Origin of the sequence: Collinsella sp. LCP19S3_D3 (assembly GCF_052121455.1) — a bacterium.
Taxonomy (GTDB): domain Bacteria; phylum Actinomycetota; class Coriobacteriia; order Coriobacteriales; family Coriobacteriaceae; genus Collinsella.
Genome location: NZ_JBQKEF010000008.1, coordinates 1 through 55837 on the forward strand (window position 1 = coordinate 1; position 55837 = coordinate 55837).

The 55837-nt window shown below is 62.0% G+C and carries 54 protein-coding genes and 1 tRNA gene (1 of these 55 cut by a window edge); 42 read left to right on the top strand and 13 right to left on the bottom strand.

Annotation, left to right across the window (positions count from 1 at the left end):
• Positions 1-312: 312 nt before the first annotated feature.
• The 9 genes from hisG (at position 313) to hisE (ending at position 8476) form a co-directional block, all read left to right on the top strand.
• Positions 313-2028 carry an ATP phosphoribosyltransferase gene (hisG, locus tag ACTQXM_RS04520; protein ID WP_441537548.1) on the top strand — a complete coding sequence of 572 codons (1716 nt, stop codon included), beginning with the start codon at positions 313-315 and terminating at the stop codon, positions 2026-2028.
• Positions 2029-2133: 105 nt separating this feature from the next.
• Positions 2134-3570, top strand: coding sequence for a histidinol dehydrogenase (gene hisD, locus ACTQXM_RS04525; RefSeq protein ID WP_441537547.1), 1437 nt, complete (start codon positions 2134-2136; stop codon positions 3568-3570).
• Between the two features lies 1 nt (position 3571).
• Positions 3572-4687: a histidinol-phosphate transaminase gene (gene hisC / locus ACTQXM_RS04530; RefSeq protein ID WP_441537546.1), complete on the top strand. Its 1116-nt coding sequence runs from the start codon at positions 3572-3574 to the stop codon at positions 4685-4687.
• The gene (gene hisB / locus ACTQXM_RS04535; protein WP_427795451.1) at positions 4688-5275 is read left to right on the top strand and encodes an imidazoleglycerol-phosphate dehydratase HisB; all 588 of its coding nucleotides are present in this window, start codon (positions 4688-4690) and stop codon (positions 5273-5275) included. It begins immediately after the preceding gene.
• 137 nt (positions 5276-5412) lie between these two features.
• The gene (gene hisH / locus ACTQXM_RS04540; protein WP_441537545.1) at positions 5413-6114 is read left to right on the top strand and encodes an imidazole glycerol phosphate synthase subunit HisH; all 702 of its coding nucleotides are present in this window, start codon (positions 5413-5415) and stop codon (positions 6112-6114) included.
• Complete coding sequence (locus tag ACTQXM_RS04545; protein WP_441537544.1) at positions 6111-6854, top strand: HisA/HisF-related TIM barrel protein; 744 nt, start codon at positions 6111-6113, stop codon at positions 6852-6854. Before hisH ends, ACTQXM_RS04545 begins: the two co-directional genes overlap by 4 nt.
• A gap of 3 nt (positions 6855-6857) precedes the next feature.
• Positions 6858-7640 carry an imidazole glycerol phosphate synthase subunit HisF gene (gene hisF / locus ACTQXM_RS04550; protein WP_441537543.1) on the top strand — a complete coding sequence of 261 codons (783 nt, stop codon included), beginning with the start codon at positions 6858-6860 and terminating at the stop codon, positions 7638-7640.
• A gap of 142 nt (positions 7641-7782) precedes the next feature.
• On the top strand, positions 7783-8112 hold the full coding sequence (gene hisI, locus ACTQXM_RS04555) for a phosphoribosyl-AMP cyclohydrolase (RefSeq protein ID WP_441537542.1): 330 nt from the start codon (positions 7783-7785) through the stop codon (positions 8110-8112).
• Between the two features lie 46 nt (positions 8113-8158).
• Positions 8159-8476: a phosphoribosyl-ATP diphosphatase gene (gene hisE / locus ACTQXM_RS04560; RefSeq protein ID WP_006235893.1), complete on the top strand. Its 318-nt coding sequence runs from the start codon at positions 8159-8161 to the stop codon at positions 8474-8476.
• A gap of 110 nt (positions 8477-8586) precedes the next feature.
• Here the strand turns inward: hisE and ACTQXM_RS04565 are convergent, their stop codons facing one another.
• Positions 8587-9498, bottom strand: coding sequence for a PHP domain-containing protein (locus ACTQXM_RS04565; RefSeq protein WP_441537541.1), 912 nt, complete (start codon positions 9496-9498; stop codon positions 8587-8589).
• Positions 9499-9836: 338 nt separating this feature from the next.
• On the opposite strand from ACTQXM_RS04565, the gene larC reads away from it, so the two are divergent.
• The 5 genes from larC (at position 9837) to ACTQXM_RS04590 (ending at position 13744) form a co-directional block, all read left to right on the top strand.
• Positions 9837-10322 (top strand): nickel insertion protein, encoded by a 486-nt coding sequence (gene larC / locus ACTQXM_RS04570; protein WP_441537540.1) that lies wholly within the window; start codon positions 9837-9839, stop codon positions 10320-10322.
• Positions 10323-10381: 59 nt separating this feature from the next.
• On the top strand, positions 10382-10930 hold the full coding sequence (yfcE, locus tag ACTQXM_RS04575) for a phosphodiesterase (RefSeq protein WP_441537539.1): 549 nt from the start codon (positions 10382-10384) through the stop codon (positions 10928-10930).
• Between the two features lie 2 nt (positions 10931-10932).
• Positions 10933-11793: a nucleoside triphosphate pyrophosphohydrolase gene (mazG, locus tag ACTQXM_RS04580; RefSeq protein ID WP_441537538.1), complete on the top strand. Its 861-nt coding sequence runs from the start codon at positions 10933-10935 to the stop codon at positions 11791-11793.
• 168 nt (positions 11794-11961) lie between these two features.
• Positions 11962-12723, top strand: coding sequence for a hypothetical protein (locus ACTQXM_RS04585; protein WP_441537537.1), 762 nt, complete (start codon positions 11962-11964; stop codon positions 12721-12723).
• Positions 12724-12742: 19 nt separating this feature from the next.
• Positions 12743-13744 carry a Ppx/GppA phosphatase family protein gene (locus ACTQXM_RS04590; protein WP_441537536.1) on the top strand — a complete coding sequence of 334 codons (1002 nt, stop codon included), beginning with the start codon at positions 12743-12745 and terminating at the stop codon, positions 13742-13744.
• 149 nt (positions 13745-13893) lie between these two features.
• Here ACTQXM_RS04590 and ACTQXM_RS04595 read toward each other — a convergent pair.
• Positions 13894-13978: transfer RNA gene (locus ACTQXM_RS04595), tRNA-Leu, on the bottom strand.
• Between the two features lie 31 nt (positions 13979-14009).
• Positions 14010-14633 (bottom strand): hypothetical protein, encoded by a 624-nt coding sequence (locus ACTQXM_RS04600; protein WP_427718884.1) that lies wholly within the window; start codon positions 14631-14633, stop codon positions 14010-14012.
• A 163-nt stretch (positions 14634-14796) separates the two neighbouring features.
• Between ACTQXM_RS04600 and ACTQXM_RS04605 the strand changes: the two genes are divergently transcribed.
• Complete coding sequence (locus tag ACTQXM_RS04605) at positions 14797-15084, top strand: PTS sugar transporter subunit IIB (protein ID WP_055252380.1); 288 nt, start codon at positions 14797-14799, stop codon at positions 15082-15084.
• Between the two features lie 11 nt (positions 15085-15095).
• Positions 15096-15470: a VOC family protein gene (locus ACTQXM_RS04610; RefSeq protein ID WP_427718886.1), complete on the top strand. Its 375-nt coding sequence runs from the start codon at positions 15096-15098 to the stop codon at positions 15468-15470.
• A gap of 292 nt (positions 15471-15762) precedes the next feature.
• Here ACTQXM_RS04610 and ACTQXM_RS04615 read toward each other — a convergent pair whose 3' ends face one another.
• From ACTQXM_RS04615 to ACTQXM_RS04625, 3 genes are read right to left on the bottom strand one after another with little or no spacing between them, the layout of a single operon-like run.
• On the bottom strand, positions 15763-17058 hold the full coding sequence (locus tag ACTQXM_RS04615; RefSeq protein WP_441537535.1) for a sensor histidine kinase: 1296 nt from the start codon (positions 17056-17058) through the stop codon (positions 15763-15765).
• Positions 17042-17827, bottom strand: a complete 786-nt coding sequence (locus ACTQXM_RS04620; protein WP_441547612.1) for a response regulator transcription factor — start codon at positions 17825-17827, stop codon at positions 17042-17044. The genes ACTQXM_RS04615 and ACTQXM_RS04620 overlap by 17 nt, the downstream gene beginning before the upstream one ends.
• A gap of 18 nt (positions 17828-17845) precedes the next feature.
• Entirely contained in the window at positions 17846-18388 is a 543-nt protein-coding gene (locus ACTQXM_RS04625; protein ID WP_441537185.1) for a DUF4342 domain-containing protein, read from the bottom strand.
• 556 nt (positions 18389-18944) lie between these two features.
• Here ACTQXM_RS04625 and ACTQXM_RS04630 point away from each other — a divergent pair.
• Positions 18945-19184 carry a hypothetical protein gene (locus ACTQXM_RS04630; RefSeq protein WP_441537186.1) on the top strand — a complete coding sequence of 80 codons (240 nt, stop codon included), beginning with the start codon at positions 18945-18947 and terminating at the stop codon, positions 19182-19184.
• Between the two features lie 49 nt (positions 19185-19233).
• Positions 19234-19995 (top strand): metallophosphoesterase, encoded by a 762-nt coding sequence (locus tag ACTQXM_RS04635; protein WP_441547613.1) that lies wholly within the window; start codon positions 19234-19236, stop codon positions 19993-19995.
• Positions 19996-20010: 15 nt separating this feature from the next.
• Here the strand turns inward: ACTQXM_RS04635 and gluQRS are convergent, their stop codons facing one another.
• On the bottom strand, positions 20011-21021 hold the full coding sequence (gene gluQRS / locus ACTQXM_RS04640; RefSeq protein ID WP_441537188.1) for a tRNA glutamyl-Q(34) synthetase GluQRS: 1011 nt from the start codon (positions 21019-21021) through the stop codon (positions 20011-20013).
• A 514-nt stretch (positions 21022-21535) separates the two neighbouring features.
• Between gluQRS and ACTQXM_RS04645 the strand changes: the two genes are divergently transcribed.
• Positions 21536-23479, top strand: coding sequence for a DUF2207 family protein (locus ACTQXM_RS04645; RefSeq protein ID WP_441048713.1), 1944 nt, complete (start codon positions 21536-21538; stop codon positions 23477-23479).
• Positions 23480-23752: 273 nt separating this feature from the next.
• Here the strand turns inward: ACTQXM_RS04645 and ACTQXM_RS04650 are convergent, their stop codons facing one another.
• Positions 23753-24394, bottom strand: a complete 642-nt coding sequence (locus ACTQXM_RS04650; protein ID WP_427728515.1) for a GNAT family N-acetyltransferase — start codon at positions 24392-24394, stop codon at positions 23753-23755.
• 277 nt (positions 24395-24671) lie between these two features.
• Here ACTQXM_RS04650 and purH point away from each other — a divergent pair, with 277 nt between their 5' ends.
• The 4 genes from purH (at position 24672) to ACTQXM_RS04670 (ending at position 29167) form a co-directional block, all read left to right on the top strand.
• On the top strand, positions 24672-26279 hold the full coding sequence (purH, locus tag ACTQXM_RS04655) for a bifunctional phosphoribosylaminoimidazolecarboxamide formyltransferase/IMP cyclohydrolase (RefSeq protein ID WP_441537189.1): 1608 nt from the start codon (positions 24672-24674) through the stop codon (positions 26277-26279).
• Positions 26280-26557: 278 nt separating this feature from the next.
• Positions 26558-27265 (top strand): hypothetical protein, encoded by a 708-nt coding sequence (locus ACTQXM_RS04660; RefSeq protein WP_441537190.1) that lies wholly within the window; start codon positions 26558-26560, stop codon positions 27263-27265.
• Positions 27266-27442: 177 nt separating this feature from the next.
• Entirely contained in the window at positions 27443-28114 is a 672-nt protein-coding gene (locus tag ACTQXM_RS04665) for a response regulator transcription factor (RefSeq protein WP_441537191.1), read from the top strand.
• 9 nt (positions 28115-28123) lie between these two features.
• The gene (locus tag ACTQXM_RS04670; protein WP_441537192.1) at positions 28124-29167 is read left to right on the top strand and encodes an ATP-binding protein; all 1044 of its coding nucleotides are present in this window, start codon (positions 28124-28126) and stop codon (positions 29165-29167) included.
• 205 nt (positions 29168-29372) lie between these two features.
• Here the strand turns inward: ACTQXM_RS04670 and ACTQXM_RS04675 are convergent, their stop codons facing one another.
• Positions 29373-29810, bottom strand: a complete 438-nt coding sequence (locus tag ACTQXM_RS04675) for a universal stress protein (protein ID WP_154515052.1) — start codon at positions 29808-29810, stop codon at positions 29373-29375.
• 242 nt (positions 29811-30052) lie between these two features.
• Here ACTQXM_RS04675 and ACTQXM_RS04680 point away from each other — a divergent pair, with 242 nt between their 5' ends.
• From ACTQXM_RS04680 to ACTQXM_RS04695, 4 genes are all read left to right on the top strand, one after another.
• Complete coding sequence (locus ACTQXM_RS04680; protein ID WP_441016070.1) at positions 30053-31033, top strand: undecaprenyl-diphosphate phosphatase; 981 nt, start codon at positions 30053-30055, stop codon at positions 31031-31033.
• Between the two features lie 146 nt (positions 31034-31179).
• The gene (locus ACTQXM_RS04685; protein ID WP_441537193.1) at positions 31180-34080 is read left to right on the top strand and encodes an ATP-dependent helicase; all 2901 of its coding nucleotides are present in this window, start codon (positions 31180-31182) and stop codon (positions 34078-34080) included.
• Positions 34081-34441: 361 nt separating this feature from the next.
• On the top strand, positions 34442-35470 hold the full coding sequence (locus ACTQXM_RS04690; protein WP_441537194.1) for a hypothetical protein: 1029 nt from the start codon (positions 34442-34444) through the stop codon (positions 35468-35470).
• Positions 35458-36225 (top strand): hypothetical protein, encoded by a 768-nt coding sequence (locus ACTQXM_RS04695; RefSeq protein ID WP_441083292.1) that lies wholly within the window; start codon positions 35458-35460, stop codon positions 36223-36225. Before ACTQXM_RS04690 ends, ACTQXM_RS04695 begins: the two co-directional genes overlap by 13 nt.
• A 206-nt stretch (positions 36226-36431) precedes the next feature.
• Here the strand turns inward: ACTQXM_RS04695 and manA are convergent, their stop codons facing one another.
• Positions 36432-37364 carry a mannose-6-phosphate isomerase, class I gene (gene manA / locus ACTQXM_RS04700; protein WP_441537195.1) on the bottom strand — a complete coding sequence of 311 codons (933 nt, stop codon included), beginning with the start codon at positions 37362-37364 and terminating at the stop codon, positions 36432-36434.
• Between the two features lie 72 nt (positions 37365-37436).
• Positions 37437-38156, bottom strand: coding sequence for a GntR family transcriptional regulator (locus ACTQXM_RS04705; RefSeq protein WP_441537196.1), 720 nt, complete (start codon positions 38154-38156; stop codon positions 37437-37439).
• Positions 38157-38496: 340 nt separating this feature from the next.
• Between ACTQXM_RS04705 and ACTQXM_RS04710 the strand changes: the two genes are divergently transcribed.
• The 3 genes from ACTQXM_RS04710 (at position 38497) to nhaA (ending at position 42162) form a co-directional block, all read left to right on the top strand.
• On the top strand, positions 38497-39450 hold the full coding sequence (locus ACTQXM_RS04710) for an ROK family protein (protein WP_427728539.1): 954 nt from the start codon (positions 38497-38499) through the stop codon (positions 39448-39450).
• Positions 39451-39616: 166 nt separating this feature from the next.
• Positions 39617-40540 (top strand): manganese-dependent inorganic pyrophosphatase, encoded by a 924-nt coding sequence (locus tag ACTQXM_RS04715; protein ID WP_441016085.1) that lies wholly within the window; start codon positions 39617-39619, stop codon positions 40538-40540.
• A 263-nt stretch (positions 40541-40803) separates the two neighbouring features.
• Complete coding sequence (nhaA, locus tag ACTQXM_RS04720; RefSeq protein WP_441537197.1) at positions 40804-42162, top strand: Na+/H+ antiporter NhaA; 1359 nt, start codon at positions 40804-40806, stop codon at positions 42160-42162.
• 100 nt (positions 42163-42262) lie between these two features.
• Here the strand turns inward: nhaA and ACTQXM_RS04725 are convergent, their stop codons facing one another.
• The gene (locus ACTQXM_RS04725; RefSeq protein ID WP_441537198.1) at positions 42263-42517 is read right to left on the bottom strand and encodes a hypothetical protein; all 255 of its coding nucleotides are present in this window, start codon (positions 42515-42517) and stop codon (positions 42263-42265) included.
• Between the two features lie 158 nt (positions 42518-42675).
• On the opposite strand from ACTQXM_RS04725, the gene ACTQXM_RS04730 reads away from it, so the two are divergent.
• The 7 genes from ACTQXM_RS04730 to ACTQXM_RS04760 all read left to right on the top strand — a co-directional run bounded on the left by ACTQXM_RS04730 (position 42676) and on the right by ACTQXM_RS04760 (position 49616).
• Entirely contained in the window at positions 42676-43980 is a 1305-nt protein-coding gene (locus ACTQXM_RS04730) for an aminotransferase class I/II-fold pyridoxal phosphate-dependent enzyme (RefSeq protein WP_441537199.1), read from the top strand.
• 66 nt (positions 43981-44046) lie between these two features.
• Positions 44047-44361, top strand: coding sequence for an STAS domain-containing protein (locus ACTQXM_RS04735; RefSeq protein ID WP_154515032.1), 315 nt, complete (start codon positions 44047-44049; stop codon positions 44359-44361).
• Positions 44362-44514: 153 nt separating this feature from the next.
• Positions 44515-45087, top strand: a complete 573-nt coding sequence (locus ACTQXM_RS04740; protein ID WP_441537200.1) for a twin-arginine translocase TatA/TatE family subunit — start codon at positions 44515-44517, stop codon at positions 45085-45087.
• Positions 45087-45884 carry a twin-arginine translocase subunit TatC gene (tatC, locus tag ACTQXM_RS04745; protein ID WP_427718932.1) on the top strand — a complete coding sequence of 266 codons (798 nt, stop codon included), beginning with the start codon at positions 45087-45089 and terminating at the stop codon, positions 45882-45884. The genes ACTQXM_RS04740 and tatC overlap by 1 nt, the downstream gene beginning before the upstream one ends.
• Positions 45885-45890: 6 nt before the next feature.
• On the top strand, positions 45891-46247 hold the full coding sequence (gene hypA / locus ACTQXM_RS04750; RefSeq protein ID WP_152068469.1) for a hydrogenase maturation nickel metallochaperone HypA: 357 nt from the start codon (positions 45891-45893) through the stop codon (positions 46245-46247).
• A 54-nt stretch (positions 46248-46301) separates the two neighbouring features.
• Positions 46302-46985, top strand: a complete 684-nt coding sequence (hypB, locus tag ACTQXM_RS04755) for a hydrogenase nickel incorporation protein HypB (RefSeq protein ID WP_441048704.1) — start codon at positions 46302-46304, stop codon at positions 46983-46985.
• Positions 46986-47039: 54 nt separating this feature from the next.
• On the top strand, positions 47040-49616 hold the full coding sequence (locus ACTQXM_RS04760) for a DNA topoisomerase I (RefSeq protein WP_441537201.1): 2577 nt from the start codon (positions 47040-47042) through the stop codon (positions 49614-49616).
• Positions 49617-49760: 144 nt separating this feature from the next.
• Here the strand turns inward: ACTQXM_RS04760 and ACTQXM_RS04765 are convergent, their stop codons facing one another.
• Positions 49761-50747: a zinc-ribbon domain-containing protein gene (locus ACTQXM_RS04765; protein ID WP_441537202.1), complete on the bottom strand. Its 987-nt coding sequence runs from the start codon at positions 50745-50747 to the stop codon at positions 49761-49763.
• Between the two features lie 296 nt (positions 50748-51043).
• On the opposite strand from ACTQXM_RS04765, the gene tmk reads away from it, so the two are divergent.
• The 5 genes from tmk to ACTQXM_RS04790 form a co-directional block, all read left to right on the top strand.
• Positions 51044-51727 carry a dTMP kinase gene (gene tmk / locus ACTQXM_RS04770; protein WP_427747986.1) on the top strand — a complete coding sequence of 228 codons (684 nt, stop codon included), beginning with the start codon at positions 51044-51046 and terminating at the stop codon, positions 51725-51727.
• A 1-nt stretch (position 51728) separates the two neighbouring features.
• Complete coding sequence (locus ACTQXM_RS04775; protein WP_441537203.1) at positions 51729-52856, top strand: DNA polymerase III subunit; 1128 nt, start codon at positions 51729-51731, stop codon at positions 52854-52856.
• On the top strand, positions 52847-54541 hold the full coding sequence (locus tag ACTQXM_RS04780) for a PSP1 domain-containing protein (protein WP_441031314.1): 1695 nt from the start codon (positions 52847-52849) through the stop codon (positions 54539-54541). The genes ACTQXM_RS04775 and ACTQXM_RS04780 overlap by 10 nt, the downstream gene beginning before the upstream one ends.
• Before the next feature lie 150 nt (positions 54542-54691).
• A complete protein-coding gene (locus ACTQXM_RS04785) occupies positions 54692-55450 on the top strand; it encodes a ComF family protein (protein ID WP_441537204.1) in 759 nt (252 codons plus the stop codon).
• A 2-nt stretch (positions 55451-55452) separates the two neighbouring features.
• A protein-coding gene (locus ACTQXM_RS04790) for a hypothetical protein (protein WP_441547614.1) crosses the window boundary here: on the top strand, positions 55453-55837 show its 5' end (the start). Its footprint extends 734 nt past the window's final position; the window shows 385 of its 1119 coding nt (coding positions 1-385); its start codon is at positions 55453-55455; the stop codon falls past the right edge of the window.

Below are 55837 nucleotides of genomic sequence, written 5' to 3' on the forward strand. Positions count from 1 at the left end.
CCGATACAATACGGAGAGGCGCAGCGATGCGCTCGGCGGCCGCACGCCGGCCGAGTTCCGCGCCGCGCTGGGAAGGGCCGCGTAACGGTCCAAGAAATCGTCCGCAGTCCCAAGTCTCAACCGGAAACCGCATCCCAGTTTTTGGCTGGCGGGCGGGATGTGCCTCCTCCATTGTTTCCAAATGAATACGCTGTGAGCCGAGGGGGACGGTTCTCCCCGCAAGCACTCTAGTATGCTAAAGTACCCAGAAGATCGGCGGAGCTATGCCGGTCTTTCGTTCTATATGAAACGCAGTATGAGGAGGCTCACCAGATGACGGCCACACCGTGGGGATTCCGGGACATATTGCCCGAGGAGGCTCAGGCACGCGAGGAGATCGCGTATACGGTGAAGGGCTGCTTAAGGGAGCATCATTACCTTCCGGTCGAGACGCCGCTGCTCGAGGACAAGGGTTCGCTCGAGGAGGGCGGCCGCATTGCGGACACGCCGTTTAAGCTCTTTGATGACGACGGCCGCCTGCTGGTGGTCCGTCCCGACAACACGCTGCCGATCGTGCGCCTGGTTTCGACCCGTATGCGTGCGGCCGATCTGCCCCTGCGCCTTCGCTACGAGGCGCCGGTGGTTCGCGAGTGCCAGCGCAATGCCGGTGGCTCGCGTCAGTTTACGCAGCTGGGCTTTGAGCTTATCGGTGCGGGCGATACCGCGGGCGATGTAGAGATTGTTTCACTGGTGGCCGAGGCCGTGCGTAAGCTGGCGCTTCCCGATGCTCGTATTATCGCAGGTAGCGTGCGTCCTTTTAAGGAGTTGCTCGCGGCGTGCGAGGATCGCGAGCTGGCAGCCGAGGCCCTGCGCTGCGTGCATGCCAACGACTTTGTGGGCCTCGATGCCCGCGTGGCTGCCAGCACCGAGTCTGATGCCGTCAAGGCCGCCATTAGCGAACTGCCGCGCCTGCACGGTGGTGCCGAGGTGCTCGACCACGTGGACGCGCTGCTGGAGGCCGCCGGTATCGCCGCGCCGCCGACGCGCGAGCTGCGTGCCCTGCTCGAGGGCCTGGCTCCCGAGGACGCCCAGGTGCTGTCGTTCGATTTCTCCATTATGAACTCTTTCGATTACTACACGGGCCTGGTCTTTAAGGCCTATGCCGGTGGCTTGCCCGATCCGGTGGGTTCGGGCGGACGCTACGACTCCATCTTTACCGGCGCATTTGGCGACGGCATCGAGGTGCCGGCGGCGGGCTTCGCCTTTTCGCTCGAGCGTTTGGAGGCCGCTCGTACCTCGGCAGAGGACACCGCTTCCGACGGCGATCACGCCGCGGGCCGTGGCGCCGAGGGTCCGCTGCGCATTGCCGTGCCCAAGGGCTCGCTTAAGGCAGACACGCTCGACGTGCTCGAGGCCGCGGGCCTGGATGTCTCTGAGTTGCGTGACCCCGGCCGTCACCTGATTGTGCGCGGTCGCGACACGCGTGCCGGTGAGGGCACGGTCGGGGATATCGAGTTTGTTATCGTGCGACCCAGCGATGCGCCCGCCTTTGTGGGCTGCGGTGGCGCCGATTGCGGCATCTGCGGCTGGGATTCGCTCATCGAGGCCGACCTCAACCTGCTGCAGCTGGTCGACTTGGGCTATGGCCTGTGCACCTTTATCGAGGCAGAGCCCGCGTGGCGCGCCGGTCAGGCCGAGCGCAACTATGCCCGCCGCGGGTCGCTTCGCGTGGCTACCAAATATCCGCGCATCGCGAGTGCCTGGTATGCCGAGCGCGGTGTGAACGCCGATATCGTCTCGCTGCACGGTAACATCGAGCTGGGCCCCATCGTCGGCATGACCGACCGTATCGTGGATATTACCGCCACGGGTGCCACGCTGCGCGACAACGATTTGGTCATCACCGGCCGCATTATGGACTGCACGGCGCGCTTTTTTGTCAACCCGGGTGCCGCTCGCTTAGATCCGCGCGTACGCAATCTGGCAGATCGCTTGGCGGCGGCCGTTAAGGACAAGCATTTTGAGCCCGTTGCGGGCTCGGCACAATAGCGCGAGCACGCACGGGCGCCCCAACGTCTGGGCTGCGGGCCGATGGGCGCCGCCGCCCGGCCTCTCGTTTTTCGAACACAACCTCGACCGATAGGGGATACCGATATGAAGACTATCAAGCTTGCTCCCGGTGAGCGTCTCGTTACCAACCAGCTCAACCGCAAGGGCGTGCTGCCGCAAGACATCGTCGACGCCGCCCGCGATATCGTGGCCAACGTGCGCGCCAACGGCGATGCCGCGGTGCGCGACTACTGTCAGCGTTTTGACGGTGTTGAGCTGCAGAGCTTCCGTCTGCCGCAAGAGCAGATCGATGCCGCGCTCGAAGACCTCGACCCGGCCTTTGTCGCGGCGCTCGAGAAGGCTGCGCGCCAGATTCGCGAGTTCCACCAGCGCGAGGTCGAGCAGAGCTGGTTTACCACGCGTGCAGATGGCACCATGCTCGGCGTTAAGGTGACCCCGCTTGCGGCGGCCGGCATCTACGTGCCGGGCGGTCGCGCGCAGTATCCCTCCACGGTGCTCATGAATGCCATTCCCGCCAAGGTGGCCGGCGTTGAGCGCGTGGTCATGGTGACCCCGCCGCAAAAGGACGGCCTGATCAGTCCCTACACGCTCGCGGCGGCAAAGCTCGGCGGCGTGGACGAGATCTATATGGTGGGCGGCGCTCAGGCCGTGGCCGCGCTGGCATACGGTACCGAGACCATTCCGCGCGTCGACAAAATCACCGGTCCGGGCAACGCCTTTGTTGCCGCGGCCAAGCAGATTGTCTCGGGCGACGTGGGCATCGACATGGTCGCCGGCCCCTCCGAGGTCTGCGTGCTGGCAGATGCCACGGCCAAGCCCATGGTGGTCGCGGCTGACCTGATGGCCCAGGCCGAGCACGATCCGCTAGCAGCCTGCTATCTGGTGACCTGCGACGAGCAGTTTGCGCGCGAGGTCGAGGCGGGTATCGACATTTTGGTGGCACAGTCCCCGCGTGCCGAGATCACGCGCGCCTCGCTCGACAACGAGGGCACCATCGTGGTGGCCGCCGATATGGCTGCTGCCGTCGAGGCGGTGAACACCGTGGCGCCCGAGCACCTGGAGCTGCACTGCAAGGATGCGATGGGCCTGCTCGGCGGCATTCGCAACGCCGGCGCCATCTTTGTGGGCGCTTGGAGCTCCGAGCCGCTTGGCGATTATGTTGCCGGCCCCAACCACACGCTGCCGACCGGCGGCACGGCCATGTTCTCCAACCCGCTTTCGGTCGAAGAATTCGTCAAGCGCTCGAGCGTCATTTGCTATACGCCCGAGGGCCTGCTCTCGGACGCTCCCGCGACGCAGCGTTTGGCCGAGGCCGAGGGCCTGTGGGCACACGCGCTTTCCGCCGCACTGCGTCGCCGTGTGCTGGAGCAGGGCGAGGGTGCCGTGAGTGCTGAGTCTCTGGCCGCGGCCGACCTGACCAAGGTCGCCTGGCCGGGCGACGCCGTGGCGACGGTCGCCGAGGGTGTGGACCTAGCGGCTGCAAGCGCGGATGGCGCTGGCGCGACCGGCGAGGAGGCCTAATATGGCCGAGCTGACGTCTCGCATGAAGGAGCTCGTCCAGCCCTACTTGGCTGGCATTGAGCCCTACAATCCCAACTTTACGCCCACGCGCATCAACCTTTCGGCCAACGAGAACACCTATCCCGTGCCGGCTGGCGTGCGCGAGGCGGTCGACGCCGCCCTGGCTGCCACGCCGCTCAACCGCTACCCCGATCCCATGTCGAACGACCTGCGCGACGAGCTTGCCGCTTGGCATGGCGTGGCGCGCGAGAATATCTGCGTGGGCAACGGCGGCGACGAGCTGCTCTATAACTACCTGCTGGCGTTTGGCGGCGCGGGGCGGACCCTGCTCAACTGCCCGCCGTGTTTTAGCGAGTATGCGTTCTTTGCGTCGCTCTGTCAGACCGAGGTGCGCGACGTGTGGCGCGACCCGGCGACCTTTGAGCTCGACCAGGCTGCCGTGCTCGCGGCGGCGCCCGAGTGCAACTTGGCCATTGTGACCTCGCCCAATAACCCCACGGGTGACGTGGCACCGCTCGACTTTGTCGCGGCCCTGTGCGATGCGTGCCCCGGCATGGTGATGGTCGACGAGGCCTACGTTGAGTTCGCCGACGCTTCGTTTGGCGCGGCCACCACAGCGCAGGGACTTATCGCCGAGCATCCCAACTTGGTGATCCTGCATACGCTGTCCAAGGCGTTTGGCGCCGCCGGCACGCGTCTGGGCTATGTGATTGCGGCGCCCGAGGTCATCGACGTGTTCGCGGCGATTCGCCAGATCTATTCGGTCAACGTGCTGAGCCAGGCGGCGGCGCTTGCCTGCGTGCGCGCCCGCGATGCGTATGCGCCCGTGGTGGCACAGGTCGCATCCGAGCGCGAGCGCGAACTGTGTGCCCTGCGCGCAATGGCTGCCGGGGGTCTGCCCGTGGAGGCATGGCCGAGTGCGGCGAACTTTGTGCTCGTGAGCACGCCGCATGCTACGCGCGTGCGTGAGCGCCTGCGCGACGAGTATTCGATTTTGGTGCGCGACTTTAGCTACGCGCCGGGGCTTGCGGACTGTCTGCGCATTACCGTGGGCACCCCGCAGGAAAACGATGAGGTGCTGGCTGCGTTTGCCGCGCTGGTGAAGGAGGAGATGTAGATGAGCCGTTATGCCGAGGTGACCCGCAAGACGGGGGAGACCGACATTGTTGTCAAACTCGATCTGGACGGATGCGGCGTGTGCGATATCTCGACCGGCGTGCCGTTTTTCGACCACATGCTCAACGCCTTTGGCCGCCATGGCCTGTTTGATTTAACGGTGCATGCAGTAGGCGACGTGGAGGTCGACGCGCACCATACCGTCGAGGACACGGGCATTGTGCTGGGTGAGGCGTTTTGCCAAGCGCTGGGCGACAAGGCGGGTATTACGCGCTTTGCAGACGCGGCGATTGCCATGGACGAGACGCTCGTGATGGCCGCCGTGGACATTTCGGGTCGCGGCCAGGCCTACTGCGAGCTGCCCGTGCCGACCGAACGTGTGGGCAGCTTCGATACCGAGCTGGCCGTCGAGTTCTTCTATGCCTTTGCGCGCGATGCCAAGCTTACGCTGCACGTGCGCGAGCTCGCAGGCGGCAACTCGCATCACATTATCGAGGCCGCCTTTAAGGCCGTGGGCCGCACGATGCGCCACGCCTGCGAGCTCGATCCCCGCGTTCAGGGCATCCCCAGCACCAAGGGCTCGCTGTAGCCTGCCAAAAAGGGACAGGTTTATTTTGGCAGGTTTTATCTGCGGAAATGCTGTCTTATACGGTGGGTGAACGTTTAACCGACCAAAATAAACCTGTCCCTTTTTGGCAGGTTTTGAATGGGAAAAAGGAGGGTCGCGTGGGCGAACCGAAGACCGTGGTGGTCGACTACCACAAGGGCAACTTGTCGAGCGTCGTGCGCGGGCTTGTGCGCGCCGGTGCCGCCGCCTGCACGTCGGACGATCCGGAGCAGATCCGCCGCGCCGACGGCCTGGTCATCCCGGGCGTGGGTGCGTTCAATGACGCGATCGCCTTTATGCGCCAGAGCGGCGAGGCGGACGCGGTGCTCGACGCCGTTGCCGCCGGAACTCCGCTGCTCGGCATCTGCCTGGGCCTTCAGCTATTTTTTGAGCGCGGCAACGAGGGCGTGCCTGCGGACGAGGGCGCGGTCGCCGATGGCAGCGCCCCCGAGCAGGCTGGCGGTCCCTGGGTCGATGGCCTGGGCATTATGCGCGGTTCGTGCACGCGCTTGGAGTCGAGCCGACTGAAGGTGCCGCACGTGGGCTGGGACCAGGTGTACATGACGCCCGCCGGTGCGGCCGATCCGCTGCTTGCCGGTTTTGCCGAGGGTGCCAACATGTACTTCACCCACAGCTACGCGGTGGCTGACGACGCCGATGCCGCCGATGTGCTGGCGTGCACACACTATACGCGGAGCTTCCCGTGCATCGTGCGCCATGGCAACGTGTGGGGCTGCCAGTTCCATCCCGAGAAATCCTCCGCGCTGGGTCAGCGCATCCTTAAGAACTTTGTGAGCATCGTCGAGGAGGTTGGCCGATGATCCTGTTTCCCGCAATCGATCTGATCGGCGGCAAGGTCGTGCGCCTGGAGCGCGGTGACCGCAGCCGCTGCAAGGTATATTCCGACGACCCTGTGGCCGTTGCCCGCTCGTTTGCCGAACAGGGCGCGAGCTGGGTGCACGTCGTCGACCTGTCCGCTGCCTTTGGCGAGGACGAGGGCGCACGCGCTGCCAACTCGGCGGCGATTAAGGGCATCTGCGGCGTCGACGGTCTGTCCGTGGACGTGGGCGGCGGCGTCCGCTCGCTTGCGCGCATCGACGAGTTGGCAGGCTTCGGCGCATGCCGTATCGCGCTGGGCACCGTGCTGGTGACCGAGCCGGGTTTTGCCGAAGTGGCAGCCCAAGGCTTTGGCGAGTTGCTGGTGGCAGACATCGCCGCGCGCGACGGCCAGGTCAAGGTGAACGGCTGGCGTGACGGCGCGGGCGTGGCGCTCGACGATGCCGTGGCGCAGCTTTCCGAGCTGGGCTTTAAGCATCTGGTGTATACCGACATCGCGCGCGATGGCATGCAGACGGGTATCGATGTGGCGGCGTATCGCCATGTGGCCGAGGTCGCGGGCTTTCCCGTCGTGGCTTCGGGCGGCATCTCGACGCTCGACGACATCCGCGCACTGGCCGCGGTGGGCGAGGGCGCGATTGAAGGCGCCATTACCGGCCGTGCGCTCTACGAGGGCAACTTTACGCTGGCCCAGGCGCTGGCCGCCGCCCGAGGGGAGGAGTAGCCCATGCTTACCAAGCGCGTAATTCCCTGTCTGGACGTCAAGGACGGCCGCGTGGTCAAGGGAGTTAACTTTGTAAGCTTGCGCGATGCGGGCGATCCGGTGGAACTGGCCCGCGCCTACGACCGCGAGGGTGCGGACGAGGTCGTCTTCCTGGACATTACCGCCACGAGCGACAACCGTGCGACGACCATCGAGATGGCGGCGCATGCGGCCGAGGAGCTCGCCATTCCCTATACCGTGGGCGGCGGCTTTCGCGACCTGGCGGGCATGCGCACCATGGTTGCCGCCGGTGCCGACAAGGTGTCGCTCAACTCGGCGGCCGTGCGCGATCCGTCGCTGATTAGTCAGGCTGCCGCGGCGTTTGGCAGCCAGGCCGTGGTCGTGGCGATCGATGCCAAGCGCGTCGGCCTGCCCGGCGCATCCGGTGCCGACAAGTGGGAAGTCTTCACGGCGGGCGGTCGCAACGCCACGGGCATCGACGCGGTGGCGTGGGCCGAGGAGGCGACTCGTCGCGGCGCCGGCGAGATCTTGCTCACCAGCATGGACCGCGACGGTACCAAGGCCGGTTTTGATTTGGCGCTTACCCGCGCCGTGGCCCGCGCGGTGCCAATCCCCGTCATCGCGAGCGGCGGCGTGGGCACGCTCGAGCATTTTGCCGAGGGCGTGATCGAGGGCGAGGCCGACGCCGTGCTGGCGGCGAGCGTCTTTCACTTTGGAACCTTCAGCATTCGCCAGGTGAAGGAGTATATGGCCTCTCAAGGCATCCCTGTCAGGTTGGACTTCTAGCGCTGGGGCTTGCCCAGGCACCCGACCTTCCGGCTCCAACCCTCCTCGCGTACTTAAGTACGCGTCGTCGGGCTTGTCGCTCGGAATCTCGGGCACCTGGACAACCCTCGCCGACCTGCGAAGTTTGAATTTGGGGAGAGAAATGGAAGAGATAACCGATCCTTCAAAGCTTGCGTACGACGCCCGCGGGCTGATTCCTTGTGTGGTTCAGCAGTATGACTCCGGCGAGGTGCTTATGGTTGCCTGGATGAACGAGGAGTCGGTGGGGCTGACGCTCAAGACCGGCACCACGTGGTTTTGGAGCCGCAGTCGCCAGGAGCTCTGGAACAAGGGCGCGACGAGCGGCAACATGCAGGAGGTTCGCGAACTCTGGGCCGACTGCGATAGCGACACGCTGCTGGTCAAGGTCGACTCGCCGGGTCCGGCCTGCCATACCGGCAACCGTACCTGCTTCTTTAAGAAACTCGCGTAGGGCGGGCGCTCGACCAGGCGCTTGGCCAACCAGAAAGGATTGAACCATGGGTGTGCGTACCGCAAATGTTCAGGATGGAAATATCGGCGAGACGCTAACGGGGCTGGCCGAGGTGATTCACGGTCGTCGCGATGCGTCGCCGCAGGAAAGCTATACCGCCCGACTGCTGACCGATGTGGAGGATGAGCTGCTCAAGAAGCTTGCCGAGGAGGCGAGTGAGGTGATCATGGCCTGCAAGGATAACGACCATGATCACATTCGCTACGAGGCTGGCGACCTGGTCTACCACCTGCTCGTGACGCTTGAGCGCTACGGCATTACCCTCGACGAGCTGGCCGGCGAACTCAACGCCCGCCGCCACTAGTCGTTAAAGAACGTCCCCGATGACCATAGAAGTTGCGGTGGAATAGTTCTTGTTTGACGGTCTTAGGGCTATAAATAGGAGCTATTTCACCGCAACTTATGAAGGGATGGCTAGGCGAGGGGTGTGGACTCCCATTCGCCGGTGGGGTGGGGGATGTCGAAGGTTCGATAGCCGCAGTCGTAGGCATGGGCTTGGGCCTCGCGGATATTCCAGCAAATATCACAGGCGCGGTGCGCATCCGAGCCAAAGGTAATGGGCGCCTCAGCATGGGCAAAGCAGCGCAAAAGGCCGGTCGCGGGATAGTAGTCGTCGAGCCCCTTGCGCGGTGCGGCGGTCGAGACTTCAACGCGGCGGCCCGTATCGTGCGCACACTCGGCCATCTGCCGCCAAAACGGTGCGGGGTCAAAATCGGGCGCAAAGCCTTCCTTCGAAAAGCGCATGACCAGGTCGGGGTGAGCCATCACATCAAAGTTGAGCGAGCTTTCGCAGGCGCGGCACCAGTCATCGACATAGCGCTCCCACACGCCGCGCACGCCTAAGTTTTCCCAAACGTGCAGGTTGGTGTCGTCGTCGATCCAGCCGCAGCGTGAGTCGGGCGTATCGGGGCGTGCGACGCCCTCTGTCCCCGTCGTGCCCGCAGCGCCTGCCATGATATTGCCCGGGTTACCAATCCAATGCACGCTGCCCAGGCGTACGACGGCGCCCCGGGACCAGCGCTCAACCAAAGGCTCGCAGCCTTCGTACCAATCGCACTCAAAGCCATAGACAAGCTCGAGCTCCGGCGCAATCTGCACGGCAAGCTTGCGGGCATCCTCAAAAGCCAGACGATGCGCCGGCAGGTCGCCCTCGACAACCTGTACCTCGCAGGTGGCATCCATGCTGGCAGGCAGGGTAAGGTGATCGGCCGAGACCATGGTGCGGCAACCGGCCGCAGCAGCGGCGCGGACGTTGTCTTCAAACGAGGCGTGTCCGTCCGAAAACGAGGTGTGAGTATGGCAATCGACCAGCGGGCAAGCAGGCATGGCGGCTCCTTTACGTCAAGCGAATCTGCTCCATTGTAACGGCGCGGCCCCCAGTGCGATGTGCGCGCCGTGGGCCGAAATCGACTGGAAAGGACGGGCGGCGCATAAGGGCGGGCTCGCGACATCGGCCTTGCTTCGAATCATGTACCTCAGCCTCCAAAACTGACAAAAAATGACATGTTTGGAGGCTGATGTACATGTTTGGCCGAGGCGGTGGAGTGTCGGTTCTTGCAGACAAGGAAAATCGCGCTCATCGCGCGCCGCCACACTTGCGCCGCTCGCGATGTGCTAGCGTTTGGGTGAATAAAACGAGCCCGTGCGGAAAGGAGCCGGACCGTATGCAACGTGGAACTACATCTCCGCTGTCCCGCGAGACCGATGCGCCCGAAACCATCGTCAAGCTGGAGTGCGACATCGACGACGCGTCGCCCGAGGTGCTCGCCTACGCCGCCGACCGCCTGCGCGAGGCCGGCGCGCGCGAGGTGCACTGGCTGCCCCTCTATTGCAAGAAAGACCGCCCTGGCTGGCAGTTGCAGGTAATCTGCACCCACGAGGATATCGAGCGCCTGCAGACGATCATCTTTTTGGAAACCACGACCAATGGCATCCGCCGCCAGGTTATGGAGCGCGTTTGCCTGCCGCGCTACTTTGAGCGCGTAACGACGCCGTGGGGCGAGGTGTCCGTCAAGGTGGCCACCTTGCCCGACGGCAGTGAGCGTGCGGCGCCCGAGTACGAAGACTGCGCCCGCCTTGCCCGTGAGCACAATGTGCCGCTCCAACGCGTGATGCAGGCGGCCCAGAGCGCGGCACTGCGATTTGAATAACGCGGCTGGTGGCGACATTCCGCGCTCGGCCACGTCAACCCCACCCCGAAAGGACCTCCATGAAATACCTCATCGCTTCTGACATCCACGGCTCGGCATATTGGACCGAGCGCCTCCGCGCCGCCATCGAAGCCGAGCAGCCCGACCGCATCGTCCTGCTGGGCGACCTGCTTTATCACGGTCCGCGCAACGACCTGCCGCGCGACTACGCTCCCAAGCGCGTGATTCCGCTGCTCAACGCCCTGGCCGACCGCATTATCGCGGTGCGCGGCAACTGCGACGCCGAGGTCGACCAGATGGTTCTCGACTTTCCCGTCATGGCCGACTACGCCACGCTGTTCGACGAGACCGGCCGCGAACTGTTCCTGACGCACGGCCACGTCTTTGGCGCCGGCATGCACAACAGCGTCGACCACGCGCCCGCGCTGCCCGAGGGCTCCGCGCTCGTCTACGGCCACACGCACGTCAAGGTCAACGAGGAAAGCACCGCGCACCCGGGTCTGTGGCTCTTCAATCCCGGCAGCGTGAGCATCCCCAAGGACGGCACGCACAGCTATGGTATCTACGAGGGCGGCGCGTTCCGCCATGTGATCATGGAGGAGGACTAACCATGGCCGAGCACATGGCTCAGCAAAATGCCGAAGGTTCGCGCGACCTGTCCACGCTGGTCGATGCATCGGCCGAGTTACAACATCTGGTACAGACTATCTGGCGCCTGCGTCAGCCCGACGGCTGCCCGTGGGACCGCGAGCAGACGCACCAGAGCATTGGCAAGAACATGATCGAGGAGGCCTACGAGGCGCTCGACTGCATCGAGGCGGATGACGCGGCCCATCTTCGCGAGGAGCTGGGCGATGTGCTCATGCAGGTCGTGTTGCATGCGCAGATCGCGGCGGACGCCGGCGAGTTTACGCTGGCCGACGTGGCGCGCGATATCGACGCCAAGCTCATTCGCCGCCATCCGCACGTGTTTGGCGATGTGGACGCCGGCAGCTCCGACGAGGTGCTCAAGATTTGGGACGAGGTCAAACTTGCCGAGAAGGCCGCCAAGGACCAGGCCGTGGCGGCGGGCGAGGCTGCGCCCGAGGGCCTGCTCGACGGCGTGCCCACGCATCTGCCGGCGCTGATGCAGGCTCAGAAGGTGTCGCGCAAGGCGGCTGCCGTGGGCTTTGAGTGGGAGACCGTCCAAGATGTGTGGGACGAGGTCGCCGAGGAACGTGCCGAGTTTGAGGCCGAGGAGCCCGGCTCGCCCGAGCGCGAGATGGAGTTTGGCGACCTGCTCTTTGCCCTGGTCAACGTTGCGCGCAAGGAGGGCATCGACGCCGAGAGCGCCCTTCGTGCCAGCACGGCAAAGTTCCGCCGCCGTTGGGCCGCGATGGAGCAGATGGCGGCCGATGCCCATGTTGATCTTGCCGAGCTTTCGACCCACGGGCTCAACGACCTGTGGGATGCCGCAAAGGCAGGGGAGTAGGACACGGTGTTGGTCGGCGGGGCGTAAGGGCGGCGCCCCGTCGACTTGCCCGTTGGCGACCATGCGCGCTCGAGTAATGGATTTGTCCTACGGCTCGTCCGGCTGGTCCGCCCGCGTGCTATAACTAAAGGACTTAGCGCAAACAAACCTCAACCGCACAAGGCGCACATGGATCAGATTTACGACAACAGGCACTATTCCGCCGGTTCGCGCGAACCGTCACCTCGCCGTGCGCATTCGGTGCAGCTTGGCGGGTCTGGTTATGCTGGCGCTGATCGCTCCAGGTATAGCTCGCCGGCGACTTCGCATCCCAATGCTCAGCCAAATAGTTCCTCGGACAGTCCGGTGTGCCCATCGCGTTCCAAGCATGCGTCGCGCCCTTCGACCCAGGCGTCCGACAAGCCGCGCCGTCCCTCAAGCCGTCTTTCGGGCTCGGACTTTATGCACTACGCCAACGATAACGCGGTGGTCAAGGCAATCTATGATTTTACCCACGGTCCCCAGCGAGGGCTGTTTGTTGGCATTGTCGTCGCCCTGGCGCTCGTGAGCCTGTACTTCCCGGTGCGCGACCTGTATGTGGCAAAACGCTCGAGCGACATCTTGGCCAAGCAGGTCGAGATTCGCGAGCAATATAATGACGACCTGCAAAAAAGCGTCGACAAGCTGCTCTCGGAGGAGGGCATTAAGGACGCGGCGACCGAGGACCTGGGTCTGGTGATGCCCGGCGAGAAGAGGATTGAAGTGCAGGGCCTGGACGACGATTCCGATGCCTCGTCGAGCCAGAAGTCGTCGAACGCCAAGAAGGCCAGCGAAGTTGCCAAGGAAATCGAAGAGGTCGGCAAGGACGCGCCGTGGTACATCCAGACGCTCGACATGCTGTTTGGATTTAACGGCGTCGAGGGCCAGGCAGTCGTGTCCAATGGCGAGTAGCGCCCGGAGGGGGGCCGCAATGACGAATTGCAAACGATATAAGGTGGCGGCGATTGACCTGGGAACGGTGTCGTCGCGACTGGTGCTGGCCCAGGTCGAGGACGGGGCGATCGTGGAATCGTCCAAGCATACCGAGATTACCGACTTGGGCGAGGGCGTGGACGCAACGGGGCGCTTTTGCGAGGCGGCCGTTGGGCGCGTGCTCGCTGCGTGCCGAATGTTTGTGGACGAGGCCCGTGCCTTTGGGGCCGCGTGCATCTGCACCACGTGCACGAGCGCCGCGCGCGATGCGTCCAATGCCGCGCTGCTGCTGGACGGCCTGCGCGAGCTGGGGCTCGAGCCGCAGGTGATTCCGGGCGAGGTCGAGGCGCGCCTGACGTTTTTTGGCGTGGCGCACGACTTTACCGGCGAGCGCATCATTGTTACCGATTCGGGTGGCGGATCCACGGAGCTCGCGACGGGCGTCTATGCGCCGGAGCGTGGGGTCTTTGCGCTGGAGGGAACGCGCTCGCTGGACATCGGCTGTCGCCGCGTGACGGAGCGGTTTTTCTCGGCGCTGCCGCCAACGGGCAGCGAGCTTGCCGCCGCTGGCGCGTGGGCAAACGAGCAGTTTGCGGGCTACTTTAAGAGCTTGCCGGTCGACTTTGAGCGAGCCGAGCGCCTGGTCGCGGTGGGTGGCACCGTCACCACGCTCGTTGCGCTCGTTCACGAGCTGGAGCCGTATGATTCGAGTTTTGTGCACCTGCGCGAGCTTTCGCTGGACCAGGTTTCGGACGCTATCGAGCGCATGTCCTCGCTGGATGTCGCGGGCATCGCCGCGTTGCCAGGCGTGCAACCCAAGCGTGCGGGCGTGATCCTGGCTGGTGCTGTGGTGATTCGCGAGCTCATGCGAGCCGGCGGCTACGACGCGCTCACTGTAAGCGAGAACAGCCTGCTCGCCGGAATGGCCGCCACCATCAACGAGGTTCTCGACGGCACGACCCCCACCATCGCCTGGACCCCCAGCCTCAGCGTCCTTTAACCATCCCCTCATAAGTTGCGGTGAAATAGTTCCTAAATGGGCTGATAAACTGCCAAAACAGGAACTATTCCACCGCAACTTAGAGGCTTGACGGTATCCAAAAGAAGCGAGCCCGCATTCCAAAGGGACACGGGCTCGTAAACAATACGTGGTAGGGGCGGTGGGACTCGAACCCACAATCCTTGCGGCGAGAGATTTTAAGTCTCCTGCGTATGCCAATTCCGCCACGCCCCCGTAAGACTAGAAGTCTAGCACAAGCCGTCCGTTACGCGTTGACGGCCATCGAGTGTTGGCCCGACTTCTCGAGGAACTCTTGGAACTTTGCCTCGTCGCCCTTGTTTTGGTACTGCAGGGCCAGCAGGTACTCCAGTCGGCAGCGCTTGACCGGGTCGTTGCCGACATCCTCGAGCATGCGCTCCAGCTCGGGAATGTCGTTGTGGCGCTTGAGGATCATCGTGTCGTACATCAGCTGGCATTCGTGCGCGACTGCCTCGGCTTGGCCACCCTCAAAGCCCTTGATCTCGTGCAGCAGCTCCTTGGACTTTTTGCGGTCCTCCTGGCCAACGTAGTAGTTAAAGGCCTTGATCACCAGATCGACGCGCTGCATCTTGGGCAGGTTGAGCCCCAGCAGCAGGTCAAACATCTCGTCGGCGCGCTCGTGGTCCTCGCGCAGCAGATAGGAGTTCAGGCGCAGGTAGTCGCGGTTGTAGCGCGGGTACAGCATGCTGGTGAGTTTGCCGTCGAGCAAACGATCGAACTCGTCCCACTGTTTGGCGGCCATGAGCCGCTGCAGGCGTTTAAACGTGGTGCGTTTTTTGATGCTAAAGAGCAACGACACGGCGATACAGATGACAACGACGACGGTCCAGAGTGTGCGGGAATCGGGCATATTGAGCTCCTCGGTCGCTCGTAAAACAAGCGGTATGACAAAACGTACTAGATGTATTATACGCAGCGTGCAAGCAAACTGGCGCAAAAGTGCATCGAGGCCGAGCGCCATCGCTCGCTGCGGTACACTTACCTAAAGTAAACCATGAAGGGAGACATTACCTATGAAGAAGATCGTTTTGGCTTGCGGTGCTGGCGCTGCTACTTCCACGCTCGTTGCCCAGAAGGTCGCCACCATGCTCGACGCCAACGGTTACGCCGGCAAGTATGAGATCGTGCAGTGCGCCATTTCCGAGGCCAAGGACGCTTGCGACGAGGGCGCCGACCTGCTGATCGCCACCACCGTTGCCCCCGAGGGCCTCACCTGCCCGTACGTGAGCGGCGTGCCCTTTATGACCGGCATGAACCGCGTCGCTGCCGAGAAGGCCGTTCTCGACGTCATGGCTCAGTAGGCGCTGCCTGTATGAACGAGCAGAACGCCAACCCGGTCGAGCTCTTTGGCATGCGCGTTGCCCATGTGGGCATTAACGCCACCGACCCGGCAGACGCCCTGGAGATCGCGGAGCTGTTCTCGACGATGATGGGCCTGCCCGTCAGCGAGACCCCGATTTCGTACTTTAACGACTCGCTGGTCGAGATCATGAAGCAGAACGGTCGTGGCGCCAAGGGCCACATAGGCTTTGCCGTCAACGACATCGATGCTGCCGAGAAGTGGTTTGCCGAGCACGGGCTCGAGGTCAACGAGGAGTCGCGCGTGCTGCTGCCCGACGGCGGCACCAAGCTTGTGTACTTTAAGCGCGAGTTCGCCGGCTTCGCCGTGCACCTGTGTCGCGAGTAGCGCGCAAGCTGCTATAACGAAAAAAGGGATAGGGCCGCATGGCCCTATCCCTTTTTTGCCGAGGGGGCGACCTTTTGAGGGGACATGAAATCGGGGTCTAATACTTTTCCCGAGAAGTGAACGAGCAGAATTGGACCCCCGAAGCATCGACACTTTGAGGGTACCGTTTCCTGCGGTTTTGATGCTGGAATCCTGCGATTATCCCGTCGAAAAATGTGGATGCTTCAGGGGTCCAAATACGCTCGTTCACTTTTCCGGAAAAGTATTAGACCTCGATTCACGAGGGGGCTTCCTACCGTGGCAGGCGAATCGTAAAGCGGCTACCGACGCCCTCGACCGAGGTCACGCCAATGGCGCCGCCATGGCTATCGACAATCCACTTAGCAATGGCAAGCCCCAGACCCGAGCCCTGCGCGCCGGCATCGCGTGCGTTGTCGGCGCGGTAGAACCGTTCAAACGCGTGAGCTGCGGACTCCTGGTTCATACCGATACCCTCGTCCTCAACACTTATGTCGATCGCGCCCGTGCCCGTATCGGGAGTTATGGCAAACGTGACGGTCGTTCCCGCGTTCGAATACTTGGCGGCGTTCTGCACGATCACGCGCAGAGCCTGCTTCACAAGCGCCACGTCGACAGGTGCGTCGCAGCGCGGATCGTTGGCAAATGCAGTGTCAAAAGCCAGCCGATACGTGTGCGCGGCGTCGATCATCTGCGATTCCTCGCACACCTCGCCGACCAGTGCGGCCAGGTTGGTATGCGCACGCCGCAGGACCGTGCGCCCGGCATCGCCGCGTGCCAAAAACAGCAGCTGCTCCACGAGCTCCTGCATATGCTCGCTTTCGGCCTTGAGGGACGCGATGGATTCCGCCAGCACGTCCGGGTCGTCTTTGCCCCAGCGGTCGAGCATGTTTACGTAGCCCTGAATCACCGCGATGGGCGTGCGCAGCTCGTGGCTTGCATCGTTGACAAAGCGCATCTGCTGCAGCTTGGCCTCTTGCATCTGGCGCAGCAGCCGGTTGAGCGCGACCTCGATGCTTGCCAGGTCGGCGTCGCCGGTGGTGACGCTCGGCGAGTCGACGCTTGCACGCTCGATGGCCTGTTCCAGCGTTTCCATTTTGCCGCCGGAGAGTTGCATGCGGCCGAGTTCGTCCACGCGCAGGGCCAAGTCGTTGAGCGGTGCCATGGTGCGACGCACGTGCCTCGCGCCGCCGAGCATGTTGAGCACGCTGATGACCTGCCAACCCACAACGACAAGGTAGAGAGGCCATAGCGCGACGAGGTCCTGCGCGAGAGGGAAAGTCTTGGTGGTACGCGCAAGTTCGACGGTATAGGTGAGCGTTGTCAGGTCCCAGTCGCGCGCGGGCTTCAGCGACATGCCGTGAACGGCGGCGCTGGGGATCCATCCTGCGGTAAACGCGCCTTCGGGCAGCGTCTGGTTGTATCCATAGACGAGGATCGCCGCCGCAATCACCATCAGCAGCAGATCGAGCCAGACGTAGCTCATCAGGCGGCGCCATATATAGCTCCAGTTGATGGCGCGGGCGATGGAGGTGACACGCTTGGCCTCGGCGTTACGCACGGCAGACATAGCCCACCCCGCGCACGGTCTGGATGATGCGGGCGCCGCCGGCGTCCTCGATCTTGGCACGCAGGTGCGCGATGTGCACGTCGACGTTGTTGGTGTCGCCCACGTATTCGTAGCCCAGCGCCTCGTGAGTGATGCGCTCGCGTGTGAGCACGGTTTCAGCATGTGCCATAAGCAGGGCGAGAACGTCGAACTCGCGGGCCGTGAGCGCGATGGGCGAGCCGCCGACCGTGACTTCGCGGCGGTCGGGGTCGAGCACGACCGAGCCCACGGTGAGCGCGGCGGGGGAGGGCGCGACGGAAGCCTTGGTCGACTCACTGACCGGGGGCACCGCAGCGGCGTCGCCGCCCGCGCCGCCCGCCATGCCCGCCCCGGCGCCGGCGCCGCCAACGCCCGAAGCCGCCCGCACGGCCTCCGCGCGCTTCAGCGCCACGCGAATCCGTGCGAACAGCTCCTCAATCGCAAACGGCTTGGTCAGGTAATCGTCGGCACCGGCATCGAGCCCGGCCACCTTGTCCATCACGGTATCGCGCGCGGTGACCATAATCACCGGCACATCCTTGTGCTTGCGGACACGCCGCAGGACCTCCATGCCGTTGAGCTGCGGCAACAGCACATCGAGCAGAATCAGATCGTAGTCGCGCTCCAGTGCCAAGTCCACGGCGGTGCGGCCGTCGGCGGCGTGCTCCACCTGGTAGCCCTCGTGCTCCAGCTCGAGCGTCACAAAGCGGGCGATTTTCTCCTCGTCCTCTACGATCAGGATCCGTGCCATGCGTGTCCCCGTCTGCGATTACTTGTCGTCGTTCAGGTTTTGCTTGATGTCGTCCGCGGCGTCGGCGGCGTGATTCATAAGGTTGTTGATGCTGCCGGGCACGTCGCCGTCGCTATCGATGCGGTAGCGCATGCCAAAGAACAGGCCAATCAGCATGAGCCATATCGTGGCGCCCCAGGCAAACAGGGCGACGATGGGGATCAGGATGGGGATGTTGAGGATGATGGCGTCGCGGCGCGTGGCGATAAACTTGGTGTCCAGGCTCAGGCGGAAGAGCTTTTTGAGGTACTCCCACACGCTGTCCATCTTCTTGGAAAAGTCAGTCTTTTCGCTCGACTTTTCGTAGGCTGCCTGCGCGGCGACCATCTCGGCCGAGGGCTCATCGACTGGCGCGGCCTCGGTGGCGGCATGCGCCGACGTGGTCTGGGTCTTGCCCTGCGACTCAAGCCAAATGATGGCGTCCAAAACGTTGCCGTCGGCGGCTTCGAGCGCGGCCTTGGCATCGGTGTAGCTCACGTTGCACTTGGTGCGGATGGTTTCAACTTTTTCGAGGTCGTCCATGACCTGTCCTTTCGTTCGATGGGCGCGACGTCGGGCGATCTGCCCGGGCGCGAGCGTTGCGTTCAGCGGTCTGCGTTGCGCGGCGCCGCCCCGCCCTTGGTCGAACTTTATAGTGCAGGTTATAGATTAAGCGATTCTTGAGCCAAGATTAATGTTGGATGAGTTTTTGGGTGGTGTGGGGAAGGAAGAGGTGCCCTTCTGGGTAGCTAGCAGCGAGGTCTAATACTTTTCCCGAGAAGTGAACGAGCTAAAACGGACCCCCGAAGCATCGACACTTTAGAGGTGCCGTTTCCTGCGGTTTCGATGCTGAAATCCTGCGATTTTTCCGCCGAAAGATGCGGATGTTTCAGGGGTCTAAAAACAGCCGTTCACTTCGCGGAAAAGTATTAGACCTCGATAGCGGGGGATGGGGTGCCGGTGCAAAACGGCGTTAAGGGTTGGTCGAGCAGGTGGTTTCTCCATTGATGTCCGCACGGCATGTGACACTTACCCTGCCGCCCTGCTCTGCCGCGGCGGCATGTACCCAAACAACGGCCCTCTAAGGAGTCCGATATTGATGAGTGATAACACCAAGCATCTCGCAAAGAAGTGCGTTAAGGACGTGGGGCCGTGCCTCGCGCTGTGCGTGGTCGGCGCAGCGGTCGCGCTGCTGGCTGTTCTGGGGCCGTTCGACGTGCTCCGAAGTGCCGGTTCTCTGCGCGTTTGCATGGCCCTTGCCGGCGCTATGATGACCGGCGGCGTGCTCGATCTGATTTTTTGGGTGCTTGATCCGTTTGGATGGAAGAACGAGGGGTAAGCCCTAAGGGATGGAAGGGCTGGAACGGTTGGCTTAGTGATCGTGCAGAATGTGGACTAGCTACTTACGGGGAAGCGATGATCCGATGACGGTCTATGTGACGGGCGATATTCACGGCGGCCTCGACATGCAAAAGCTGCGCGACTGGGATCTTGGGGATAGTCTGACGAGCGATGACTATCTGATTGTCGCGGGCGACTTTGGCTTTCCGTGGGATTTCTCTGCCGAGGAATGCATCGATAACGCCTGGCTGGAATCGCGTCCCTATACCGTGCTGTTCGTCGACGGCAATCACGAGCGTTTCGATCACTGGGCGGAGCGTCCCATGGAGCTGTGGCACGGTGGGCTAACGCAACGCCTGTCGGATACCTCTCCCATACGGCGCCTGACGCGCGGCGAGGTTTTTGAGCTCGACGGCTCAACGATCTTTACCATGGGCGGCGCCACGAGCGTGGATAAGGAATACCGCATTCCCTATTCCAGCTGGTGGCCACAGGAGCTGCCGGACGAGCGCAACTTTGAGGAGGCGCGGACAAAGCTCGACAGCGTGGGCTGGAAGGTTGACTACGTGGTCACCCACACCTGCTCTACGCGCATGCTTTCGCCCACGCTCTATCCGGGGCCTGGCTGGAATTACCCCGACGTCGACCGACTTACAGCATTTTTCGATGAGCTGGAAGACCGCTTGGCCTACAAGCGCTGGTACTACGGGCATTTTCATCGGGATGCCAACCCTGCCGAGCGCCATACCGTGCTCTACGACTGCATCGTTCGCTTGGGCGACGAACTCCAGCCCTGGGACGTTGCGTAGGGGCGAGGTATTTGGCTACTCGGCCGTTACAGCGATGTTCTCGCGGTGCGCGCGGATGACATTCCAGCTAAAGTGCTCGACCAGCTGCTCGGCAGAGCGCGGCGTGGTGTCCGGTGTGATGCCCGTTTGCCCGGCGAGCCAGCCCAGCAGCGCCTCGGGTGTGCCAAAGCGTGCGCGTAGTTTGCCCAGGTCCAGGTCGCGGTCGCGCTTGGAAAGGCGGCGGACGTCTGGCGACACGAGCAGCGGAATGTGCGCGTAGTGCGGCGTGGGAAGTCCCAGCAGATGTTGCAGGTAGATTTGGCGGGGCGTGGAGCCCAGCAGGTCGCATCCGCGCACGACCTCGGTGACGCCCATGGCAGCGTCGTCGACCACCACGGCTAGCTGGTAGGCAAAAACGCCGTCGCTGCGGCGCACCAAAAAGTCGCCGCACTCGGTGGCGAGTGCCTCGCATTGGGCTCCGTACGTGCGGTCAACGAATTCGATCACGTCGCCGGCGAGGTCGTCGACGGCGGGCACGCGCAGGCGCGTGGCGGGAGCGCGCAGGGCACTGCGGCGGGCAACCTCCTCGGCAGAAAGGCCTCGGCAGGCGCCGCGGTAGATGGGCGTGCCGTCGCTGGCATGCGGCGCGCTCGCGGCGTGGAGCTCGGCACGCGTGCAAAAGCAGGGATAGGTGAGGCCGGCGTCTTTCAGCCGGCGCAAGGCGCTCTCGTACAGGTCCAGACGATCGTGCTGGTAGTAGGGGCCTTCGTCCCACTCAAGCCCTAGCCAGGCCAGGTCGTCAATCAATTGAGCGGCAAGTTCCGGGCGCTTGCAGCGATCGTCCAGGTCCTCAATGCGTAACACGATACTGCCGCCCTGGCTGCGGGCCGAAAGCCACGAGCACAGGCAGCTGAACACGTTGCCCAGGTGCATGCGGCCCGAGGGCGACGGGGCAAAGCGACCTACGACAGGTACGGGAACGGAGGCGGGCGGCGTTGTTGGCGCGTTCGCGGCGGGCGTTGCTATGTTGCGTGCGTTGATATCCATGCGGACGAGTATAGCGCGGGGCGCGATGGGGAGGCGTCACTGTGGTCCGCAAGTTGTCGAGGTCCCGCATTGCGTATGGTGGGCCGCAGGCTCGGTGCTTTGATTCCTGTCGATCAACTCAGTACCTTAGACAACAGAAACCCCGGCAGCTCTTCGCAACTGCCGGGGTTTCCGCGGAAAAGGGGGACATGATCCTCGAGCGAACGGCAAAGGGGCAAACCAGTTTCGCTCAACTGCTTTATGCCCCTCGGCTGGCGGCTCAATCAGCGCGTGCCGCGCCCACACAAAGCTGCTACACCTGTGACGGAGCTGTGAAGTGGTATCTATTGCTGGCGCGGGCCATGCCAAGGGCGTCCCTCATGACTAGTCATTTAAGAACGTCCCCAATGACTAGCTGCTGGCGGCAGGCATGTCTTTCATCCCGTTTGGCGCTCCGGTCGCCTAGATGTTCGTCATGTGTACCCGCAAACGTGGGACAATGGCGCTGTTGGTTTTACAGACAAAGGATGTGCCTATGAACGCCCCCGTTGCCAATGCTTGTCGGCAGCGCTGCCTGCTTGCGCGATTTGCTTCCATTTGCGCACTCGTCGCGTGCGTGCTGCTGCTGTTGCCCGCCGTTGCACGTGCCGACGGGTATTCCATGACCCAAACCTATATCGGTGCCACGGTTGAGGCCGATGGATCGCTGACCGTTGTCGAGGGGCGCCAGTTTGATTTCGACGACGACATCAACGGCGTGTATTGGGATATCAATACGGGCACCAACCAACAGGGTGGTACGGCGGGTGTCGATGTGCTGAGCGTCGAGGAAGATGATGCCGCGTTTAGCAGGGTTGACTATGCAAACAAAGGCGACAACGGCGTCTATACGGTTGAGCAGTCCGACGGCGGCGTAAAGATCAAGGTGTTCAGCCCCCACGAGAGCGGCGACAGCGCGATCTATTACGTGAGCTACACCATGACCGGTGCGGTTATGAACTGGTCCGATACCGCCGAGCTCTACTGGAAGTTTGTGGGTGACGGCTGGTCTGCGGACTCCGATGACGTCGAGATGGAAGTTTACTTCGCAAATGCCGCTGCCGGAACGGCGGCCGTCAAGGGCGATAACTTCCGTGCATGGGGCCACGGTCCGCTCACGGGCGACGTGTCGCTCGACGCGGACGAGCCCATGGTCACCTATACCATACCCTGCGTGCATCAGGGCGAATTCGCCGAGGCACGCATCGCCTTCCCCAGCGATTGGGTGCCGCAGCTCGCCGCCTCGGGCAAGGAACGCATGTCGACAATTCTGAGCGAGGAGAAGGCGTGGGCCGAGGAGGCCAACGCCCGCCGCGCTCACGCCCGCATGATCGCCAATGCACTTGCCGTGGTTAGCGTTGTCGCGGCGGTGGCCTTTACCGGCACGATCGTCGTGCTCAAGTTGCGCAAGCGCAAGCCCAAACCGCTGTTCCAGGACGAATACTTCCGCGACGTGCCCTCGGCCGACCATCCCGCCGTGCTTTCGGCCCTCATGAGCTGGAACGAGGTGCCCGATCAGGCATATATCGCCACACTCATGAAGCTCACCGACGATCGCGTGATCAAGTTAGAGGAGGCAATCGCGACCAAGGGCAAGAAGGGCCTGCTCCGTCGCGAAAAAGAGGAGCAGACGTATCGTGTGACGGTGAGCGATGCGGGCTGGAAGTCGGCCAAGGGCATTGACCGCATGGTGCTCAAGGTCTTCTTTGCCGGTGCTAAGCCCGACGAGAACGGCGATCGCTCGCGCACGTTTGACGAGCTGCAACACTATGTTAAGCAGCACGCTACGCCCGTGGGCGACAAGCTCAAGGACTATCAGAGCACCGTTAAGGGCAAACTGGCCGATAGCGAGTACGTTGCCTCGGACGGCATTGTCGCAATGGTGTTTTGCCTGGTTCTTGGTACTCTGATCGCCTTTGTTCCCGTGGGATCCATCTTCTTTACCGACGGCGCACAGGTGAACATTGTCGCCGCGGTTATCTCGGTGCCGATTGTGCTGGTGGGTATTGGCGTGGGCCTTACGTTCCGCCGCCTTACGCCGGAGGGCGCCGAGGTGGCGGCTCGCTGCAAGGCGCTCAAGCATTGGCTCGAGGACTTCACGCGTCTAAAGGAAGCCGTCCCCGGCGATCTGGTGCTGTGGAATAAACTTCTGGTGATGGGTGCGGCGCTGGGCGTTTCCAAGGAAGTTCTGCGTCAGCTTGCCGAGGCCGTGCCGCCCGAGGTGCGCGAGGCCGACGGCTTCTACGACAATTACCCCTGCTACTGGTGGTACTACCATCACTACGGAAACCAGTCTCCGCTCGATTCGTTCGATGGCGTGTATCACGAGAGCATCCGTGAGCTGGCTTCGAGTTCCGATAGCTCGAGCGGCGGCGGCGGTGGTGGCTTCTCGGGCGGCGGGGGCGGCGGCGTCGGCGGAGGCGGCGGCGGAACGTTCTAGCGGTCCTAAATTATGGGATGGGCTTTTCTCGGCAGCCGTCGGGGAAAGCCCATCCCCTTTTTATGCACCAAAATGCGCCGATCTTTTACTTTTGCCCACCGCTATTTGCAGACTCCTCTATAGGGTGATGCCAGCGAGGGTTTCGGCGACTCTTTTGTTCAAGACTGTCCCCGGCGACTAGTCATTTAAGAACGTCCCCAACGACTAGGTGTGGTTGCTGCCAAGGAGTGTCCCGGGGTGCCGGCACAAAGGGGACGTCCCTAACTGCCGGTTTTAGGCTGTTAGGTCGAGTTCGTAGAGGAAGCTTTCGCGCGGCATGTCGTGGCGGCGCTCTTCTCGGTTGGCGCGGTGCGTGGCCGTGCGCTTAAAGCCGTGCAGCTCGTAGAACTTCCACGAGCAGTTGGAGTCGGTATACAGGTGCGCTCTCGACGCTCCGCGCGAGGACAGGTGCGAGACCGCGGCATCGAGCAGAACCGAGCCAACGCCCAGGCCGTGGACATCGCGATCCACGGCAAGCAACGTGACCTCGTTGTCATGCGGCAGCGGGCTGCTCTCGAGCAGGCGGTTGTTGGTCCGAATGGTGGCGCGCACAAACGAGAGATACTCGGCACAGGCATCGGGCTCCAGCTCACGCATCTGCGACAGCAATGCGCGTTCGGTATCCATCCAATGCTCCTTAACGGTGGCGCCGCTGCTTTGCCCCGCACGTGCGAGTGCAATGCCGCGCGCCTGGCCGTCGATTACGGCGACCTGCGAAAACGTCGATGATGAAAGGCAATAGGCGAGGTCGCACGCGGCCTCAAGGCGGTTGTACTCTTCGTTATCCGAATTGTTATGCCAAAGCTGCTGCAAGATCAGCGCGATGGCGTCGAAGTCTTCGGTATCAAACGGTCGGTAGAGAACCCGCGAGACCATGGTGCCTCTTTCTATTGCGGATGCATATCGAGCACAGTTCTACCACGCCATTGGCATCTAATTATGGTGCCCCTGTGTTCCATCAACTCACCGTGCCCAGTGGCGCTCCTGCAACCCCCACTCGCAAGCTTTTTCTGCACATGCGCCCGTTACGGGGTGCATCGATGCGCTCGATGCGCTACATTGAATCAGTATTTTCAATGCCGCTGCGCGAGCGCTGCAGATCGACGTATCACCGACTCACAGAGCACGGCGGCGTACCAGACAGGAGGACTGCATGGGATCTGATGTGAAGATCGCACGCGCGTTGATCTCGGTTACCGATAAGACGGGCGTCGTCGATTTCGCACGGACGCTGGTTGACGACTTTGGCGTCGAGATCATCTCTACGGGCGGCACGGCTCGTGCCATCGAGGACGCGGGCGTTCCCGTAACCCCCATCGAGGAGTTCACGGGCTATCCCGAGATGATGGACGGCCGCGTCAAGACGCTGCACCCCAAGGTTCACGGCGCGCTGCTGGCTCGCCGCGATTCCGAGCAGCACATGCAGGAGGCAGCTCAGCACGGCATTAAGCTGATCGACCTGGTCGTCGTCAACCTGTACGAGTTCGAGAAGACCGTCGCCAACCCCGAGGTCACCTTCGCGGATGCCATCGAGCACATCGATATCGGTGGCCCCTCCATGCTTCGCTCTGCCGCCAAGAACGCCGCGAGCGTTACCGTCATCTCCGACCCGGCCGACTATGATGCCGTCCTGGCCGAGATGCGCGAGACCGGTGGCTGCACCACGCTATCCACCCGTTGTCGCCTGCAGGTGAAGGTCTACCAGACCACCGCCGCCTACGACACGGCTATCTCTCGTTGGCTTGCTGCCCAGGCAAGCGACGTGGCGGACACCTCTGCCAAACTCGAGGTCTCGCTGGAGAAGGTCGACGACCTGCGCTATGGCGAGAATCCTCAGCAGAAGGCTACGGTCTACCGCTTTGCCGATGGCTGCGAGAACTCCGCGAGCTCGCAGTTCCCGCTCGTGGGCTCCGAGCAGATTCAGGGCAAGCCGCTCAGCTACAACAACTATTTGGACGCCGATGCCGCTTGGAACCTGGTTCGCGAGTTCGACGAGCCTGCCTGCGTGATCCTCAAGCATCAGAACCCCTGCGGCTCCGCCGTTGCCGAGGACATCACGGCTGCCTATGACCGCGCCTTTGCCTGCGATCCCAAGAGCGCTTTCGGCGGCATCATCGCCTGCAACCGCGAGGTTCCCTTTGAGCTGGTTGAGCACTTTGCCGATCAGAACAAGCAGTTCGTCGAGGTCATCATCGCCCCGAGCTACACCGCCGAGGCGCTCGAGCGCATGGCCAAGCGCCCCAACCTGCGCGTGCTGGCTACCGGCGGCGTGGACCACGGCGCCGAGGTGGAGCTGCGCTCCATCGACGGCGGCATGCTGGTGCAGGAGGTCGACCACGTGATCGAGGATCCCGCGACCTTTACGTTCCCCACCGACCGCAAGCCCACCGATGCCGAGATGGCCGAGCTTGAGTTTGCCTGGAAGGTCTGCAAGGGCGTCAAGTCCAACGCCATCCTGGTCTCCAAGGGTAAGGCCGGCATTGGCATGGGCCCGGGCCAGCCCAACCGCGTTGACTCCGCACTGCTTGCCTGCGAGCGCGCCGAGGACTTCTGCGAGCGCGAGGGCGTGGAGAAGGGCGGCTTTGCCTGCGCAAGCGACGCGTTCTTCCCGTTCCGCGACAACGTCGACGTGCTTGCTGAGCACGGCGTGACCTGCATCATCCAGCCCGGCGGCTCCAAGCGCGACGACGAGAGCATCCAGGCCTGCAACGAGCATGGCATCGCAATGGTCTTCACGGGCGCCCGCCACTTCCGCCACTAATGATCGTTACGCGGTTTTACCAAACCGCGTAACTGCTCGACGCTGCGCCGGCCCCAAGCACCTCATCTCGCCGCTCAAACCGTCGCTCGCGTACAGAAGTACGCGTCGCTCCTCTTTCGCGGTGACCTGAGGCACTTGGGTCCGGCTCGCTGGCTTATGCTCCACCAGCGGTATTGACTCGCCCCGAACTAAAGCTATCTATTGCCGTCCGTGCCGGTTGGTGCAGGCGGCTTTTTTGGGTATAACGGTGCGGTGTATGTTTTTGAGAAAGGTTGGATATGGCCGTTGTGGATGATGCCGAGCTGTTTGGCAATGCCGAGGACCAGCGTGCGTACGAGGACTTTTGCGCCAATCAAGAGGCGGTCGAGAAGTTTACGCTCGACAAGCCCGCGCTTGTCTGCCGTTGGCGCATGTCCAACAAAAAGGTGCCCATGCTCAACCGTCACATTCGTGCGCTGTCCGAGCGCCTGGTGCAGGGCGAGCCGCTCACCCATAACATGCTCAGCTGGGCCAAGCAGCACGTTGAGTGGTCGCTTGCCGAGGGCGATTACACCGCGCGCGACGGCGTGCTCATGCTGGTGATCGACGTTAACGGCAATGCCGCCATGACGGTGGGGGAGTACGAGCCGCTGGCCGATACTTCGGCCAAGGCGCTGCGTGCCCGCTCCGCCGAGGCCCGCTCCGAGGCCGACGAAACCGGCGTGGCACCCGAGCTGCTCGCCGCCGTCAACAACGGCGAGCTGGCCTTTGTGGCACCGGCGGACGAGTGCCTGTGTGGCACGGCGACGCTTATCGAGCAGCTGGCTCAGACCAAGGGCATCCCGGTCACGCGCGTGGACATTCCCGCGCAGCTCAAGGGCGCGCTGTTCCTGGTGAGTGACGAGCACGGCGTGGTCCCTGCCGCCGAGACGGACGCCGTCGAGTCCGACGCCGCTACGGTTGCCTTCTTTGCCGAAGGCTACGAAAAGCTCCGTGCCCACCGCTAAATGATTTTCCTGGGACGGGGATTTAATAATCATTTGATCCTCGCTCCCGTTGCGAGCGAGGGGCGAGCCAAACGCTTTCGTTCGCGAACAGTTTTGTCACCTTGGTGCCTCGCGAGGCACGCACCTGCGGCTCCGCGGTCATAATGGGGCAAGACAACCAAGAGGGGAGCGGAATCCATGGCGCTGATCTATGTCGTTGAGGACGACGAGCGCATTCGTCGTGAGCTTGTCGACATCCTTGCCCGCGCCGGGTTTGAAATCGAGGCCTGCGAATCGTTTGAGCATGTCTCGCGCGATATCCTTGCCGCCGCGCCCGACCTGGTGTTGCTCGACCTCACGCTTCCCGTCAAGGACGGCCAACATATCTGCCACGAGGTTCGCCGCGAATCCGAGGTTCCTATCATCGTCCTCACGTCGCGCACGACCGAGATCGACGAGGTCATGGCCATGACGCTTGGCGCGGACGACTTTGTTCCCAAGCCTTACAGCGCCCGTGTGCTCGTGGCTCACATCAATGCGTTGCTGCGCCGCACCGCGGCGGCGGGCGATCGCAGCACGCTCGTCCACAAGGGGCTGGAGCTCGACCTCGCCCGCTCCATGGTCACCAATACGGCAAGCGGCGACAGTACCGAGCTCACCAAAAACGAGCTGCGTATCCTCTCGCTGCTCTTGGGCCGCGCGGGCAAGATTGTCTCGCGCTCGGCTATCATGCAGGACCTGTGGGACTCCGACGCCTTCGTGGACGACAATACGCTCACCGTCAATATCAACCGCCTGCGCACCACGCTCGAAAAAATCGGCATCAAGGGGTATTTGACGACGCATCGCGGCCAAGGCTATTCGGTCTAGGGGCCGGTTATGTCGTTTGCCAAGTTCTTTAAAGATGCACTGCTTTCCGTTGCCGTGTGGACCTGCGGCGTGCTGCTGAGCTGTTTTGTACTGACGGTCGCCGGCGCCCCGGCATCCATCGTGGTCGTGGCGGTCGGTGTGTCCTTTATCTTTGGCATGCTGGGCATCGTGATCGAGTACGTGCGCCGTCGTCGTTTTCTGTGCCAGCTGGAGCGCGCGGCAGAGGAGCTGGGGAGCCCCGCATGGGTGCAGGAGATGGTGCAATGCCCGACCTATGCCGAGGGCGAGCTCGAATATGAGGTCTTGCGCCGGGTGGGCAAAGCCGCTTGCGACGAGGTGGCGGAAGGCCGGCGCCAGACCGATGACTACCGCGACTATATCGAGAGCTGGGTCCACGAGGCCAAGCTGCCCCTGGCGGCGGCTCATCTGATTTTGGAAAACCTGGACGGCAGCGAAGACGACCTGTCACGCGTGGATGACCTGGGTCGCGAGCTGGCTCGCGTGGAGCGCTATATCGATCAGGCGCTGTACTATGCGCGCTCGGAAGTCGTAGAGCGCGACTACCTGATTCGCCGCTGGGGTCTCAAGAGCTTGGTGACGGGCGCGATTAAAGCCAATGCGCGCGAGCTCATTGCGGCGCACGTGGCTCCGGTGTGCGAGAACCTCGACTTTGAGGTGTTCACCGACGAGAAATGGCTCGAGTTTATTCTGGGCCAGCTCATTCAGAACAGCATTAAATATGCGCGTGAGGACGGCGCGAAGATTGTGTTTTCGGGTGCGTTGCTGGACGAGGGCCTGGCAAACGAGCGCATCGAGCTTACCGTCGCGGACAACGGCTGCGGCGTGAGCGCGGCTGACCTGCCGCGCGTGTTCGAGAAGGGCTTTACCGGCGATAACGGCCGCACCACCAAGCGCGCAACGGGCATCGGCCTCTACCTGGTGGCGCGCCTGTGCTCCAAGATGGGCATCGACGTCACCGCGGCATCCGACTTCGGCGAAGGCTTTGTCGTAACATTCGCTTTCTCGACCAACAAGTTCCAATACTTCGAGTAGTGCACGCGGCAGAAGTCCGCCCAAACAAAAACGTGCCGCCCCGGTTGGGGCGGCACGCCATTTTTCTATCAGCCAACTCGTTGAAGTAAGGCTGCGAAGGCCGCGGGGCCGGGAGGGGTTTCCTAAGGGCACATCCCGCAGCCGCAACGCGGCGAGGACGTGCCCTTAGGAAACCCCGCAGGTCCCGCGGCCGGTGGGAGCAACGCTACTTCACGACCAAGATGTCGCAGTCGGTGTTGCGCAGCAGGAATGTCGAAATCGAACCCAGGAGCGCATACTTGATCGAGGAAAGGCCACGAGCGCCGCAGAGCACCAGATCGGGCTTGACCACGTCGAGCATCTCGTCCTTGAGCGTCTCGCGAATACGGCCGGCGCGAATCATGACTTCGACCTCGGGAATGTTGGGATTAGCCTTGGCCTCTTCGAGCTGCTTGGCGATGGAGTTCTTAAAGGCCTCCTCCAGGCCGTTGACCAGATCGACCGGATAGGAACCGGCGCTCTCGAGCGCCGTGGAATCGATGACGTGACCGATGATCAGCTTGGCGCCATTGTTTGCGGCGACCTTGATAGCGCGTGTGAGCACAAAATCCTGCTGCTCAGTACCGTCGAGTGAAACAAATACCTTGGTATAGCCCTCGTTCATGGTTTCCTCCTTGGTCTATCGCACGGGCGCGGGGCTCGTGCATCGGACGACGTGTTGGCCGCCGGACACTTTAGCTTGTTGCAGTTATACCCAAGGATTTCGGTTTGACCGCTCGCAATTCTGTGAACGGGCGAGATTTTTGGTAAGGGTGGGCGCGGCCGCGGCCGAACGGTTGATAATGGGACATCGCCCGCAACCGTCCGCAGAACAACTATCGGCGGGTGACAAACGAGGGGGTCCCTTTGGATATCATCGAGCTTCTAAAATCTGCCTTCATGGGCCTGGTCGAGGGCATCACCGAATGGCTGCCCGTTTCGTCGACGGGCCACATGATCTTGGTGGACGAGTTCGTCAAGATGAATGTGAGCGAGACATTCTGGAATATGTTCCTGGTCGTGATTCAGCTTGGCGCCATTTTGGCCGTTTGCGTTCTGTTCTTCTACGACTTAAATCCGTTCTCGCCCAGCAAGGGCAAGGAGGGTCGTCGCGACACCTGGGTGCTGTGGGGCAAGATTGTGCTTGGCTGTATTCCCGCCGCGGCGATCGGTCTGCCGCTCAACGACTGGATGGAGGAGCATTTCTATAACGCTCCCGTCGTGGCGCTGGCGCTCATCGTGTACGGCGTGTTGTTTATCGTGATTGAGAACTGGCGTGCGAGTAAGCGCGAGAACGCCGCTCTTGCCGATTCGTTTGGTTCGCGTGCTGTGGTGGCGGGCGGGCGTCCCGCCGGTGCACACTTCGCGGCGCCTGCGGCGGATATTGCCGAAGACAATGACAATGACGAGGATTTGGATTTTGGATCCATCGCCACGCTCGAGGACCTGAGCTGGAAGACCGCATTGGGTATCGGTTGCTTCCAGGTGCTTTCGTTGATTCCGGGCACATCACGTTCCGGCTCCACCATCATCGGCGGCCTGCTGCTGGGCTGCACGCGCTCGGTGGCGTCCAAGTTCACGTTTTTCCTGGCCATTCCCGTTATGTTTGGCGCGAGCGCGCTCAAGCTGGTCAAGTACTTCGTTAAGGGCGGTACGTTTGGCACCAACGAGATTGCCATTCTGGGCGTGGGCTGCGTCGTGGCCTTTGTGGTTTCGCTTATTGCCATCAAGTGGCTCATGGGCTTCGTTCGCCGTCACGACTTTAAGTGCTTTGGCGTCTACCGCATTATTCTGGGCATCGTGGTGCTCGCGTACTTCTTTGTTCTGGAGCCTATGCTCGGCCTGTAACTTGGTTGACGCTGCGCGGCGGCCAGAGCGCGGCGCACGGAGTCGTGGTGTGATTTGCATCGGTGTCCGCGCGGCTCGGTATACTGGTACGGCTCAAACTATGGCGCCGCCCGCAGGCGCGCCGTCCGTCAGATGAGGAGTCGCCCATGACCCAGCCCTTGCCCTGGGAAAAGAACGCCGCGGTACCCATGCCGCCCGCGCCGGAACCCGTGCCGCTCGATGCATACACCGCCCCCGCTGCGCCGGAGCCCGAGCTCGTTCCGCTCGACATCTACGATGCTCCCGCGCCGGCACCCAAGCCCGTCAAGCCGCTCGTCGACATCGACAGCCTTAATCCCGCCCAGCGCGAGGCCGTCCTGACCACCGAGGGCCCGTTGCTGGTCCTCGCCGGCGCAGGCTCGGGCAAGACTCGCGTCCTGACCTTCCGCATCGCGCATATGCTCGGCGACCTGGGTGTTAAGCCTTGGCAGGTTCTTGCCATCACGTTTACCAACAAAGCCGCGGCCGAGATGCGCGAGCGTCTGACGGCGCTCATTCCCAGCGGTACCCGCGGCATGTGGGTGTGCACCTTCCACGCCATGTGCGTGCGCATGCTGCGCGAGGACGCCGACCTGCTGGGTTACACCGGTCAGTTCACCATCTACGATGACGATGACTCAAAGCGCATGGTGCGTGACATTATGCAGGCGCTCGGCATCGAGCAAAAGCAGTTCCCCATCAACATGATTCGCAGCAAGATCAGTTCGGCCAAAAACGCCATGATCGGCCCCGAGGACATGCTCAAATCCGCCGATAGCCCCAACGACAAAAAGGCCGCGCAGGTCTACCTGGAGCTGGAGCGCCGCCTGCGCGCCGCCAACGCGATGGACTTCGACGATTTGCTCGTGCGCACACTCGAACTGCTGCGCACCCGCCCCGAGGTGCTCGACAAGTACCAGGAGCGCTTCCGCTACATTAGCGTCGACGAGTATCAGGACACCAACCACGTCCAGTACGAAATCGCCAACCTTCTGGCCGCCAAGTACCAAAACCTCATGGTTGTGGGCGACGATGACCAGTCCATTTACAGCTGGCGTGGCGCCGACATCACCAACATCTTGGACTTTGAGCAGGACTTTAAAAACTGCAAGACCGTTAAGCTCGAGCAGAACTACCGCTCTACGGGCCATATCCTAAACGCCGCCAACGCCGTGGTGCGCCACAACTCGCAGCGCAAGGACAAGCGCCTGTTTACGGCCGAGGGCGATGGCGAGAAGATTCAGGCCTTCCAGGCGAGCGACGAGCGCGACGAGGGCCGCTGGATTGCCGGTGAGATCGAGAAACTGCATGCCAAAGGCACGAGTTACGACGACATCGCCGTGTTTTATCGCACCAACGCCCAGTCGCGTATTCTCGAAGATATGTTCCTGCGCGCGGGCGTGCCCTACAAGATCGTGGGCGGCACTCGATTCTTCGACCGTGCCGAGATTCGCGACGTCATGGCCTACCTCAAGATGATCGTGAACCCGGCCGACGAGATGAGCGTCAAGCGCGTCATCAACACACCGCGCCGCGGCATTGGCTCCACCTCAATCCAAAAGATCGAGCAGCTGGCACGCGACAACCGTTGCTCGTTCTTCCAGGCTTGCGAGATCGCGTGCGCCGAAACCGGCATGTTTAGCGCCAAGGTACGCAACGGCCTGTCGAGCTTTGTCTCACTGGTACGCGAGGGCCGCCGTATGGACGGCGAGCTCAAGGACGTTGTCGAGATGATCGTCGATAAGACGGGCCTTCTGCAGGCGTTTCGCGCCGAGGGCACCATGGAATCTGAGAGCCGCGCCGAGAACATCCAGGAATTTCTGGGCGTTGCGGCCGAATTTGAGGAGACGCACGAGGATATCGAGGGTACGCTCGAGAGCCTAGAAGAGCTGCGCGCAGCCGGTGTTGCCGACGTGCCTGCCGGCGCCGAGCCCGAGCCCGTCGTGGTGAGCGTTTCTGCGCCCGAACCGGGGCCATCTGCCCCGGCATCCTCGTTTGAGGCGCTCGTCGGCGCCCGTGACGCCGCGGGCTCCAATCCGCTCGATGGCTTGGCCGCTCCGGCGCTGTCTCCGCAGGATGCCCTGGCCGCCGCCATCGCAGGCAACGCGTATGCCGCGCCGACGGAGCTGTCGGCGGGTGCCGTGCATGCCGGCGAGATCGAGCGTACCTACGGTCCGCTCACCTGTAAGGCGCTGCCGGCACTCATGGAGTGGCTGGCCTTGCGCTCCGACTTGGATTCCCTGGCCGGCGAGACGCATGCCATTACCATGATGACCATCCACTCCGCCAAGGGCCTGGAGTTTCCGGCGGTGTTCGTGGCCGGCATGGAGGAGGGTATCTTTCCGCACGTGCACGACTTTGGCGGCAGCGATGATCCGGGCAAGCTCGAGGAGGAGCGTCGCCTGGCCTACGTCGCCATCACGCGTGCCCGCAAGCGCCTGTTCTTGACCTATGCGGCCACGCGTCGCACCTACGGTTCGACCTCCGCCAACCCGCGTTCGCGCTTTCTCAACGAGATTCCGTTTGAGGATATCGAGTTTAGCGGTATCGGTTCTGCCGGTTTTGAGGGCACGGGCTGGGAGAAGCGCGGCGACCGTCGCGGCACCTTTGGCTCGGGCACGGGTTCGGATATGTATGGTGGCAAGGTGTTTGGTTCGCATACGCGCTCGACCGGCGGTTCCGGTTCGCGCGGCGGATCGAGCTTCGACGATTTCTTTGGCGGCAGCAGCTACGGGACCGAGCGCCATCGTGGGGTCTCGCCCGACGCCGGTCGCGTTGCCTCGACCTTTGGCTCGGGCGCACCGCGAGCCAAAAAGCCGTCGTCCAAGGTGTCCCCAACAGTGGAGCGCAAGGTCGATCGCGCCAGCGCGTCGCAGGACTTTGCCGCGGGCGATACCGTGAGTCATAAGACCTTTGGCACGGGTACCGTGATCTCGGTCGCTGGAGACATGATCGAGGTCCAATTCGAAAAGACCGGCCAGACCAAAAAGCTTATGAAGGGCTTCGCTCCGATCGTCAAGCTGTCGTAATCCCGGCGGACCCGGGCGGGCGTATGGGGCAACATCGCCTGCTCGGGCAGTCCTGCGCAAGACGGAGGCCACATTAAGTGGCCTCCTTTGCGTGCGGAACTCGCGATCGATGTTGCCCCATACGCCCGCCCAGGTCCTCGGGTAACGTTGCTGGACGAGCGTTGCTCTGCTCGTTCGCTTTTTGATCTGGAGAGCCGGGTGGGCTGATAGATAGATACGAGTAGGGGCTCTTCCGTACATGGTCGGGAGAGCCCCTTATTACGTTTCGGATTGTTTCTTATGACTTTGGGGATTGAGCGTTTTATACGATTCAGTATAATTTTAGATAGATACTAAAATGTAACTGAAATGAAAATGGTGAGTGGACATGCTGCTAAATTGTCTCCCTAAAAGACTCTTCTCTTTAGAGCTCGCCATCGACCCGGAGCTAGTTGAGATACAGATTCCTCGCATGTATCTCGAGCGCTATTCGCTTCGCTTAGCACGGCTCGGCATGTCTGAGCAAGGCCGTTTTATTGTTGCGGAACCAAAAGAACCGCCCAGTGTCATTTCGGCGCGAAATCTCGCCAATGCAGTGCGCAAGATAGATGCTCGCCCGGTGGCAATTTGCTGGGACGCTATGGATTTAGGCTTTATGCACGCGCTTTCTTCGGAGGGGATCGCATATATCCGAGATGAGCGAAATGCGTTTTTGCCGTTTATCGGAGCCGTTATTTCCGGTGAGGTGCTGGGTGCTTCTCCCGCTGCTCCGCTTTCGCCCCAATCTCAACGAATCGTCCTAAATCTCATCGCGGGACGATGGGTTGACTGCTCCGCCGGCGACCTAGCGCGTCTGTGTGGCAAAAGCGCGGCAAGCGTCAGCGGCTATCTTTCGGAAATCGCCGCTATTGCTCCTGGGTTGATTATGCGGGACGGCAAAAAGCGTATATTGTGCGATGCCGGGTTGTCGACCGAGACGCTGCTGGATGGGTTTGAGGACTATCTTCGCACGCCAGTTTTAGAGCGAATCCGGCTCAAGAAGGTTATCGAGAGAACAGAGCTACGTGCCGTTGACGCGCTGCTTTCCGGTATGTCTGCCCTTAGCTATATGTCTGACCTTGCTCATGAAGGCTCTGCTCCAACCATTGCTCTCGAAAAGAATCAGCTAGAGGACCTAAAAGAGCACATGGGTGACAGATGGCTGGAGGCCCAGTGGTACGAACCGGCTGCTGTCGAGATTGAGGTCTGGTCGTATCCCGTGGACGAGCCGTCCGATGTTAGTTTTGACACGACAGGTTTGCAATGTGTCGACCCGTTCTCCTTATACGTTGCCTTCGCAAAAGAGGATTACAAAGATGACCGTCTGCTCGATGCGGTCGAACAGCTCAGGAGGACGATATGCCAAAAGTGAGGGGGATAGAGCGATTTGCCGACGCCATGAGCAGCTGCAAAGGTGGTTACGTCCTTATTGGTGGAGGGGCCTGCAGCGTTCTATTTGACAGCGAAGGTGATTCATTCAGGGCTACCGAAGATTTGGATGTCGTCGTAATTGTTGATGGGGAAGGCGTTGAATTTGCCACTGCGTTGTGGGCGTTTATCAAAGCAGCTGGATACGAGATTGGAAAGGTCGGCGATGGAAAGTGCACTTACTATCGGCTCTGCTTGCCCAAAGGATCAAAGCGGGCCCTAGACTATCCCGGTCAAATTGAGCTATTTGCCCGACATCCTGATTTTGTGCTCGAAGACGAAACGAGCGAAGTGGCACCTCTTTCCTTTGACGGGGCCGTATCAAGTCTCTCGGCAATTATCCTCGACGATGGCTACTACGAATTTATTCGCGACAACGCAACGAACGTAGAGGGCATTACGTTGCTCGATGCACTCCATATCATTCCCCTCAAGATGCGTGCGCACATTGATATCAACAGAAGTTATGAAGAGGGACGTCGTTGCAACAACATTGATCGGCGGAAGCACCGTTCGGATGTTGCTCGACTTGCTGACTTGTTGTCGCCTTCGGCGCGTTTGGAGCTAACGGGGCAAATGAGGGTTGATGCGGAGGATTTTCTTACGGACTTTGCTTCGTATGTAAATCGGCAGACCAACCGTAAGGAAAGAGTGCGGCTTCAGGACACGCTATCGTTTCTCGAAAAGGTCTACCTATAGGCACCTTGAGCCGTTATGTATAGCAGGGGCTCCTCCGTTGATGAACGGGGGAGCCCCTTGTTGCTTTTTGATTGTCGTTACTAGCCAGAGGCTCGCCGGGATGGGGCGCGGGGTTTGGTCGATCGCGAGTTCCGTGCGAGCAGGACTGTCCGAGCAGGCGACCAAACCCCGCGCCCCATCCCGGCGAGCGCTCGGGGACCGGTAACTTACAGGTGCGAGACGATCAGTTCCATCTGGCCTTCGAGGTCGATGGAGCTGACGGTGCTGGGTGCCAGCAGATGGCTTCCCTTGTGGACGGGGTCGCCGCAGATGGTGCCTTCGCCGTCGATGACCGACAGGCACATGAAGGGCCAGCGCTGCTCCAAGGTCTTGCTGCCGTCGACGCGTACGCGATCGACGGTGTAGCAGGAGTTAGACTCGAGCTCGGTTACGCCGTTCACCTCGGGTGCGGCCACCGTGCCGTCGGTCGGAGCCTGAGCATCAAAGTCGATGCAGTCGAGGCTCTGCTCAATGTGCAGCAGACGCAGTTTGCCGTCGGTGCCGGGACGGTCGTAGTCGTACAGGCGATATGTCACGTCGCTTGACTGCTGCGTCTCCAAAATGAGCGTACCGGTCTTGATGGCGTGCACGGTACCGGAATCAATCTGGAAAAAGTCGCCCTTGTGGATCGGCAGCACGTTGAGCATGTCGTCCCAACGGCCCCCCTCGATCATCTGTGCGGCCTCGGCGCGGTCATGCGCGCGCTGGCCGACGATGATCGTGGCGCCGGGCTCGCAGTCCAGCACATACCAGCACTCGGTTTTGCCCAGGCTGCCGTTCTCGTGCTTGGCGGCGTACTCGTCGTTGGGATGAATCTGGATCGAAAGGTCGTCCTTGGCGTCCAGAATCTTAACGAGCAGCGGGAACTCCTTGCCCTCGCACCTGCCAAAGAGCTCGCGGTGCTCGGCCCACAGCCACGACAGCGTGTGGCCGGCATACGGGCCCTCCGCAATCTGGCAGTCGCCGTTGGGGTGGGCCGAGATGGCCCAACACTCACCGATGGGTCCATCGGGAATGTCGTAGCCAAATACGGTTTCGAGCTGGCGGCCGCCCCAGATCTTCTCGTGGAAGATCGGCGTCAGTTTAATCAAATCGGACATATTCATACCCCATTGTGTTGCGCGGGCGTTGCACAAACAGCTCAAAACGAGCGCCCGCATGACTACAAAAACCTATGCCAACGTTACGTTGTGCAACTCAAAGCGGTCGCCAACGTTGCGCGAGACCGAATACTCAAAGGCCGCGCCGCTGTCCAAAAAGCCAATCTGGTTGAGCTCGAGTAGGGGAGAGCCAGGTTTGGTGTCCAGGCGCTCGGCTTCTTCCTCGGTTGCTGCCACGGCGCGAATGGTACGGTGGAAGCTCGAGATCTTCAGCCCACATTGCTCGCGGACAAAGCGGTAGACCGATCCGTACAGGTCCTTCTTTTTAAGGCCCGGAATCAGCTCGAGGGGCATGTAGGTGTACTCGATAACGATGGGCTTCTCATCGGCCTGACGCACGCGCACGATGTGATAGGCAAAGTCATCCTCGGCAATTCCCAGCTGGGCTGCGATGTTCGCTGGTGGATTAACAATCGAGAAATCATAGACCACCGAGGTCACCTTCTCCCCGCGGTGCTCATACGAAAAGCCCTGGGCACGGTCGTTTTTGCCCTGGAAAAACGCTTGGCCGGGAAGCCCCGCCGTGTCCTTAACGTAGGTACCCGATCCACGACGGCTGGTAACAAGACCTTCCTCGGTGATTTGCTCGATAGCTCGTTTGACGGTGATTTTGGAAACGCTATAGAGCTCGCAGAACTCAACGACGGTGGGAAGCTTGTCGCCTGGTTTAAGAGCGCCATCCTCAATACTTCGACGAATATCTGCAGCTATCGCCTCGTATTTGGGAATCATGGAACCTCCTTTCCAACTTGATTGAGTATAAAAGAAAGTATACTCAACACCTAAGTATCCCTATTGAGTCATTGAAAAGTTCGATAGATATATTACTAAAAGTCGCTTTGCGCTAAAAATAAAAGCGCTCTAAATAAATATACATTCGAATAATGTCGTGTTGAGAAATCTAATCGGTCCGAGGACGGGGCCGAACCGATTTAGCACCCAGCGAACCGAATCCTGTATTCTGCATTTCCCCAGATAAAACCTACCAAAACAAACCTGTCCCTTTTTGGTAGGTTTTTGCCTTGGGAGCGGTACCATACAGACAATGTTTAAACGAGAAAGGCGGGCCCCTATGGAACCTAAGCAGTACTACATCGGCATCGACGTCGGCGGCACTTCGGTTAAGGAGGGCCTGTTCGACGGGGATGGCAACCTGCTTGCGAAGGTCAGCGTGCCCACGCCTCCCATCGTTGACGCTGCGGGCTTTGCCGCGGTGACCGAGGCTATCGACCAGGTGGTCGCCAAGGCACAGATTCCGCGCGCCTTTGTGGCGGGCATTGGCCTTGCTGTTCCGTGCCCCATTCCGGCAGCGGGCGATGCCAAGGTCAAGGCCAACATTGCCATTAACCTGCCCGAGTTGAAGATCGCCATTCAGGAGCACTGCCCCGATGCGGTCGTTAAGTACGAGAACGATGCCAACGCCGCTGCCATGGGCGAGGCTTGGCTCGGTTCTGCCAAGGACGTGCAGAATGTGGTGATGGTCACCATCGGTACCGGCGTGGGCGGCGGCGTTATCGTCAACGGCGATGTGGTGTCGGGTGTTGTGGGCGCCGGCGGCGAGATTGGCCATATGTGCCTGAATCCGGCTGAGGAGCGCACTTGCGGCTGCGGTGGCCATGGCCACCTGGAGCAGTATTCCAGCGCCACCGGCGTGGTGAGCAACTACCTTGCCGAGTGCAAGAAGGCGGGCGTCGAGCCCATCGAGCTCACCGGCCCCTCCGATTCCAAGGACGTGTTCCAAGCCTGCCGCGAGGGTGATAAGCTCGCGCTGGCCGCGGCCGATACCATGGCCGACTATCTCGGCCGCGCCCTGGCGCTTATTGCCAACGTGGTCGATCCCGAGATGTTCCTGATCGGCGGCGGCGCCTCCGCCTCGGCCGATGTCTACCTCGATAAGGTTCGCGAGTACTTCCAGCGCTACGCGCTTTCCGCCTCGCGCGAGACGCCCATTAAGGTTGCCTCGCTCGGAAACGACGCCGGCATCATCGGTTCTGCCTACGTAGCCCTGCGCGCTGCCGGCAAATAGCTGGTGCAAGGGGGCCAGGTTACTTTGCACCAACATGGTGCAAAAGGGACAGCCTTGGCCCCCATACCTGCCACAAAATATGCCGTGGCCCTTCCGTCCCCAAAGGCCAGCTGCCAGCGTGCTACCATAGCTACGTCTAAGTACACATACCAAGTGGAGGATACCCATGGCAAACGTTCTTGTCTTTGGTCACCAGAACCCCGATAACGACGCCATCATGAGCGCCGTCGTTCTGTCTCAGCTGCTCAACCAGGTTGAGTATGCCGGCAACACCTATGAGGTCTGCGCTCTTGGTCAGCTTCCGGCAGAGTCCGCCAAGCTGCTCGCAGACGCCGGCATTGCCGAGCCCCGCATGATTGAGTCCGTCGAGGCCGGCCAGCTTGTCGTTCTCACCGACCACAACGAGTCCGCCCAGTCCGTCGCCGGCCTTAAGGACGCCACGGTCTTTGGCGTCGTTGACCATCACCGCATCGGCGACTTTGAGAGCGCCGGCCCGCTGCACTACATCTGCCTGCCCTGGGGTTCCAGCTGCACCATCGTCACTAAGCTCGCCGGCGTGCTCGGCGTTGAGCTTTCCGACGTTCAGGCCAAGCTGCTGCTCTCGGCCATGATGACCGACACGCTCATGCTCAAGAGCCCCACCACCACCGATGTCGACCGCGCCGTCGCCGCCAAGCTCGGCGAGCAGGTGGGCGTCGACCCGGTCAAGTTTGGCATGGAGGTCTTCCTCACCCGTCCGTCCGGCTCCTTCACCGCAGCCGAGATGGTCGGCAACGACATCAAGATGTTCGAGCCCGCCGGCAAGAAGCTGCTCATCGGCCAGTACGAGACCGTCGACAAGAGCCGTGCGCTCGGCATGATCGACGAGATCCGCGAGGCCATGCGCGCCTACGCCGCCGAGAAGGGTGCCGACGGCATCGTCCTGTGCATCACCGACATCATGGAGGAGGGCTCGCAGGTCCTGCTCGAGGGCGAGACCGAGGCCGCTCAGAAGGGCCTGGGCATTGCCGACGAGCACGACGGCGTCTGGATGCCGGGCGTCCTCTCCCGTAAGAAGCAGGTCGCTGCCCCCATCATGGCCGCCTGCTAGGTTTTGTAGCCTGCTACGACCGGACCGCGGACGCCCCGCGCTCCGGTCGTTTTTTGTGCGCGGGACCGCGTCCCCTATTGGACAGGGGCGCCCGTACCGTTGGGCAAATAATGTTCAACCTGTGGTTCCGCTTTTCGGCCACGCCTGCGTGCTTGTCGTGCAGGGTAGGCTAGATGCAAGCGTAATACGTTGGAGCGCGGTGCCGCCACTTGGGCGGGCCGTGCTTTTTTAAGACGGGAGCTTTCCCGTGAAAGGAGCCGCCCATGGCAGCAACTGAGCAGCTGTTCAACGTTCGTGAGCGCAAGCGCTTTGAACGTCATGACATCTGGGAGCGCATCGCCGAGAACGGCACGATTTCCGCCGCCGTCATGGTCATCGCCGCCATCGCCGCCGTTATCTGCGCCAACACCGATGTCTACGAGGCTATCCATCACTTTTTGGAGACCCCGCTGTATGTGGGTCTGGGCAACCTTGCGGCTGGCCTTACCGTCGAGCTTTTCGTCAACGACTTTCTCATGGCGATCTTCTTTTTGTTGGTGGGCATTGAGCTTAAGTACGAGATGACGGTCGGCGAGCTCAAGAATCCGCGTCAGGCCATGCTTCCCATGCTGGCAGCCGTGGGCGGCGTCGTCGTTCCCGCCTGCATCTACCTGATCTTTAACCATGCCGGCGCCCGCAACGGTTGGGCCATCCCCATGGCAACCGATATTGCCTTTGCGCTGGGCGTGCTGTCGCTTTTGGGCAACCGCGTGCCCAACGGCGTGCGCGTGTTCTTCTCGACGCTCGCCATCGCCGACGACCTCATCTCCATCGCCGCCATCGCCATTTTCTACGGCCAGAGCCCCAGTCCGTTTTGGCTGGGTGCCGCTGCAGTTGTGACCTGCGCACTTGTGTGGCTCAACAAGACTCAGCATTATCGCCTTGCCCCGTACTCGGTGCTTGGTCTGCTGCTGTGGTTTTGTATGTTTAAGAGCGGCGTGCACGCCACGCTTGCCGGTGTCATCCTGGCCTTCACCATCCCGGCCAAGTGCGGTGTTAAGCTCGATAGCCTTACCGATTGGCTAGGCGAGTACCTGCCGTTGCTCGACGACCGTTACGACGACGAGGCGCACATCCTGGGCCAGCACGACTTTACCCTTTCGACCACCAAGGTCGAGCGTGTCATGCACCGTGTGACCCCGCCGCTCATCCGCATGGAGCGCCTGATCTCCACGCCGGTCAACTTTGTGATCCTGCCGATCTTTGCGTTTGTCAACGCGCAGGTTCGCCTTGTGGGCGTGGACATGAGCGTGCTGCTTACCGACCCGGTGACCCTCGGCGTGTACTTTGGCATGCTGCTGGGTAAGCCGATCGGTATCTTTGGCGTGACGTTTGCCCTGGTCAAGCTTAAGGCTTGCGAGCTGCCTCATAACGTTAACTGGCATATGATCGCCGGCGTGGGCATTTTGGGTGGCATCGGCTTTACCATGTCGATCCTCATCAGCGGCCTCGCCTTCCCGACGGCCCAGTTCGAGGTTCTGGCCGCCAAGGCCGCCATTCTTGCCGGTTCTGTTACCGCGGCCGTGCTGGGCATGGTCTACATGAGCGTGGTCTGCAAGCACCCTTCGCCCAAGGACGAGTAGGAGCGCGAAAACCGGGGCCGGACATGCCCCGGATGCCCTCGTGTGAAAAAACGCCGTTTGTGAGCACTGTCACAAACGGCGTTTCATTTATTTGCCATTTTTATTCCACGGTGCCGTAGACGGCGCCCCAGCCGTGGGCGGCAAGGGCCGAGTTAAGCTGGTCGCAAAGCGATTGGCGGTCGTAGTGGCCGGGCGGCAAAAGATTCACGATTTCCATGAGATCGGGCGCCAGGTCCAAGATCTCCGCCTGAACGATTAGATCCAGGCGGTCAATGGCCTTACGGCCATAAAACAAGCCGTCGACCAGACGCTGCAGGTCTCCGAACTCCTCGGCTTGAAAAGAGCCGTATTCCATACTGCCTCCTTGGATGTGCCATGCGGCTATACGGGTCATACGGTGGATATCGTAATTCATTGCGATGGACTTAATCTATCACGGCTTCATACCGTTGCGGCGGTAGCGGTCTATACTTAGACAAACTGCAACGTCCCGCTTTGCGAAAGGTCGCACCCATGCAGACGATCTACCAGAAGATGGAAACCACCGAACTCGATGCCGCCATCGAGGCGCTCAAAGCCGAGGTTGCCGAGGTCAAGGCCAAGGGCCTGGCGCTCGACATGGCGCGCGGCAAGCCGTCGCCCTCCCAGGTGGACATCTCGCGCCCCATGCTCGATATCCTCAATGCCGACGCCGATCTGCACGACGGTAACGTCGACTGCTCCAACTACGGCTGCTTTGAGGGCATCCCCTCGGCACGCAAGCTGGCGGGGGAGTTCCTGGGTTGCCCCGCCGATCAGACACTCGTACTGGGTTCGTCGAGCCTTTTGATCGAGCACGATATCGCCGGTATGTTCTGGCGCTGCGGCTCGTGCGGCAGCGAGCCTTGGGAGGCTTATGAGGCCGCGCACGACGGTAAGAAGGTCAAGTTCCTGTGCCCGGTTCCCGGCTACGACCGTCATTTTGGCATCACCGCCGACCTGGGTATCGAGAACGTCCCCGTCGCGATGACCGGCAGCGGCCCCGACATGGACGAGGTAGAGCGCCTGGTTGCCGCCGACGACTCCATCAAGGGCATCTGGTGCGTGCCCAAGTATTCCAACCCCACGGGCATCACCTTTAGCGAGGACACCGTGCGCCGCTTGGTCGAGATGCCCACGGCCGCGCCCGATTTTCGCATCTTTTGGGACAACGCCTACTGCGTGCACGACCTGTACGACGAGACCGACGAGCTCGCCAACATCTTCGATCTTGCCCGCGCGGCGGGTACCGAGGACCGCGTGGTGGCATTCGCCTCGACGTCCAAGATCACCTTCCCGGGCGCGGGCATCGGCTTTATCGGTGCGAGTCCCGCGGTCATCGCGGAGTTCTCCAAGCGCCTGAAGGCCGGTCTTATCAGCGCCGACAAGCTCAACCAGCTACGCCACGTGCGCTTCCTTCCCACCATCGAGGCGGTCAAGAAGCACATGAAAAAGCATGCCGAGTTCTTGCGTCCGCGCTTTGAGGCCGTCGAGCGCAAGCTCACTGAGGGCCTGGGCGATACGGGTTGCGCTACTTGGACGCATCCCCGCGGCGGCTACTTTGTGAGCTTTGATGGCCCCGAGGGCTCGGCCCAAAAGGTCGCCGCGCTTTGCGCCGACCTGGGTGTCAAGCTCACGCCGGCAGGTGCCACCTGGCCTTATGGCAAGGATCCGCGCGACACCAACATCCGCATCGCGCCGAGTTATCCCACGGTCGAGGACCTGGAGGCCGCACTCGACGTGCTGGTGCTGGCCGTCAAGCTTGTCGCTGCCGAGCTTGCTCGTGCCGAGCGCGCCTAACGCGTAGGGCCCCGCAAATCCGCGTCCAGTACCATCCGCACTCTCGATACGCAAAGGAGCGTATACATGGATTTGGGTATTTCCACCAACCCCACGCCGGAGCTCTACACCATCAGGGTGACCGGTGAGATTGATATCTCTAACGCCGACAGCTTGCGTAACGCCATCGACTTGGCGCTCGAGCAGCCCACCGAGGCCGTTGAGCTCGACTTTGCCCAGGTGAGCTATATCGACTCGACAGGTATTGGCGTACTTGTGGGCGCCGCGCACCACGCAGCCGATCACGACAAGCGGTTTGGCTGCGTCAACGTGCAGCCCCCGGTGATGCGCGTGGTTCAGTTGCTGGGTGTCGACCAGGAGATTTCAATTACGGCGGCATAAGCCCTGCCCCAAAAAGGGCGTGCCGTTTGGTATATGTTTGTGATGCGCTCGGATGTTTTGACGTCCGGGCGCTATACTTGACCGAATGAATAGACGAGTTCCGGCCGAATGGCGCGGTGCGGGCTCGACTCACATCGAGCCTTGGAGGTATGTGTGTTTGGTATTGGAGAGGGTGAGCTCGCGATCATCGTGGTCTTCGGCTTTTTGCTGTTTGGCCCGGATAAGCTCCCGCAGATGGGCCGCACGATCGGCCGTGCCATCCGTCAGTTCCGCGAGACGCAGGAAAAGATGACGGCTGTTGTTCAGTCCGAGATTATCGATCCGGTAAGCGAGGCCGCTTCGGCTCCGGTCAAGCCCAAGAAGGCTGCCGTCGACGACGATTCCGATGCGGACGAGGATGCCGTCGAGACGGCCGCGCCCGCAAAGAAGGAGACCTTTGCCGAGCGCCGTGCCCGCCTTGCCGCCGAGAAGGCCGCGAGTGAGGGTGCTGACGAGGACGAAGGTGCTGCTGGTGAGGCTGAGGGCGCCGAGTCTGCCGCTGCCGCCGTCGAGCCCGAGCCTGCTGCAGAGCCGGAGCCCGAGCCCGAGCCGGCAGAGCCCACGACGGCTGACCTCTACGCCCGTCGTCCCCGCAAGCGCAAGGCCGTCGTCGACCAGCTCGCTCGCGAGCTCGAGGCCGAGGACGACGCCGCTGCCGCCCATGCCCCGAAGGGAGGCGATGAGTAATGCCTATCGGACCTGCGCGCATGCCGCTCTTCGATCATCTGGGTGAGCTCCGTCGTCGCCTGACCATCGTGGTCGTGTCAGTCTTTGCCGCCGCCATCGTGCTGTATTTCGCCACGCCCGTGGTGCTCGACATCCTGGAAGACCCCATCCGCTCCTTTGTGCCGGACGGTAAGTTCTACATCACCACCACGCTCGGCGGCTTTGGTCTGCGCTTTTCGCTGGCTCTCAAGATGGCCGTTGTCATGTGCACGCCTATGATCATTTGGCAGATTCTGGCGTTTTTCCTGCCGGCGCTTCGCCCCAACGAGCGCAAATGGGTTGTGCCCACGGTGCTCGCCTCGACGGTGCTGTTCTTCCTGGGCGCAATCTTTTGCTACTTCATCATCATCCCTGCGGGCTTTGAGTGGCTCATCGGCGAAACCTCGGCCGTCGCTACGGCGCTGCCCGATCTGGAGAACTACGTCAACATGGAGCTGCTCTTTATGATCGGCTTTGGCGTGGCGTTTGAGCTGCCGCTCATCATCTTCTACCTGTCTGTCTTCCATATCGTGTCCTATGCGGCCTTCCGCGGTGCCTGGCGTTACGTATACGTTGGCCTGCTTGCGGGCTCGGCTGTGATTACGCCCGACGGCTCGCCCGTTACGCTGGGTCTCATGTATGGCGCCCTGCTCTCGCTCTACGAGATTTCGCTCGCCATCGCCCGCGTGGTCATTACCGCGCGCGATGGCAAGGAGGGCTTGTTTGTGAGCCGTCTGGATCTGTTCTCGAACGACGACGAGGACGACGACGAGGAGTAAATCCGTATGCACGAGGTTGGCATTGTCAACGGCATACTCGATACAGTGATTCGCGCGGCGCGTGGGGCGGGGGCCTCGCGCGCTGTTTTGGTAACGCTGCGCATTGGGGATATGACCGAAGTTGTGCGTGAGGCGCTCGACTTTGCGTGGGAGACGTTTCGCGACGAGGACATGCTCACGCGCGGCTGCGAGCTTGCCGTGGAGGAAGTCCATCCACAAAGCGAGTGCCTGGACTGCCGCGAGGTCTTTGAGCACGACCGCTTCCATTGCCGCTGTCCTCAGTGTGGCGGCACCAACGTGCGCCTGCTGCACGGCCGTGAGCTCGACATCGCCAGCATCGAGATCGAAACCCCCGACAATTAACCAGCCTGCCATTTGGGGACGGGGTATAAATGGTAGAAGTAAGGAGTGCCGAGTATGGCCGAGAAAACTATTGATATCGCATCGCCGATTCTGTCGCGCAATGAGCGCCTGGCAGATCAGCTGCGCCAGCGATTCAAAGAGACAGGCACCTATGTGATCAATGTGCTGTCGAGTCCCGGCTCTGGTAAGACCACCACGATTCTGGGCACCAACGAGCGCCTGCGCGACAAAGCCGGCCTGCGCTGTGCCGTCATCGAGGGCGATATCGCCTCGGATGTCGACGCCATCACCATGAAGGAAGCCGGCATGCCCGCCATTCAGATCAACACGGGCGGTCTGTGCCACCTCGAGGGCAACATGATCATGAAGGCCGTTGACGCGTTCGACCAGGCAGTGGGCCTTCAAAACATCGATGTTATCTTTATCGAAAACGTGGGCAATCTGGTCTGTCCGGTCGACTTTGACCTGGGCGAGAACCTGTCCATCATGATTCTCTCGGTGCCCGAGGGCGACGACAAGCCCATTAAGTACCCGGGCATCTTCCAGCACGCTGGCGCACAGCTGCTCAACAAGGTCGATGTGGCCCCGGCTTTCGATTTTGACATGGATAGGTATACTAAGACACTCGATGACCTCAATCCGCAGGCGCCGCGGTTTGCCGTGAGCGCACGCAAGGGCGAGGGCATGGATGCCTGGTGCGATTGGCTCATCGGGCAGATCGAACAAACAAGGGCGTAAGTCGGCCGTCGTACGTGCGGGCGCAGCCGCAGACACACGAGATAGGAGCCTCTTTTGAAGCTCATCATCGCCGAGAAAAACGACGCCGCGCGCCAGATTGCCGAGCGTCTTTCCACGGGCAAGCCCAAAAAGGACAAGGTGTACAACACCGCCATCTACCGTTTTGAGTGGAAGGGCGAGGAGTGCGTGACAATCGGCCTTGCCGGTCACATCCTTGCGCCCGATTTTTGCGACAGCGTGCTGTTCGATAAAAAGCTGGGTTGGTATTCGGTCACCGAGGACGGCGAGATGCTGCCGGCCGACATACCCGATGGCCTGGCGCGTCCGCCCTATGACACCAAGCGCAAGCCGTTCCTTGCCGATGGCATCTCCATCAAGGGTTGGAAGCTCGAGAGCCTGCCTTACCTCACCTGGGCGCCCGTCATCAAGCTGCCGGCCGAGAAGGAGCTCATTCGCTCGCTCAAGAACCTCGCTAAAAAGTCCGACAGCGTCATCATCGCCACGGACTTCGACCGCGAGGGCGAGCTGATCGGCTCGGACGCTCTCAACAAGGTGCGCGAGGTTGCGCCGGACTTGCCGGTTGCCCGCGCCCAATACTCTTCGTTTACCAAGGCCGAGATCACGCACGCCTTCGATAACCTCGTCTCGCTCGACCAGAACCTGGCCGATGCCGGCGAGAGTCGTCAGCACATCGACCTCATTTGGGGTGCGGTGCTCACGCGCTACCTGACGCTCGCCAAGTTTGGCGGCTTTGGCAACGTGCGTTCTGCCGGCCGCGTGCAGACCCCGACGCTCGCCTTGGTGGTCGAGCGCGAGCGCGAGCGCATGGCGTTTGTGCCCGAGGACTACTGGCAGATTCGCGGCATGGCTGCCGCGCAGGCTGCTGCCGAGGACGACCGCTTTAAGATCGCGCACAAGACGGCGCGTTTTACCGACAAGGATGCTGCCGAGATGGCGTACGGCCATGTCGACGGCGTTGCGACGGCAACCGTCGCTGCGGTGACCAAGCGCTCGCGCAAGCAGCAGCCGCCCACGCCGTTTGCGACCACCTCGCTGCAGGCTGCCGCTGCGGCCGAGGGCATCTCGCCCGCACGCACCATGCGCATCGCCGAGTCCCTCTACATGGCGGGTCTTATCAGCTATCCGCGTGTCGACAACACCGTGTACCCCGCGACGCTCGATCTGGGCGCCGTGGTGAGTGACCTGGCAAAGATCAACCCGGCGCTGGCGCCCGTATGCAAAAAGGTGCTCGCCGGTCCCATGAAGCCCACGCGCGGCAAGGTCGAGACCACCGACCACCCGCCTATCTACCCCACGGGCGAGGGCGATCCGTCCACGCTCGACGGTGGCCAGCGCAAGCTCTACGACCTCATCGCTCGCCGCTTCCTGGCGACGCTTATGGGCCCCGCCACCATCGAGAACACCAAGCTCGAGCTCGACGTGAACGGCGAGCCGTTCGTGGCCTCGGGCGACGTGCTCGTGACCCCTGGCTTCCGCGAGGCCTATCCGTACGGCCTTAAGCGCGACGAGCAGATGCCGCCGCTGGAGCAGGGCGATACGGTCGACGTGTTCGACATTAAGCTCGAGGCCAAGCAGACCGAGCCGCCCGCACGCTACAGCCAGGGCAAGCTCGTGCAGGAGATGGAAAAGCGCGGCCTGGGCACCAAGTCCACGCGCGCGAGCATCATCGAGCGCCTGTACGCCGTGCGCTACCTCAAAAACGATCCCGTGGAGCCGAGTCAGCTGGGTATCGCCATCATCGATGCACTGTCGCAGTTTGCCCCGCGTATCACGAGCCCCGATATGACCAGCGAGCTCGACGGCGACATGACCCGCGTGGAGCGCGGCGAAGATACCGAAGAGCATGTCGTGACGCACTCGCGCGCGCTGCTGGCCGGCGTGCTCGATGAGCTGCTCAAGCATACGCAGGAGCTGGGCGACGCCATCAGCGATGCCGTCACGGCCGATGCGCGCGTGGGCGCTTGTCCCAAGTGCGGCAAGGATCTGGTTATGAAGACGAGCGCCAAGACCCGCGGCAGCTTTATCGGCTGCATGGGCTGGCCCGACTGCGACGTGACCTATCCGGTGCCGAGCGGCGTCAAGGTGAGCCCGCTCGAGGGCGAGGCTGCCGTGTGTCCCGAATGCGGCGCACCGCGCATTAAGTGCCAGCCGTTCCGCCAGAAGGCTTTCGAGATCTGCGTGAACCCCACGTGTCCCACCAATTACGAGCCCGACCTTAAGGTGGGCGAGTGCAAGGTGTGCGCCGAGGCCGGACGCCATGGCGATCTGATTGCGCACAAGAGCGAGAAGAGCGGCAAGCGCTTTATCCGCTGCACCAACTATGACGATTGCGGCGTGAGCTATCCGCTGCCGGCGCGTGGCAAACTCGGGGCGACGGGCGAGACCTGCCCCGAGTGCGGCGCTCCCATCGTGGTGGTCAACACGGCGCGCGGTCCGTGGCGCATCTGCGTGAACATGGACTGCCCGACCAAGGAGAAGAAGCCCGCCCGCGGCCGCAAGACCACGACTAAGGCGAGCACGGCAAAGAAGGCCACGGCGGCAAAGAAGACGACTGCCAAGAAGGCTGCCGCGAAAAAGACGACCACAAAGAAGGCGGCCGCCAGCAAGTAGCGGCGCAGCCGAAACATTGCCCAAAACAAAAACGGGCGAGGGTCCCATGATCCTCGCCCGTTTATTGTTCGGCAGTTAGGGACGTTCCTTTTCTACCGGCAGTTTAGGAACGTCCCTAACTGCCAGCTCGGGAACGACAAAACGCTAGTTCACCTCGACGGGTTTGGCGCTGGGATAGCGGTCCTCAAAGTCCAAGCGATACTTGTTGCTGCTGGTTCCCGGCTCGTTGTCGCGTGCCAGCGGCGCCACGATTTCGTCCTTATGGTCCGAGGGCTTTGCGTACTTTAGGCTGATCTCCCAGGCATCGCAGATCGCGTCGATGCGGTGATCAAGGTCGTCATACAGGGCAATGATGTCTTTCCAGGAGTGGTAGTTCTTGGAGCTCATGGGGACGTCCAGGTCCTCGACGATATCGTAATACTGCTCGATGGTCTCCTCCGTGCGCTCGGCGACGTCGGCGAGATTTTGACGGGTGGTGCGATCTTCTTCCAGATAGCTACCATTGAAGGCCTGCGCGCAGGCGCGGACCTGGCTATCGAGGTCCTCGAGCAGGTCGTAGTATTCGCTCAGGCGACGGTAGAGGTTCTGCTCGGAGAGGGTTGCTTCGCCGCCAGCCTCGTCCTCGTCGTCATCGTCATCGTCGTAAAGGCTATTGGGGTCGCCGAGGGGCTTGAGGTCATCATCGTCAACATCGTGGTGCAGCTTGGTAACCTCGGCAGTCGTCTGCGTGGCGGAGTTGTCGAACGGTTTGATCACAAAGAAGATGACCAGGGCGATGATGATTGCCACCAGCGCAACGATAACGGCGACAAGCGCCCCGGTGCCGCTCTTTTTGGGAGCGGGGGTCTGTGGCGAAGCAGGCGCGTATGCGGGAGCCGGCTGCTGTTGGTGCGAGCCGCTCGTGACGGGTATGCACTGCGTGGTCTCGACGGCCGCGGGGCTTGCGGCGGGGTCGGGGCGATAAGCGAGGGGATCGTCCGCCTTGGCTTGCGGCGTATCAAAGGGCCCGGTCTGCTCAAAAGCGGGCTGGCTATCGCTCGCGGCTGTTTGCTCAACGGGTGCACCGCACGAGGTGCAGAACTTGGCATTATCTGCAAGAAGCTTGCCGCACGAGACGCAATACCGAGACATTGCCACTCCTTTCGCCACATTTCAATGCCATACGACGATTATACCAAGCATCCAAAATTCCCCATCATAAGTTGCGGTGAAATAGGGACTGTTTGGCGGTCTTAGAGCTTCAGTCAGCCCCTATTTCACCGCAACTTTGGAAAGGCACCTTTAGTCATTGGGGACGTTCTTAAACGACCAGTCAATTAAGAACGTCCCCAATGACTAGGTTGGATTTGGGGTGCGCCTGCCCCTGGGGTATCATGATTTGGTTGATATATCTGCATTTACGCGCCTTGTAGGAAGGGACTGCGCCCATGGCTTTTGAGCCCGCTCAACATAGCTTTATCACGCTCGAGGGCGTCGATGGTGCCGGTAAGTCCACGCAGGCGCGCCTGCTGGCCCGTGCGCTCGAGCTCGCTGGCTACCAGGTCGTGACCCTGCGTGAGCCGGGTGGTACCGCCATTAGTGAAAAGATCCGTGCCCTGCTGCTCGACCCCGCCAATACGGCGATGGGGGATACCTGCGAGCTGCTGCTCTACGAGGCCGCACGCGCCCAGCTGGTGCACGAGGTCATAGCTCCCGCCCTTGCGGCCGGCAAGGTGGTCCTGTGTGACCGCTTCTATGATTCCACGACCTGCTACCAGGCGTTTGCCGACGGCCTCGATCGCCAGATGGTACGCGACGCCAACAACCTTGCTGTCGCGGGGACGCACCCGGCGCTCACGCTCGTCTATCACATCACGCCCGAGCAGGCGGCGCTGCGCATGTCCGCCCGTGGTGCGGTCGACCGCATGGAGGCCAAGGGCATGGCGTTCCAGGAGCGCGTTTACCAGGGATTTAGTGCCATTGCCGCCGAGGAGCCAGATCGCGTGAAGCTCATCGACGCCACCGCTTCCATCGAGGACGTCTTCGCGCAGACGGTCGAGCAGGTTCGCGCGTACGGTCTCGACATTTCCCAGGACGCCGTCACCGCCACGCTTGCCCAGGAGGCCGAGTAACATGGCCCCCGCTCAGGCAAGCCTGCTGGCCAAGCTCGACACCCAAGAGCGCGTACGCGATTTTTTGACCAACGCCGTCGCCAGCGGCCGCGCATCGCACGCCTACCTGTTTTTGGGCGCTCCCGGTGCCGGCAAGCTCGATGCCGCCTGGGCGCTCGCCCAAGCCTTCCTGTGCGAGCAGGACGGCTGCGGCTCATGCGATAGCTGTGTGCGTGTCGCCCGCCATACGCACCCCGACGTGCACTATTACACGCCCGAGAGCGCCACGGGCTACCTCATCGCCCAGACCCGCGAACTGCTCGACGACGTGCCGCTGGCGCCCATCCGTGCCAAGGCCAAGGTCTACATCATCGACCGTGCCGAGCAGCTGCGCGCCAACACCGCCAACGCACTGCTCAAGACGCTCGAGGAGCCGCCCGAGGGCGTTATGTTTATCTTGCTGGGCACCTCGGCAGACGTGATGTTGCCCACCATCGTGAGCCGCTGCCAGTGCGTGCCGTTTCGGCTGGTGTCGCCCGCCGTGGCCACGAAGGCCGTGAGCCGCGCGACGGGCCAGGATCTCGCACGCTGTCGCATGGCGGTCGCCGTGGCGGGGAGCCCCACGCGCGGCATCGAGTTCCTTAAGAGCGCCGAGCGCCAGGATGCTCGCCGCCAGATGATCCGCGCCATCGATTCGCTCATCGCCGCCGACGAGGCCGATGTACTCAGCCGCGCCAAGTCGCTCATCGTCGCCGTTAAGGCTCCGCTCGCCGAGGTCAAGTCCACGCAGGAAAAGGTGCTCGAGCAAAACGCCGATTATCTGTCGCGTGGAGCATTGAAGCAGCTTGAGGACCGCAACAAGCGCGAACTCAATGCGCGCGAGCGTTCGGGTATCATGGAAGCGCTGGCGAGCGCGCGGACGCTCATGCGCGACGTGCTGCTGACGCTTCAGGATGAGGCGGCAGACATTGTGAACGCGGACGTGCGCGACACGATCGGGCGGCTTGCCGCCGCGACGAATGTTGCGGGTGCCACCCGGGCGCTCGAGGCGGTCGCGACCGCCGAGCGCAACATTGCCAGAAACGTTACTCCCCAGCTGGCCATCGAGGTCATGCTGTTCGATATCAGGAAGGCACTGAAATGCCGTTAGTCGTACCCGTTAAGTTTACCTACGCCTCGCGCGACCTGTGGTTTGACCCGCAGGATCTGGATATCCTCGAGGCCGATTATGCCATTTGCTCCACCGAGCGCGGAACCGAGATCGGCCTGGTCACGGCCGATCCCTTCGAGGTGCCGCAAGACGAGATCGGTCAGCCGCTCAAGCCCGTGCTGCGTGTGGCGAGCGATATCGACCTGCAGCTTGCCGACGACCTGGCCATCCAGGGCGATGAGGCCATGGTCGATTTCCGCCGTCTGGTCAAAGATCTCGACCTCGAGATGAAGCCGGTGGGTGTCGAATACCTGTTTGGCGGCGAGAAAGCCGTGTTCTACTTTGCGGCCGAGGAGCGCGTCGATTTTCGTCAGCTCGTCAAGGACCTGTCCTCGACGCTGCACATTCGCGTTGACATGCGCCAGATTGGCGTGCGCGACGAGACCCGCTTGGTGGGCGGCTATGCCCAATGCGGACAGGAGCTCTGCTGCACGCGCTTTGGCGGACAGTTTGAGCCCGTCTCGATTCGCATGGCAAAAGAGCAGGACCTGCCGCTCAATTCGTCTAAGATCAGCGGCGTGTGCGGCCGCCTGATGTGCTGCCTGCGCTATGAGTTCGAGGCGTACAAGGACTTTAAGAGCCGCGCGCCCAAAAAGAAGACGCTCATCGATACGCCGCTCGGCAAGGCGCGTATCCAGGAATATGACACGCCGCGTGAGCAGCTGGTGCTGCGCCTGGAGAACGGTAAAGTCTTTAAGGTCAACTTGGCCGATATGACGTGCTCGGAGGGCTGCAAAAAGAAGGCCGCCGAGCAGGGCTGCAGCTGCCGCCCCGACTGCGTGACGCGCGATGTGCTCGAGCGCATCGAGTCGCCCGAGATGCGCCTGGCGCTCATGGAGCTCGATCGCGAGAACGGCGTCGACGTGGGCGATGGCCTGTCGAGTGCCGACCGTCTGGCCGGCACGTCGATGCCCAAGCGCCGTCGTCGCGATGCCGAATCCGATGCTTGTGCCGGTCAGGGCCAGGGCGAGGGTCGTGGCCGCGGAAAGGGCCGCGGCAAGGCCGAGGCTTCCGAGGCCGAGGAGGCGGCCGGCGGCCGTCGTCGCCGCAAGCGCGCGGCGTCCGTCGACAACGGCGAGACCGCGGGCAAGAACGCCTCTCGCGAGCGCGAGGCTCAGCAGCCCCAGCAGCAAAACCGCGGCGGCGGCATGAACCCCACGCGCCGTCGTCGCCGCCACCTGTCGAGCGAGGAGCGCGAGGACGCCTTCCGCGCCGCAGCCGCTCGCGAGGCCGGTGCCGCTCCCAAGGGCGTCTCGGCCTCCGACGCGCCTGCCGACAAGGCTGGCAGGCCACGTGGCGAGGAGGAGCGCGCGCCGCGTCCGCGCCGTCGCCATTCCTCGGGCACGCAGCAGAAACCCTCGGTTCCTTCTGTGGCCGATCAGGTTTCGGATGGTGAAGTCAAGGTCACGCGCCGTCGCCCCGGCGATGGCGGAGGAGCTGCCGCCAAGGCTTCGCGCGGCGGTGCTCGCGACGAGCGCGAACCGCGTGAGGATCGCAGTGGCGAGGGCTCGGCCGACCAGAGTCAGAAGCGCCGCCGCCGTCGCCGTTCCCGCAAGCCGCGCCAGGATGGTGGCGAAGGCTCGACCCACACCTCGTCCGCACCGCAACCGCCTGCCGGCGAATAGCGCCCGCAAGCGGATTCGACTTGTCTGACCCCAAGTGCAACGGGGTATCATGGCACTGAATCGACAGCCCTCCCTTCGCCCAAGCGTAGGGAGGGTTTTGTCATAAATAACTATCTGAATGGTTTGAGCCGCTTACGGAGTGCCGGCATCTTGCCGTTAGCGGATGAATTGCTACCGTTTGCCGAGCGCGCGGCGCATGAGGCACTCGAGGTTCTTTCGCCCACGCGATGCGCCGGCTGCGAGCGTGCCGGTGCGCTTATTTGTCATGAGTGCCTGGCGTCGCTCACGCTTGTCGATCCGCGCCACAGCTGCACGAGGTGCGGCGCTCCGTTTGGAGACCTGCTGTGTACCGAGTGCTCGGTCGAGGGTGCGTCTTCGGCAGCGGCTAAGGCCCTCGATCGCTGCCTGGCGTGCGCTGTCTATGCACATCCGTTGCCGCGCATCATCAAGGCATACAAGGATGCGGGCGAGCGCCGTCTGGCACCGTATCTGGCGGAGCTGCTCTACGACACCGCCTTGCATGCCCAGGCAGCAGCACCCGACCGTTACGGCGGCGTGCTGTCCGGTGCCGACGCGGTGGTATTTGTGCCCGCGACTGCGGCGGCGTATCGGCGGCGTGGATTTGATCACATGGAAGCAATCGCGCGCTCGTTTTGCGATCTTTCGGGCGTGCCATTGGTGGACGCCTTGGTCAAATACGGTCATGGCGACCAGCGCGAACTCGGTCGCGCCGAGCGCCGGGAACATGCCCGGGACATGTACGAGACGGTCGAGGATGTACGTGGCTGTCGTCTGCTGCTCATCGACGATGTCATTACCACGGGCGCGACAATGGCGGCAGCCTCGGCGGAGCTTAAGCGCGCCGGCGCCAAAGCCGTCGATGGCCTCGCTATCGCACGCGTTTGGTAGGGGTGATTCGTGTGGCGGTAACAATCAGGCAGCGCAATAAACCGACAAAAGAGCAGCTAGCGGCTTCCGTGATTCTGGCGGGCGCCTCGGCGTTGCGCTTGATTCGAGCCGAGCGCCGGCAGATGGGCTACATCGGCTGGAAGGACCTCAATCCCGATGAAGAGCGCCGCGTGCTGTGTACGTCATCGCCTTCGACCGAGGATATCTATCTTCCCGACCTGGTGCGAATTGGAGCCAAAAGCGGCGAAGTGCAAGAAGATCTGTGCTTGCTGGTGGGATCTGCGGCGCAGCGCCGCCGCATGCCTGGCGTGGGCTGGTCCGTGTGCTCCAGGTTGCCTGCCGGCTCGATTCTAGAGGTGGAACCGGGGGTGTACAGCCTATCTCCCG

Excerpts from the sequence above, each read along its gene's own strand:
- tmk (WP_427747986.1), top strand. The coding sequence starts at position 51,044 with ATGGCTTTTGAGCCCGCTCAACATAGCTTTATCACGCTCGAGGGCGTC.
- hisI (WP_441537542.1), top strand. The coding sequence starts at position 7,783 with ATGGAAGAGATAACCGATCCTTCAAAGCTTGCGTACGACGCCCGCGGG.
- gluQRS (WP_441537188.1), bottom strand. The coding sequence starts at position 21,021 with ATGGATATCAACGCACGCAACATAGCAACGCCCGCCGCGAACGCGCCA.
- ACTQXM_RS04620 (WP_441547612.1), bottom strand. The coding sequence starts at position 17,827 with ATGGCACGGATCCTGATCGTAGAGGACGAGGAGAAAATCGCCCGCTTT.
- hypB (WP_441048704.1), top strand. The coding sequence starts at position 46,302 with ATGGCCGAGAAAACTATTGATATCGCATCGCCGATTCTGTCGCGCAAT.
- ACTQXM_RS04635 (WP_441547613.1), top strand. The coding sequence starts at position 19,234 with ATGTGGACTAGCTACTTACGGGGAAGCGATGATCCGATGACGGTCTAT.
- ACTQXM_RS04645 (WP_441048713.1), top strand. The coding sequence starts at position 21,536 with ATGAACGCCCCCGTTGCCAATGCTTGTCGGCAGCGCTGCCTGCTTGCG.
- ACTQXM_RS04710 (WP_427728539.1), top strand. The coding sequence starts at position 38,497 with ATGGAACCTAAGCAGTACTACATCGGCATCGACGTCGGCGGCACTTCG.
- hisD (WP_441537547.1), top strand. The coding sequence starts at position 2,134 with ATGAAGACTATCAAGCTTGCTCCCGGTGAGCGTCTCGTTACCAACCAG.
- ACTQXM_RS04765 (WP_441537202.1), bottom strand. The coding sequence starts at position 50,747 with ATGTCTCGGTATTGCGTCTCGTGCGGCAAGCTTCTTGCAGATAATGCC.
- ACTQXM_RS04715 (WP_441016085.1), top strand. The coding sequence starts at position 39,617 with ATGGCAAACGTTCTTGTCTTTGGTCACCAGAACCCCGATAACGACGCC.
- ACTQXM_RS04590 (WP_441537536.1), top strand. The coding sequence starts at position 12,743 with ATGACGAATTGCAAACGATATAAGGTGGCGGCGATTGACCTGGGAACG.
- ACTQXM_RS04685 (WP_441537193.1), top strand. The coding sequence starts at position 31,180 with ATGACCCAGCCCTTGCCCTGGGAAAAGAACGCCGCGGTACCCATGCCG.
- ACTQXM_RS04675 (WP_154515052.1), bottom strand. The coding sequence starts at position 29,810 with ATGAACGAGGGCTATACCAAGGTATTTGTTTCACTCGACGGTACTGAG.
- mazG (WP_441537538.1), top strand. The coding sequence starts at position 10,933 with ATGGCCGAGCACATGGCTCAGCAAAATGCCGAAGGTTCGCGCGACCTG.
- hisE (WP_006235893.1), top strand. The coding sequence starts at position 8,159 with ATGGGTGTGCGTACCGCAAATGTTCAGGATGGAAATATCGGCGAGACG.
- ACTQXM_RS04730 (WP_441537199.1), top strand. The coding sequence starts at position 42,676 with ATGCAGACGATCTACCAGAAGATGGAAACCACCGAACTCGATGCCGCC.
- ACTQXM_RS04780 (WP_441031314.1), top strand. The coding sequence starts at position 52,847 with ATGCCGTTAGTCGTACCCGTTAAGTTTACCTACGCCTCGCGCGACCTG.
- yfcE (WP_441537539.1), top strand. The coding sequence starts at position 10,382 with ATGAAATACCTCATCGCTTCTGACATCCACGGCTCGGCATATTGGACC.
- manA (WP_441537195.1), bottom strand. The coding sequence starts at position 37,364 with ATGTCCGATTTGATTAAACTGACGCCGATCTTCCACGAGAAGATCTGG.
- ACTQXM_RS04585 (WP_441537537.1), top strand. The coding sequence starts at position 11,962 with ATGGATCAGATTTACGACAACAGGCACTATTCCGCCGGTTCGCGCGAA.
- ACTQXM_RS04605 (WP_055252380.1), top strand. The coding sequence starts at position 14,797 with ATGAAGAAGATCGTTTTGGCTTGCGGTGCTGGCGCTGCTACTTCCACG.
- ACTQXM_RS04665 (WP_441537191.1), top strand. The coding sequence starts at position 27,443 with ATGGCGCTGATCTATGTCGTTGAGGACGACGAGCGCATTCGTCGTGAG.
- nhaA (WP_441537197.1), top strand. The coding sequence starts at position 40,804 with ATGGCAGCAACTGAGCAGCTGTTCAACGTTCGTGAGCGCAAGCGCTTT.
- ACTQXM_RS04695 (WP_441083292.1), top strand. The coding sequence starts at position 35,458 with ATGCCAAAAGTGAGGGGGATAGAGCGATTTGCCGACGCCATGAGCAGC.
- ACTQXM_RS04670 (WP_441537192.1), top strand. The coding sequence starts at position 28,124 with ATGTCGTTTGCCAAGTTCTTTAAAGATGCACTGCTTTCCGTTGCCGTG.
- ACTQXM_RS04735 (WP_154515032.1), top strand. The coding sequence starts at position 44,047 with ATGGATTTGGGTATTTCCACCAACCCCACGCCGGAGCTCTACACCATC.
- ACTQXM_RS04600 (WP_427718884.1), bottom strand. The coding sequence starts at position 14,633 with ATGCCCGATTCCCGCACACTCTGGACCGTCGTCGTTGTCATCTGTATC.
- purH (WP_441537189.1), top strand. The coding sequence starts at position 24,672 with ATGGGATCTGATGTGAAGATCGCACGCGCGTTGATCTCGGTTACCGAT.
- ACTQXM_RS04660 (WP_441537190.1), top strand. The coding sequence starts at position 26,558 with ATGGCCGTTGTGGATGATGCCGAGCTGTTTGGCAATGCCGAGGACCAG.
- hisB (WP_427795451.1), top strand. The coding sequence starts at position 4,688 with ATGAGCCGTTATGCCGAGGTGACCCGCAAGACGGGGGAGACCGACATT.
- hisG (WP_441537548.1), top strand. The coding sequence starts at position 313 with ATGACGGCCACACCGTGGGGATTCCGGGACATATTGCCCGAGGAGGCT.
- ACTQXM_RS04625 (WP_441537185.1), bottom strand. The coding sequence starts at position 18,388 with ATGGACGACCTCGAAAAAGTTGAAACCATCCGCACCAAGTGCAACGTG.
- hisF (WP_441537543.1), top strand. The coding sequence starts at position 6,858 with ATGCTTACCAAGCGCGTAATTCCCTGTCTGGACGTCAAGGACGGCCGC.
- tatC (WP_427718932.1), top strand. The coding sequence starts at position 45,087 with ATGCCTATCGGACCTGCGCGCATGCCGCTCTTCGATCATCTGGGTGAG.
- ACTQXM_RS04775 (WP_441537203.1), top strand. The coding sequence starts at position 51,729 with ATGGCCCCCGCTCAGGCAAGCCTGCTGGCCAAGCTCGACACCCAAGAG.
- ACTQXM_RS04545 (WP_441537544.1), top strand. The coding sequence starts at position 6,111 with ATGATCCTGTTTCCCGCAATCGATCTGATCGGCGGCAAGGTCGTGCGC.
- hypA (WP_152068469.1), top strand. The coding sequence starts at position 45,891 with ATGCACGAGGTTGGCATTGTCAACGGCATACTCGATACAGTGATTCGC.
- hisC (WP_441537546.1), top strand. The coding sequence starts at position 3,572 with ATGGCCGAGCTGACGTCTCGCATGAAGGAGCTCGTCCAGCCCTACTTG.
- ACTQXM_RS04650 (WP_427728515.1), bottom strand. The coding sequence starts at position 24,394 with ATGGTCTCGCGGGTTCTCTACCGACCGTTTGATACCGAAGACTTCGAC.
- ACTQXM_RS04565 (WP_441537541.1), bottom strand. The coding sequence starts at position 9,498 with ATGCCTGCTTGCCCGCTGGTCGATTGCCATACTCACACCTCGTTTTCG.
- ACTQXM_RS04610 (WP_427718886.1), top strand. The coding sequence starts at position 15,096 with ATGAACGAGCAGAACGCCAACCCGGTCGAGCTCTTTGGCATGCGCGTT.
- larC (WP_441537540.1), top strand. The coding sequence starts at position 9,837 with ATGCAACGTGGAACTACATCTCCGCTGTCCCGCGAGACCGATGCGCCC.
- ACTQXM_RS04725 (WP_441537198.1), bottom strand. The coding sequence starts at position 42,517 with ATGGAATACGGCTCTTTTCAAGCCGAGGAGTTCGGAGACCTGCAGCGT.
- ACTQXM_RS04630 (WP_441537186.1), top strand. The coding sequence starts at position 18,945 with ATGAGTGATAACACCAAGCATCTCGCAAAGAAGTGCGTTAAGGACGTG.
- ACTQXM_RS04705 (WP_441537196.1), bottom strand. The coding sequence starts at position 38,156 with ATGATTCCCAAATACGAGGCGATAGCTGCAGATATTCGTCGAAGTATT.
- ACTQXM_RS04615 (WP_441537535.1), bottom strand. The coding sequence starts at position 17,058 with ATGTCTGCCGTGCGTAACGCCGAGGCCAAGCGTGTCACCTCCATCGCC.